Source organism: Pseudomonas paraversuta (assembly GCF_904067025.1).
Classification (GTDB): Bacteria; Pseudomonadota; Gammaproteobacteria; order Pseudomonadales; family Pseudomonadaceae; genus Aquipseudomonas; species Aquipseudomonas paraversuta.
In genome coordinates, this window is the sequence record NZ_CAJFDA010000001.1 from 1,134,924 (window position 1) to 1,190,826 (window position 55,903).

Sequence of the window (55,903 nt, forward strand, 5' to 3'; positions counted from 1 at the left end):
ATTACTGCTCAAGGAATACCGTGGCGCCTTGTCCACCCTCTCCAAAGCCATGCCGGGATTTCCCTTCGGGTCAGTGGTGCCTTACTGCCTGGACGAACAGGGCCGGCCGCTGATCCTGATCAGCCGGATTGCCCAGCACACCCACAACTTGCGCAAGGATCCCAAGTGCTCGCTGATGGTGGGCGAGCGGGGCGCTGAAGACGTTCAGGCGGTCGGTCGACTGACCTGTCTGGCCGAAGCCGAGCAATTGACCGGGGCCGAGGCCATTGAAGCCGCCGCCGAGCGTTACTACCGCTACTTCCCCGAGTCGCGCAGCTATGACACCGCTCACGCTTTCGACTTTTGGGTGTTGAACCCGGTACGCCACCGTTATATCGGCGGTTTTGGCGCCATTCACTGGCTCGACCAGGTGACTTTGCCCAACCCCTTTGCCGGAGCCGCCGAGCAACGGATGATTGAGCATATGAACAGTGACCATGCCAGTGCCATTGCGCATTACGTCGAACTGGCAGGGCTGCCCCGCACCGAACCAGCGCAGATGGTCGGTATCGACAGCGAAGGTATGCACTTGCGTATTGGTGACGGCCTTTACTGGCTGGGCTTTGCTGAAACCTGCAATACTTCGACACAAGTACGCGAAGCCTTGGTTTTTCTGGCCCGCGCGCAGGAGTGGCCGAAAAAACAGACGGCATAGCCTTGAATTCAGGAAGGCGCGCCGTCATCTAAGCTGGGTTGGAAGATATTCTTCCGGAGAGGAATCATTCGATGCGCGCTTTTCTATTGCTCTTTCTGTTGTTTCCAGTGCTAGAGCTGTATGTCTTTTTCAAGGTCAGCACCGCTATAGGGTTTTTCCCGGCGTTGTTGCTGATCATTGCCGGCTCCATGCTGGGTGTTCTGGTGGTACGCGTTGCAGGTTTGGCCACAGCCCTGAGGGCCCGTGAAAGCCTGAGTCGTGGCGAGTTGCCGGCCCAGCAAATGCTGGAAGGCCTGATGCTGGCTCTGGGTGGCGGCCTGATGGTGCTCCCGGGCTTCATCAGTGACATCGCGGGTCTGTTGCTGCTGTTCCCGCCGGTGCGTCGTTTTCTGGTTAACCGTCTGCGCAAGCGTGCAGAGGAACAAGCCATCCGTCAGCGTGCATTTGCCGATGAATTTGCAGCGCCGAGCCGACCCGGTACACACCAGCCCCTGGGCCGTGAGCCGAACGTGATTGAAGGCGAGTTCGAACATCGCGACAAGTAAGGTTTTGACGTTTTCCACACGGCACCCTGGGTGCCGTGTTTGTTTTCAGGGATTACACAGGGCTAAAAATTTCATTGGCGTGCCCTTGTAATCAGTTGATACGCCCTTATGTAACGGACACCGCAGGGTTTTGCTGGCAACAGCAGGCACCTTTGAGCGAATCGCACCCGGCATTTCCGGACTTGCAAACCCCGCCGGTTTTAACATCGGCCGATGAACACCACAATTAGGAGAGATCGACAATGAAGCTTCGTCCTCTGCATGACCGCGTCGTAATCCGTCGCAGCGAAGAAGAAAAGAAAACCGCTGGCGGTATCGTTCTGCCGGGTTCAGCTGCCGAAAAAGCCAACAGCGGTGAAATCATTGCCGTGGGTACTGGTCGCGTTCTGGACAACGGTGAAGTACGTGCGCTGGCTGTGAAAGTGGGTGACAAGGTTGTGTTCGGCCCTTACTCCGGCAGCAACACTGTAAAAGTCGACGGCGAAGACCTGCTGGTTATGGCTGAGAACGAGATTCTCGCTGTAATCGAAGGCTGATCTCCCGCTCCTTTTCCCGTTACTACAAAGTATTTAAGGAAGAACGAACATGGCTGCTAAAGAAGTTAAATTTGGTGATTCCGCCCGCAAAAAAATGCTCGCCGGTGTAAACGTCCTGGCTGACGCAGTAAAAGCGACCCTGGGTCCTAAAGGCCGTAACGTGATCATCGAGAAGAGCTTCGGCGCTCCGACCATCACCAAGGACGGCGTTTCTGTTGCCAAAGAAATCGAACTCAAAGACCGTTTCGAAAACATGGGCGCGCAGCTGGTTAAAGACGTTGCTTCCCGTGCTAACGATGACGCAGGCGACGGTACTACCACTGCAACCGTTCTGGCTCAGTCGATCGTCAACGAAGGCCTGAAAGCCGTTGCTGCCGGCATGAACCCGATGGACCTGAAACGCGGCATCGACAAGGCGACCATCGCCATTGTCAAAGAGCTGAAAACCCTGGCCAAGCCATGCGCTGACAGCAAGGCAATCGCTCAGGTAGGTACCATCTCTGCCAACTCCGACAGCTCCATCGGCGACATCATTGCCGAAGCCATGGAAAAAGTCGGTAAAGAAGGCGTGATCACTGTTGAAGAAGGCTCGGGCCTGGAAAACGAACTGTCTGTAGTTGAAGGCATGCAGTTTGACCGTGGCTACCTGTCCCCGTACTTCGTCAACAAACCAGAAACCATGACTGCCGAGCTCGACGGTCCGCTGATCCTTCTGGTCGACAAAAAAATCTCCAACATCCGTGAACTGCTGCCAGTTCTGGAAGCTGTTGCCAAAGCCGGCCGTCCGCTGCTGATCGTTTCCGAAGACGTTGAAGGCGAAGCCCTGGCGACTCTGGTTGTGAACAACATGCGCGGTATCGTTAAAGTCGTTGCTGTTAAAGCACCTGGCTTTGGTGATCGTCGCAAGGCAATGCTGCAGGACATCGCTGTTCTGACTGGCGGTACCGTTATCTCCGAAGAGATCGGTCTGAGCCTGGAAAGCGCTACCCTGGAACACCTGGGTAATGCCAAGCGCGTAACCGTAACCAAAGAAAACACCACCGTTATCGACGGTGCTGGCGTTGAAGCAGACATCCAGGCTCGCGTGACTCAGATCCGTGCCCAGGTAGCTGACACTTCGTCCGACTACGACCGTGAAAAACTGCAAGAGCGTCTGGCCAAGCTGTCCGGCGGCGTTGCAGTGATCAAGGTTGGCGCTGGTTCCGAAGTAGAAATGAAAGAGAAGAAAGCCCGCGTTGAAGACGCCCTGCACGCTACCCGTGCAGCCGTTGAAGAAGGCGTGGTACCTGGCGGTGGCGTGGCACTGGTTCGCGCTCTGCAAGCAATCGCTGACCTGAAAGGCGACAACGCTGATCAGAACGTAGGTATCGCTCTGCTGCGTCGTGCTGTTGAAGCACCTCTGCGCCAGATCGTTGCCAACTCCGGCGACGAGCCAAGCGTAGTTGTCGACAAAGTGAAGCAGGGTTCGGGTAACTACGGTTACAACGCAGCCACTGGCGAATACGGCGACATGATCGAAATGGGTATCCTTGACCCGGCCAAAGTGACTCGTTCGGCTCTGCAGGCAGCTTCTTCGATTGCCAGCCTGATGATCACCACCGAGGCGATGATCGCTGAGATCCAGGACGACAAGGCAGCTGGCGGCGGTATGCCAGACATGGGCGGCATGGGTGGTATGGGCGGCATGATGTAAGCCGGCTTTACCCCGAAACGCAAAAGCCCCGCCTGAGTAATCAGGCGGGGCTTTTTTGTGTCTGAAGAAACAGTTGAACCTTGCAGGAGCGAGCCTTAAAAGCTCGCTCCTGCAGGGAAATGGTTACTTCTGCGAGATCTGCAGCGGTGCTGCGAACACCGGTTTCCAGCTCAGCAACTGCTGCTTGTAGCCGTAGCTGGCGACCTGGTAGTAGGTGATCGCACGCTCAATCAACGGATCGGTGGCCGGTACCCGGGATTCAATACTGGCAGTCAGTGCTTCGTCGTGACGGCGCAGGCCCTGGCGCGGGCTGAGAATCGCCAGGTCCTTGCCGTCGAACAAGCCCAGATGCTGGTAATTACCCACTACCACGCGGGGTGGCAGAGGGTTTTCCTGCAGCAGGTTGCGGCCAAAGAAGGTCGACTGATAGTCCATGTTCAGCAAGCCGAGCAAGGTCGGAGCCAGGTCGATCTGGCTGGCCAGTTGTGCGCTCTCGCGGGCTTCTATGAATTTTGGCCCATAGATGAACAGCGGGATCTGGTAGTTGGTAATGGGCAAGTCTTCCTTGCCGGCGCTGCCTGCCGTGTGGTCAGCCACGAAAATGAAGATCGTGTTGTCGAACCACGGCTTTTGGCGGGCATCCTTGAGGAACTGGCCGATGGCGTAGTCGGTGTATTTCACCGCACCGTCGCGACCGTTACCCGACTTGATGTCGATACGGCCTTCTGGATAGGTATAAGGACGATGGTTGGAGGTGGTCATCAACTGCAGTAAAAACGGCTTTTGCCGGGCGTAATCGGCATCGGCCAGCTTCAGGGTTTCGCGGTACAGGTCTTCGTCAGCCATGCCCCACGCATTTTTGAAGTGGATATCGGCTTCATTGACGCTGCTTTGGTCAACCACGCGGTAACCGTTGCCGCTGAAAAATGCGTTCATGTTGTCGAAATACCCGCGGCCGCCATAGACGAACACGCTGTCATAGCCCACGGCATTGAGTTGCTGGCCAAGGCTGGCAAAGCCGCTTTCACGACCGATACGCTTGACGATGGAGCGGCCCGGGGTAGGAGGAATGGCCAGGGTAATGGCTTCCAGGCCCCGATCGGTACGGGTACCGGTGGCATAGAAGTTATTGAAGTACAGGCTCTCTTTGCGCAACTGATCCAGGTTCGGGGTCAGGTTGCGGCCGTCACCATTGCTGCCCAGGTACTTGGCGCTCAGGCTTTCGATGGTCACCAGCACAATGTTTGGCTGGCGCGCAGTCCCCGGGTTGTCGATGTTGCGCCGGATATCCAGCGGGTCCTTGCCGACAAATGTGGCATTGGGTTCCGTGAGCTCGGTGCGCAGCTGTCTGGCGACCACGTCGGCAGGCAGGCTGGCGTAGAACTGCTGGTAGTCCAGTTCGTTGTTACGGAATGCGGCGAAGAACTGGTACGGGCCGTTGCTCGCCAGTTCGTGCTGATAGGCGTTGCCGCCCTGGCCGCGCGGGCCGTCCTGATCAAGCAACTGCAGGCTCAAGCCTGCCACCAGCAGCAAACCGGCGAAGGTTGCCAGGCGAGCGCGAAAGGTGGGCAGCGGGGCATTCATGGCGGCATTGAACGGTTTGCGCAAGGCAACACTCAGAACAATGGCCGCGACGCCGATGGCACTGAGCAGCAGGCCGATTGGATACGACTCCAGCACGTTATTCAGCACTTCATCGGAGTAAACCAGGTAATCCACGGCGATAAAGTTAAAGCGCACACCGAACTCGTCCCAGAACAGGAATTCGGCCACTGCGGTGAACAGCATGGCGAACAGGCTCACGGTCAGCAGGCCTTGCAGGAACCAGCGATGACCACGACGGCGCCACAGGGCGGGCGGGCACAGCAGCAAATACAGACCCAGGGGCAAGGCGGCGTAGGTCAAAAATCCCAGATCGTAGAGCAGGCCAATGCCAAACACCGGCAACCAGCTATTACCAGCCTCGCCCAAATGGGTGAACAGCAAGACGCCTCGGGTGATTAAAAAGGTCGCCAGCCAACAGCCTGTCAACAGAAGCAGATAGCGCATTGGCGCGGTGGACAGCAGACGCATTAGTGTTTTTCCTTAAACCCGTGGGGGGCGTGAGTGTGCGGGCGCCACTGTATTGGCTTTGTGAACCGTGAGTAAAAAAAATGTCAGATTTGGGCGTTCTTCAACTAAATAGAGTGATGGTCTTGCAGCGCTGGCTCTCGGTCGTGCTAAGACTTAAGCTGCGCGGGCCAAGACGGTCGTAACTGCGTACGGAGAAAGTGCCCATGAGAATTCTACTGGTTGAAGACAACCGCGATATCCTTGCCAATCTGGCGGACTACCTGGGGCTTAAGGGCTATACCGTTGACTGCGCGCAGGACGGTTTGTCAGGTCTGCATCTGGCGGCCACCGAGCATTACGACCTTATCGTGCTCGACATCATGTTGCCCGGGATCGACGGTTACACCTTGTGCAAGCGCTTGCGTGAAGATGCGCGACGCGATACTCCGGTGATCATGCTCACCGCCCGCGACCAGCTCGACGACCGCCTGCAGGGCTTCAAGTCCGGCGCCGATGACTACCTGCTCAAACCCTTTGCCTTGTCGGAACTGGCGGCACGCATTGAAGCAGTATTGCGCCGGGCTCAGGGTGGCGGGCGACGCGAGCTGCAAGTGGGCGATCTGAAATACGACCTCGATACCCTTGAAGTAACCCGCGAAGGGCGCCTGCTCAAGCTCAACCCGGTGGGGCTCAAGTTGCTGGCCGTATTAATGCAGAAAAGCCCCCACGTGTTGCGCCGTGAAGTGCTGGAGGAGGCCTTGTGGGGCGATGACTGCCCTGACAGCGACAGCCTGCGCAGCCATGTGCACCAGTTGCGTCAGGTGATCGACAAGCCGTTCGACAAGCCGTTATTGCAAACCGTACATGGTGTCGGCTACCGCCTCGCCGAGAGTCGTGATGGAGTTTAAGCAAAGCCTTGCCCAGCGGATCATCATTGCCTTCGCACTCATGAGTGCGCTGGTGGCAGGTACATTCGCCCTGGGCATTGTTGCCACCGTTCACCTGGTCGAAGAAAAACTCATTTCAGCGGGCCTGGGCGGCGACCTGCAACGCCTGTTGTTGATGGACAACATTGCCGACTGGAACCATCGACCGGAGCCTGACCAGCTGTTTTATTACAGTGGCGGGCGCGGCGATTTCGCTTTGCCCAAAGACCTGCGCCATCTTGATCCGGGTTTTCATGAAGTGTTCCGCGACCAGCTGTCGTACCACGCCATGGTCGAAGTGGTTGACGGTCGGCGCTATGTATTGCTGCAGGACCAAAGTGATTTCGAAGAACGTGAGCGCGTGTTGTTTGCCGTGGTCGTGGTCGGTTTTGTACTGGCATTGGCCCTGGCGGTCTTTTTAGGCTGGATTCTGGCCCGCAGGGTCATGGCCCCCGTGGTGCGTCTGGCGCGCCAAGTGCGTCATCGTGATCAGTTGCTGGGCCTGGCTCCGCCTTTGGCGCCGGATTACGCGGCCGATGAAGTGGGCGAGTTGGCGGTGGCGTTCGACGCTACCCTGGGGCGCCTGCGCGACACCCTGACCCGTGAGCGGCTGTTCACCAGCGATGTCAGCCATGAGTTGCGTACCCCGCTGATGGTACTGGCCAGTTCGTGCGAGCTTTTGCTGGAAAATCCGGCGCTGGACCCGCGCAGCCGCTCGCAAGTCGAGCGAATCTCGCGCGCCTGTGAAGAAATGCGCGAGCTGGTACAGACCTTCCTGATGCTGGCCAGGGCACAGCACGAAGATGCCAGCATGTCGCCGAAAGTGACCCTCACTACCGTGGCCGAAGGCCTGATCAGCTTGTGGCGCGGCCCCATTGAAGCCAAGGGCCTGACCCTGATCTACGATCCGGGGCAGCCACTGGATACTCGTTATAACGCGACCTTCCTGCACGCCGTCATGGGCAACTTGCTACGAAATGCCCTGCATTACACCGACACCGGTTTCATCCGGTTGAGCCTCGAGCCCACCGGATTTGTGGTGGAAGACAGCGGTGTGGGGATTCCCGAAGAAAAACGCCAGGCCATGTTCCAGCCTTTTGTAAGGGGCAGCGAAAAACGCGGGGAAGGGCTGGGATTGGGGCTGTCGCTGGTGCAACGGATCTGTGACAGCCAGGGCTGGCGGGTAACGCTGACTACCATGGAGCCCAACGGGTGCCGCTTTCACGTTGAATTGAACCCGGTTGATGTCTGATATGTCCTGCCATGGCCAGCGTCCTGCTGGCCATTCCCCTTTCAGGGTTTAGTTTTTGAAGTGGCCCAGAGCCATTATTGGTGGTCTGTAAAACCCTGTAACGTCTGATCGGGCCAAGGCACGAAATTTTCACCCGGTGATGACCTGATGCATACGTTCTCCTGATTAAGGTAGCGCTTACACGCTTCAGGAGAGCCGTCATGAGCTCCACAATCAAACTCAAGTTTTCTGAAAAATACGATCAAAAGCACGCCGCCGAGTACCTGGAAAAACATCAGGACGGGCTCGCCCGACGCCTTTCGCACAAGCGTGATGAGCAGTTGGCGCGCAAGGCCCTGGCATTGGCCGGCGAGCCGGGCCTGGTACTGGATCTTCCTTGTGGCGCAGGGCGTTTCTGGCCGTTGCTGGCCGAAAAGACTAACCGCGAAATCATTGGTGCGGATTACTCTGCATCCATGCTGGAAGTGGCATCGAAGGCACAGCCTGCGCAAGTGGTCAAACGGGTACGGCGTTTGCAGACATCTGCATTTGATATCGATCTGCCAGATAACGCGGTCGACAGTATTTTCAGCATGCGCCTGCTGCACCACATTGGTGATGCAAGTCACCGGATGGCTCTGTTACGGGAGTTTCACCGTGTCAGCCGGGACAGTGTGATCATTTCGCTGTGGGTCGATGGCAATTTCAAAGCCTGGAAACGCAACCGCCTGCAACGTCAGCGTGAAGCCGATGGCGGGTCGGACGGGTATCAGAATCGTTTTGTGTTACCGGCGGTGACTGTTGAAGCCGAGTTTAAAAAAGCCGGGTTCGTTGTTCAGAATCATTTGGATTTTATCCCGCTGTATGCGATGTGGCGGGTTTACATATTACGCAAGAGGTAACCCATGGCCGTTGAATTTGTATCTCCACCCCAAGCTGCAACTGAAGACCGCTTCGAGTACTACTGGCAGCAGCAAGGCGAGTGGGTCGAGGAGCCGAATCAGCGTCGCGGCGGTGAGAGTGGTGTGCAGCGAATTCGCGATGCCGGTGGACGATTGCTTTATGCCAAACGCCAGGTCGGTCATACCTACCGTAGCTGGCGTTACCCGCTGGGCCGGCCGACGGTATTGCGTGAGCGTGATGCACTGCTGGCCATGCAGGGTTTGGCGGTGGGGGTACCCGAGTTGGTGTACTGCGGGGCAAAACAGGGTGCAGACCGTCAATGGCGCGCACTGCTGGTGACCGCAGCCCTTGACGGCTTTATCGAAATTGACAACTGGTACGCCGCCGGTGGGCGTGAACGCCATGGTGAAGCGATCCATGAGCGGGTGCTGGAAGCCATTGCCCATACCCTGGCGCGCATGCATCTGGGACGTTGGCAGCATGGTTGCCTGTACCCCAAGCACGTCTTCGTACGGGTCACCGCAGACGGTGAAAGTGCCGTGGTCGACATCGCCCTGCTGGACCTTGAAAAAAGCCGGCAACGCCTGACTCCGCACAAAGCTGCCTCCCACGATCTCAAGCAACTGCGTCGCCACTCGTCGTGGAATGCCGCCGACTGGAACAAATTGATCTACTTTTACGAGAAGGTGTTTGGCAGCGCCATCAAAGGTTTACGGTGATGAAGAGAGAAATAGCACGAGGTTTGTTTCTACTGGTCGCTCTGGCCATTGCTTCTGTGGCGCTGGCCGCCTGGGAGCAGCCCAAGCCCCAGGTATTCAGCGGTGCAGTCAGCGGGGCCAGTTGCCCGCTACCGCGAGTTGCGAAAGTGGCGAGCGTAGCGACGCCAGATCACGACCTGTTGCTGTTCATGTTTGGCATGGCCCAGGGCATGAAATCCCAGGGCTGAAGCCGCAGGCTGTGCCAGGGGCCCCGGGACCTTGAGTCATGGGGCTCTGGATTTACATCACATGCAAATGGTTGTCCCACAGCCCCGATGGCAAATCCAGCGGTTTGGCTGTCAGCTCGCTCTGGCGGCAGTCATAGAAACGGCAACGACCCTGACCGGATGTAACCACAAAGCCATCCTCTACCGCAGCCACCCCGGCGCAATCGGGTAACGGCGCATCGAGGCGCAAGTCACCGCTGTCCAGATCCCAGACAAAGAACCGGTTGCCCCGCGGAGCGGTCAATGCAACCAGCCGCAACCCGCTGTGTACCGCCACACTGGCCGTGTAATGACCCATGGCACGCAGTTGCTGCTCTGCCACCGGGAAGGGTTCGAAGGGCTGACCAGGACGCTTGATCGCCAGCAATTCGGACAATGTGTGGGCCTCGCCCATGAATTGCTGACACGCAACGATGGTGCCGTCAGTTGCAATTGCAAGATGGCGCACGCTGTTCATCTGCTGGCTCAAGGTCTCTTTGCTCAGCAACGTCCCGTCGCGCTGCATCAGGACCAGGCTGGGCTCCATCGCATTCAGATTCATCTCGATCCGGCTTTCGGCCTCGGTACGAATCCCGCCGTTGGCCACCACCAGCGTCTCGCCGTCGGGCATCCACGACACCTGATGCGGGCCAACGCCGTGGGTCGGGATTTCGCCACTGTGAACCAGGCGCCCGTCTGCAAAGCGATAAACCCCCAGCAAGCCACGTCCCGGGTCGGTGGTGTCATTTTCAGTGGTGTAGAGCCATTCGCCGTCTTTATGGATCACCGCATGGCCGTAGAAATGTCGATCGGGCAGCGATGTCAGGGTTTGTAGCAACTGCCCGTCTGCAAGGTTGATCAGGTAGCTCTCGGTGCCGGGGCGCCGCGCGACAAACAGCGCAATGGGCAGCGAAGGGTGATTGATGATGTCATGGCAGCGCTGGCCGACCCGGGTGCTGAACACCTGGGTGCCGTCCAGCCGATAGCCGACGGCAAAGTGATTGCCGTCCACATCGTCACGGGCACTCAACAGCAGCGGGCTCTGGCCTTTTTGTTTAAACAGTGACCAGCCGCCCAACGTGACGGCGCTCAGTAGTAAACCACCGAGCTTGAGAGCTTGCCTGCGCATCATCGACCCCTCTTTCATCAGTCGCCGTCGTTGGCGTTAAAGCCCAGCTGAATGCCCAGGGCCTTGGCCAGTTCGCCTTCGTGCAGGCGGTGAACCACGTTCAGGCTGTCGTAGATGGCGTCCAGCTGGGCGCGACCTGCGTCGTCAGCCAGCAATTCATTGAGCGAACGCTGGTTGTCATTGAACAGCTTGAGCGAAGCGGCATAGGCAGCGTCGATCTTGTCAGCCAACGGCTTTTGCTCAGCAGGCAACAAGCCACGCAAGCCTTGGTTGTCGACCCCGACCCAGACGGTCTGGGCGGCAGCGAGGCTGGCAGCCAGGCTTTGCAGCGATGACTGGCTGCGCCATGCGTCGGCCTGGAATGGCTGGGCGATGCCCTTGCTCTGGCGGCCCATCGGGGTGCCGAGCTTTTTCTTCAGGGTATCGAGTGCCGTGACCTGTACCCGCAACAGATCAGCAATGGCCTCGTGGGAGTCGGCATAGCGCTGGTTAGGGAACTTGGTCATTTGCGCGAGCATGCCGTCGGTGCTGTTCCAGCTGGCCAGAATCTCTTCGGCCAGTTGTTTCTGGCGTTCGCCAATGGCACTCAACAACGGGCAGTAACGGGCTTTTTGTGCAGCATCAGCCAGGTCGATATTGCTGTCGAACAGAATGTATTCGTAGGCTGACAGGCCTTGCACCACAACGCTGGACTTGGCCAGGGCATCGGCATCGATCTGGGGCTGGGCTACCACCAGTTGCTCAACCTGACGTCCGACCAGGTTTTTCTTGTCCGGCCAGAACTGGACCTGCCACGAGCGATTGCCTTCGGCCAGCGGACCGATCAGCAAGGGTTGCAGCTCGGCCCAGGCTTTTTGCGCGTGCAAGAAGTCAGCCCTGGCGGTTTCCAGTGTTTCTTTGCCCTGGCAGAAGGCCAGGGCACTGACGGCCAGTTGGCGGTCGGCATCGACCCAGCGGCTGTAGGTCGGCAAAATCACCTGTTTGGCAATCGCCGCCGAGGTGACGGCTTGCGGGTCTTGTGGCGAGCATGCGGCCAGAGCGATCGCGGCAAGGCTGGTGAACAAAAGCTTGGGTCGAAACATGTCGGGGTCCCCGATCTTGTAAGGCGTTAAAGAGAGTTCAGGAACGCCAGCAACGCTGCGCGCTGCCCGGCATCGAATTGCAGCACCTGCTGTCTGGCCGGTTCGGCCTCACCACCGTGCCAGAGCACGGCTTCGAGCAGGTTGCGTGCACGTCCATCGTGCAAAAACCGGGTGTGTCCACTGACTGTTCGGGTCAGACCTATACCCCACAGTGGCGCGGTGCGCCAGTCGCGCCCGGAGGCGGCGAACTCTGTGCGGTTGTCGGCCAGACCGTCGCCCATATCGTGGAGCAACAGGTCGCTGTAAGGGTGAATCACCTGGTTGGCCAGTTCGGGTTCAGCGGCGTTGGCCGAGGTGGTGAACGTCGGCGTATGGCACGACGCACAGCCTGCCTGGTAAAACAGGTTCTTGCCGGCCAGCACCTGGGGCGAGCCGACATCCCGTCGTGCAGGCACGGCGAGGTTGCGGGTATAGAACTCGACGAGCCGCAGAATGTTGTCACTGACCTCTGGCTCGCCATCCGGGCCATTGCCGTTGGGGGCTTGAAGACAGTCAGTTTGGGCCGGGGTGCAGTCATCAACGGGTCTCAGCGACGTGGTGAGCCCCATATCACCAGAAAAGGCGTGAACGTTTTGTTGATTGAGGTTCGGTTGACCGGCTTTCCAGCCAAAGCGCCCCAGAACAGTCTTTTGTTGCGCATCATCCCAGACCCGGTTCGGACGTCCGGCAACCCCGTCACCTGTGTTGGCATTGGCCAGAATCGCCTCTTCGGGGATGGCCTCAAGCAAACCCAGGCCAATCATCGGCGGTGCAACGCGTGCCGAGAAACGGGTGTCCGGGTGCATCGGGCCATAACCGAGCTGGGTGATTTGCAGTGTCGGTTTTTGCAGCTCGACTGCCGTGCCGTCCTTGAAATGTACCAGCACCGGCTGGTATTCGACCCGCACCTTGCCTTCGGGGGCAACGCCGGGCACGGCCATGTCCTGCAACTGAGCGCCATAAACTGGTTCCGGCACTACCCCGGTCTGCTCGATCAACCTGGCATAGGCGGGTTGATCGGGAATCGACAGGCGTACCAGCATGGACACCGAGTTGACGGCGTCCGGCGCAGGAGGGTGGCCGCGACCGTCCTTGATATGGCAGTTCTGACAGGCATTGGTATTGAACAGCGGGCCCAGGCCGTCACGGGCGGTGGTGGTGGAGGGGGCTATGACCCAGGGGCTGCGAAAGAAACTGTTGCCGACACTGAAATCCAGACGCCGGCTTGGCGAAAGGTTGGCGGAGGGCATGGAGAACGCATTTCGATCGGCTTTACCCACTGTCGTATCCCCGCCGGAGCGGGCTTCACCGGGCTCGGGTTGGGTAAAACGCGGGGCATCATCACAGCCGCCAAGGCCCAGGGCCAATAGCAGCAGAGACAGGCGAAGAGGCAGCGAAGGCATCAAGCGTCCAGATCAGCGAGCAAAATCGAGGGTGCAAAGTTTATCAGGGAAGGTGAATTGAAATAAGAGGGATTAGCATTTGGTTTGATCAGGGGCAGGTTTTCGTTCCTGTGCACGGAGGGAATTGCTCCACCTTGCAAGCTGGTCCGACCCGGCACTGCAGGAGCGAGCTTCCCGGGAATGTCGCGTTCACTCGCCCATCAACCTGGGCTCGACAAAAAGCTCGCTTGTGCAGAGCCAGGTGGCGTCGAATAAAAAAGGCGGCCCGAAGGCCGCCTCATCATTCACTCAAACCCTGCGGATCAAAACTCGTGGTCGGCAGTGTCCGGGTTCAGATCGTTGATGCCCAGCTTGCCGGCTGCCTGCTCGATGGCCGCGGTCTGTTTGACCAGGGCGGCGATGGCGTCACGCACAACCTGATTGCCCGCCTCATTACCCGCGGCGATCAGTTGGTCGTAGTGCTCGCCCTTGTTGGCAAGATCAACCATGACCTGGATCTTGGCTTCGGTGTCTGCCAGATCGGATTTCAGCGTGGCGTCTGTGGCCGGGTCAACCGCCACAACCAGCGACGACAGGCTCGGGCCGGTCATTTTAGTGCCGTCAGTACGCAGGTACTCACCCAGGTACACGTTACGAATGCCTTTGGCATCGTAGAAGTGCGAGTTGTGGGTGTTGTCGCTGAAGCAGTCTTGCTCGTCTTCCGGAGAGTTGGCTTCCAGCGACACTTTCATGCGTTCGCCTGCCAGTTCACCCAACGACAGGCTGCCCATGCCGAACAGCATTTTGCGCAGGCCGTTCTGCGGGGTATCAGCTTGCAGTGTGGCGCGGTAGTTGTCGGTTACATCCGGTGCCCAGTTGCCGACCATTTCGTCCAGGTCGTTGACCAGCAGTTGGGTAACCGCTTTGAGGTACGCGCGACGACGGTCATTGTGGCCACCGGTGGCGCCTTCGCCTTCAAGGTAGTCGGACGCCGGACGGTTGCCCGCGCCAGGGCCGGTACCGTTGAGGTCCTGGCCCCAGAGCAGGAATTCGATTGCATGGTAGCCGGTCGCCACGTTGGCTTCGGAGCCGCCCAGTTCGTTCAGGCTGGCGAGGGTCTCGGGGGTGATTTCGGTGACGTCGACCTTGTCTTCGCCGACCTGGATCTGGGTGTTGGCAATAATGTTGGCGTTGGCACCCGGGTTGCCCAGTGCACCGGCGTAGCTGGTGTCAACGTAGTCGATCAGGCCTTCGTCCAGTGGCCAGGCATTAACCTGACCTTCCCAGTCATCAATGATGGTGTTGCCGAAACGGAATACTTCGCTTTGCAGGTAAGGTACGCGCGCCTCAACCCAGGCCGCGCGGGCGGCTTTGAGGGTGTCATCGTTGGGCTTGGCGAGGAAGGCGTCGATAGCCGTTTGCAGTTTTTTCGCACCCGACTCGGCGTCGCTGAATACTGCGTGAACCATGTCGGCGTAATGCGCGACAACGGCTTTGGCGGCAGCTTCATCAATTTTCACCGCGCTGACATCGGTCGCTGGCGTTGCGGTGCTGGTGGCTGCTGCCGGCGTAGGGGCCGCCGCAGTTTTTTCCTTGTCCTTGTCGCCACAACCGGCGAGTGAGATAGCAATGGCCAGCAGACTGGCGGTAGCCAGGGGCATACGAATCATGGCGAAAATCCTGCTTCGAGAGGTGGGACAAGCGTGCGGCTGCACGCAAAACTGCGACATGATGCGAAAGATATGCATTTTGTGTAAAGGGTTAGCGTTGTAAATATTTCTTATTTACCTTCAGGCAACCCCGATTCAGGGGCAATCACGAATCACCGGGTTGCAGCTTCAGTAGCCGATTACGCCGGGCCTGCTCCAGGTAAGCGCTCAACGCCCGTGCTCCCAGGGGTTTGCTGTACAGATAGCCCTGGCCTTCGTGACACCCTTCCTTGATCACATAGGCTTCCTGTTCGGCGGTTTCGACGCCTTCGGCTATTACCTGCATGCCCAGGCTTTTACCGAGCTGAATAATGGCCCGCACGATGGTCGCATCGTCGTCATCGTCAATCAGGTCCTGCACAAAACTTTTATCGATCTTGATTTTGTCCAGCGGCAGTCGCTTGAGGTAGCTCAGGGATGAGTAGCCGGTGCCAAAGTCATCAATCGCGATCAAGGCGCCGGAGCGACGCAGGCTCAGCAGGTGCTGGGCGGCAGTGCCGATGTCTTCCATGAGGCTGGTTTCTGTGACCTCCAGCTCCAGGCTGCGGGGCGCCAGGTGGTAGTTGTGAAACAGCTCGTTGACCATCCGTGGCAGTTCGGCGTGATGCAGTTGCACGGTTGAAAGGTTGACTGCCATGCGCAGCTCGCTGAAGCCCTGATCATGCCATTCGCGCAGTTGGCGGCAGGACTGGTGCAGTACCCACTCACCGATGGCAATGATGCTGCCGTTTTTTTCGGCCAGCGGAATAAACAGATCCGCAGGGACCAGGCCGTGCTCGGGGTGCTGCCATCGCAGCAACGCTTCGACCCCGACCACCCGATGGTCGCTGTAACGGATCTGCGGCTGGTAGACCAGGTGCAACTGGTTATTGAGCAGTGCTTCGCGCAAGTCTTTTTCCAGCTGGCGCAGGCGCCGCATCTCGCGGTCGACGCTGGCGATATAAAACTGATAACGGCCGCGCGACCGGCTTTTGGCCAGGGTCATGGTCTGCTCGGCTTTTTGCAGCAGTTGCTCAGATGTGTTGCCATCTTCGGGAAACAAGGTGATGCCAATGGTGGCGCGTAATCGGATGTTGTGCTGGTCCAGACTGAAGGGGGTCTCGAGATCATCAATGATCTTCTGGGCCAGCTCGGCGGCCTCGTAGGGCTGCTCGATATGGGCCTGGACCAGCGCGAACTGGTCGCCGCCCAGGCGTGCCAGAGTGCCCTGGCATGCGCTGTGGGCACGAATCCGGTCAGTCAGAGCTTGTAACAGCCGGTCACCGGTCTGATAGCCAAACTGTTCGTTGATGCCTTTGAAATCGTCCAGCCCCACACACAGCACCGCGACACGACGTTGCGAGCGGCCAGCCTCCACCAGGGTTTTGCCCAGTTGGGCCTGCAGTTGCTGTCGATTTGGTAAACCGGTCAAAAAGTCATACCGGGCCATGCGCAACAAGGAGTTTTCCGCTTCGCGGCGCAAATCGGTATTGCGCTCAATTGAGCTCAGCAGCTGATTGGCGGTGTTGACCCACATCCCCAGTTCATTGTTTTCATGCCCCTTGAGTGGCGGCATCCAGTGCTCGCCGGGGCGATCGGGGTTGATACTGGTCAAGTGGCGGAGGATTTTTGACAAGGGTTTGGTCAGTAGCCAGTGATACACCAGGTACAGCACCAGCCCCAACAGCAGCGCGCGCAGCACGCCGGAGATCAGAATGATCACGGCGTTGGTTAAGAAATCTTTGCCAAAAGGGGCGGTATCGAGGGTTATGTTCAGGTCGCCGTAATACTCGCGGTCCGGTTCACGGCCCGTCAGCGCAATGCTGTCGGTGTGTTGCCGGCCCAAAATAAGGTCGGTCAGCCAACGGCTTGAGGACGTGTGCAAGGGCCGTGACTTTTGCGCAAGGCTGGCTTCATCGGGGTGACCAATGGACGCCTGACGCACGGCATCATCCTGAAACAGGCCTTCGATGACCTGCATCGCCATATCGCGGTCCAGGCTATACAGCGCCTGAGTCGAGGGGTCGCGAAACATGCCGAGGATACGCCCCGCATCATTGTTGACGGTCTGCCGTGTTTCGTAGGCGTAAAACACAATTTGCCCGCAACCAAGCACTGCTCCAACGCCCAGTGCCGACAGCAACACGATCTGCAGCAACTTGAACGACAAGCTGTTTTTGAGTTCCGGCTTCAAAGCGCTATTCCTTGTTTCTGCCACTAATGCTTTTGGCCAGGTGCCTGAGTACCGCTGCAGATATCCACGGCAGCTAATGTGTCGGTCTGCGGCTTCTTTAACTTGAGGGGCTGAATGAAAAATATCGGGTGTCTTGATACGGCTGGCCCGAAACCGGGCAGGGGCGGGGCAGACACTTTCAGGCAGACAAAAAAAACCCGGCATGCCGGGTTTTTTTTACCTGGAGTCAGGCTTAAGCAGTAAAGGTTTTGCCTTCGAACTGCTCAGCAACGAACTTCCAGTTAACGAGGTTCCAGAACGCTTCAACATACTTCGGACGCACGTTGCGGTAGTCGATGTAGTAAGCGTGTTCCCAAACGTCGCAGGTCAGCAGCGGGGTGTCGCCGCTGGTCAGCGGGTTGCCGGCGCCAATGGTGCTGGCCAGGGCCAGGGAACCGTCAGCTTTCTTCACCAGCCAGCCCCAGCCGGAGCCGAAGGTGCCGATGGAAGTCTTGCTGAACTCTTCCTTGAACTTGTCGAACGAACCGAAGGCTGCGTTGATGGCATCAGCCAGCGCGCCAGTAGGTGCGCCGCCGCCGTTTGGCGTCATGCAGTTCCAGTAAAAAGTGTGGTTCCAGACCTGAGCGGCGTTGTTGAAGATACCGCCCGAAGAGGTTTTAACGATCTCTTCCAGGGTTTTGCCTTCGAACTCGGTGCCTGGCACCAGGTTGTTCAGGTTCACGACGTAGGTGTTGTGGTGCTTGTCGTGGTGAAACTCCAGGGTTTCTTTGGAGATGTGCGGCTGCAGGGCATCGTGTGCGTAGGGCAGCGGCGGCAATTCGAAAGCCATGATGATTCTCCTAATCAGGTCAGTTGCGATGAGCGCAAGGCCGATCACGGGCGGCCAAACACGCGCCGATGAGTTTTTACTCTTCGCGGCGCAGGGGCTGGATCATAGCACCGGGGGTGCGGCAAAACCACGCAACAACTGTGTGGAATAGAGGTTCCAAAGATTTTGCAAACGCTCTGGCCCGCATCAGCCGGCACTTATTAATTGATACGCCACGCTGAACATCATCACCGCCACCAGCAGGTCCAGCCAGCGCCAGGTTGCCGGGCGTGCCAGCCACGGGGCCAACCAGGCGGCACCCAGGGCCAGGGCGGAAAACCACAGCAGCGAGGCACTGGCGGCACCTGCGACATAAGCGCCGGGTTCAGTTTGCTGGGCGCCCAGGGAGCCGATCAGCAACACGGTGTCCAGATAAACATGGGGGTTGAGCAGGGTTACCGCCAGGGCACTGAGCATCACCGCGCGTAATGAACGCACCTTATGGTTTTCACCTTGCCCAAGGCTTTGTTTCGAACAGGCCCGGCGCAGGGCCAGGGTGCCGTACCACAGCAGGAAGGCTGCGCCGCCCCAGCGGGCGATGGCCAGCAACAAAGGGTTTTGCGCCAGCACTGTGGCCAGGCCAAACACACCGGCAGCCACCAGCAGGGCGTCACATACCACGCACAGGGCCGCCACCGGCAGGTGATGTTCCCGGCGCAGGCTTTGCGCCAGCACAAAGGCATTCTGGGTACCAATGGCCATGATCAAACCCAGGGCCACCAGCAAGCCGTTCACATAACTTTGCCACATGGTTCTTACTCCGCGCTGGCTGCCAATTGACTCAGTACTGTCATGGCGCGATCTGCATCGCTGCGGCCGACAAACAGATGGTCGTGGTAATAACCGGCAATCACGTTGCAACTGATTCCGGCCTGGCCCAGGGCAGTGGCGAAGGCTGCTGTCAGGCCGACTGCCTGCAGCGCCGAGTGCACATTGAGGGTGATCCAGGCGGCGATGTAGTCATAGGCAAGCCCGGCCTGTTCGGCCTGTTGGCGCTCGACAATCAGTGTCAGGCCTTCTTGTTCACGAAAGCTGCCGATCACCTCGCAACTGTCCGGGATGCGGTGGTCGGGCAGGGTGCAAAATACGTAGTCACCCTGGTTGAGGTGCGGGCTCATGCTGCGCAACAGAGTTGCCAGGGCGGTTTCGCCGGCCATGGAGTAAGTCCTTGAAGAGTGAAAAGTGATGCTGGCTATTCTCGGGGCTGAAGCTGTATAAGAAAAACCAATATTGCTGATCGCTCATTAGGAAAACTGATGTTCGACTATAAATTACTCTCTGCCCTTGCCGCAGTCGTAGAGCAGGCCGGTTTTGAACGGGCGGCCCAGGTCCTGGGCCTTTCGCAATCGGCCATCTCCCAGCGGATCAAGCTGCTGGAGGCACGCATCGGCCAGCCGGTGCTGATTCGCGCCACACCGCCGAGCCCGACCGAGATTGGTCGGCGTTTGCTCAACCACGTCCAGCAAGTGCGTCTGCTTGAGCGTGACTTGCAGAGTGCGGTCCCGGCCCTGGACGATGAAGGTCTGCCCGAACGGCTGCGCATTGCCTTGAACGCCGACAGTCTGGCCACCTGGTGGGCCGTGGCGGTGGGGGACTTTTGTGCCGACCAGCACCTGTTGCTGGACCTGGTGGTTGAAGATCAAACCGTGGGCCTCAAACGGATGCGGGCGGGTGAAGTGGCCGCCTGCCTGTGCGCCAGTGAGCGTCCGGTGGCCGGGGCCCGTAGCGTATTGCTGGGCGCCATGCGCTACCGCGCACTGGCCAGCCCGGCGTTCATTGCCCGGCATTTTCCCGAGGGGGTGAGTGCCGGGTTGTTGCCAAAAACCCCCGCGCTGGTATTCGGCCCGGATGACTTTTTGCAACATCGCTACCTGGCATCCCTTGGGGTCGACGGCGGCTTCGAGCACCATTTGTGTCCGTCCTCCGAAGGTTTTATTCGCCTCACCGAAGCCGGCCTGGGCTGGGGGCTGGTACCTGAATTGCAGGTGCGCGAGCAGCTTGCAAGCGGGGCTTTGGTGGAGCTTTTGGCAGATAAACCGATCGACGTGCCACTGTACTGGCATCATTGGCGCAACGGTGGGCAACTGCTGGGGCAACTGACCGAGCATTTAACGCGCTCAGCACCCCGCTGGTTAGTGCCTTTGGCCTGACAACCAGCGTTTAAACAGCAGGCAACAAGAATTACAGCATTTGGAGTGATTGATGAAGATTCTGGTCACCGGCGCGAGCGGCTTTATTGGCGGACGCTTTGCGCGTTCTGCCCTGGAGCAGGGCTTTGACGTACGGGTCAGCGGGCGACGGGCCGAAGGTGTTGAACACCTGGTGCGGCGCGGGGCTGAATTTATCCCGGGTGATTTGACCGATGGCTTGCTGGTGCGCGATTTGTGTGTCGATGTCGATGCCGTGGTGCATTGCGCCGGTCACGTGGGCGCCTGGGGTCGTTATCAGGACTTCCACCGCGACAACGTGCTGGTCACCGAGAATGTGGTGGAAGCCTGTCTGAAGCAGAGAGTACGGCGCCTGGTGCATTTGTCTTCGGCATCGCTGTACTTCGATGGCCGCTCCCATACCGATTTGACTGAAGAACAGTTGCCCCGGCGTTTCCGGCATCCCTGTGCCGCGACCAAAAACCTGGCGGAACAAAAAGTCTTCGGTGCCCAGGAGTTCGGCCTTGAGGTGATTGCCCTGCGTCCGCGATTCGTCACCGGGGCGGGAGACATGAGCCTGTTCCCGCGCCTGCTCAAGCTGCAACGCAAAGGTCGGCTGGCCATCGTCGGCAATGGCCTGAACAAGGTCGATTTCACCAGCATCCAGAATCTCAACGAAGCCTTGATGAGCAGCCTGCTGACCACGGGTTCGGCCCTGGGCAAGGCCTACAACATCAGTAATGGCGCACCCATTCCGCTGTGGGATGTGATCAATTACGTGATGCGCCAGATGAACGTGCCGCAAGTTACCCGCTACCGAGGCTATGGTCTGGCCTACAGCCAGGGAGCGCTCAACGAGGCCGCCTGCAAACTGTGGCCGGGTCAGCCTGAGCCGACCCTGTCGCGCCTGGGCGTGCAGATCATGGACAAGGATTTTACTCTCGACATCAGCCGCGCCCGGCACTATCTGGACTACGACCCTAAAGTCAGTCTGTGGGCGGCGCTTGACGAGTTTTGCGGCTGGTGGAAAGCCCAGGAATCGCCTTACCGTTAACCCTCTGGTGTCCGAAGCTTGTACCTTGACCCCATTTTCAGGATTCAAAAAAGGTTTAGCCATGCGTAATGATGCCCGCGACGACTTTCACGATGTACCGCTCCTGCGCGCCACGGCGGCTGATCAGGACCCGCTGGAGCCGGCTGGCGGTGCCCGTGAACGCACCACGGTGTACTCGCGCAACACGCCGCTGATCAAGGTCAAGGGGCCGAGTACCGGACCTTTGTGGGTGCTTGTCGGTGCATTGATGCTGGCGGTTGCGGGGCTGGGGTGGTGGAGCTTTCAGCAGATTTCGCTGATGGAGCAGCAACTGGTGGCGACCCAGGAAAGCTTTGCCCGTATCAGCGAGGATGCGGCGGGACGCTTGCAGGCCATATCGGGCAAGGTGGTGGCCAGCGAGTCGAACATCAATAACGGCAGCGAAGCCCTGAAGTTGCAGATCAAGCAGATTGAAGAGCAGCTGCAGGAACAGAGCACGCGCCAGCAAGGCATGGTGGCGGGGCAGCAGGGCGAACTGGACAACCGTTTTGAGCAGATCAATGCTGCGATGTTGCTGCAGGTAACGGCCCAGAAAGAAAGCCAGACCAGACTCGAAGCCGATATCAAAAGCCTGGGCAGTGAACTGACCACACTCAAAGCCAGCGTCGCGCAACAAGCGGTGGACGTGGCGGCCCTGAAAAAACAGGGCAACCCGGGTGCAGCGGTAGAGCGTCTGGAGCAGGACTTGATGGTGCTCAAAAGTGAACTGGAGAACCGCCCGGCACCCGCCCAGGGCACCAATACCGCTGAGTTTGACGCCTTCCGTGGCCAGGTGACGCGCAACATCAACACCCTGCAAAGCCAGATTCAAAACTTGCAGAAGCAGATCAGCGCCCGGCCTTGATGGGGTGCAACCCCTCTAGCCGCGAGCTTGCTGGCGATGGCATCGGTGCAGTGTTCAAGACTGCACCGATGGCCCAATAATTTACTGCGCCTTGTCTTCGCGCCCGCGCAGTACCTGATTGGGCATGGCTATCGCCGCGCTCAACCCCAGCAGCGAGATTGCCGCACTGATCAGTAACAGGTGACGGAAGGTTTGCAGCAATTCTGCGCGAAGGCTCGCCAGTGCAGGGCCTTGCACTGTATTCAGGCTGTCGAGCAACAGGTTGCCCGAGCTGCCTTCAACCAGCATCCCTGTGCCGCCGGCAGGGGCCAGCAAGGAACCGTGCAGCAGCGCCAGCAACAAGGCCGACATCAACGCCACACCCACTGCGCCGCCCAGTGAGCGGAACAGATTGGTGGTGCTGGTGGCCACGCCAATGTCGTGCTGCTGTACCGAGTTTTGAGCACCCACCAGCGAGGTCGGAAACTGCAGCCCGGCGGCAATCCCGGCGAACAACATAAAGACGCCGCTCAATACCTCCGAACCTGGCGGGCTGAATGCCATGCCGGAAATGGCCAGGGGCATCAGCACCGCGCCCGCCAGAATCATCGGTTTGTAATAGCCGGTAACCGAGGTCATGCGTCCCGCAAAGTAAGCGCCCATCGGCAGGCCCATGGCCAGTGGCAACAGGTGCATGGCGGCGCTGTCAGCGCCCGCGCCGGTGATGCTCTGATAACGCAGCGGCATCAGCACGATCAGCGAAATTGCCTGAAAACTGGTGAAGAAAATCGTGCACCAGCACAGCACCGCGTTGCGGTTGGCAAACAGGTGCATTGGCAGCAACGGCTCCAGGGTGCGGCGCTCATGCCGTACGAACAGGCCAAGGGCGATCAGCGCAGCCAGCAGCAGCCCTAGCACCTGAGTATCCCGCCAGCTATGGCCCTGACCGATAAAGGTGATGCTCAGCAGCAATGACGTGAGCCCGACAATCATCAATACCGTACCCAGGTAATCAATGATCGGTTTGCGTTGCGGCACGGGCAGCCCGACCAGTGTGCGGTACGAGATCCACCACGCTGCCAGGCCCAGGGGCAAATTGATCAAAAATACCCAGCGCCATGACAGGTATTGGGTCATATAGCCGCCCAGAACCGGCCCGGCAACGCTGGCAATGGCGTACATGCCGCTGAAATAGCCCTGATAACGCCCGCGCTCGCGGGGTGGCACGATGTCGCCAATGATTGCCTGGCTTACCGAAATCATCCCGCCCGCGCCGATCCCCTGAATGATGCGCGCCAGCACCAGTTGCTCCATGTTCTGCGCCAGCCCGCAAAACAGCGAGGCCAGGGTGAACAGGCCCATGCCGAACAGCATCAGGCGTCGGCGCCCGTACAGGTCGCCGAGTTTGCCGTAGATGGGAACGGCCACGGTCATGGCCACCATGTAGCCCGAAATCACCCAGGCCAGCTGGCTGACGTCCTTGAACTGGGCAGAGATGGCGGGGATGGAGACGGCCACGATGGTCTGGTCCAGCGCGCCGAGGAAAATCGCCAGCATCAGGGCAACCAGAATGCTGCGAATGGCGGGTCTGGATTGGGGGGGCTGATTCAGATTGGTCACTACAACACCTGTGCGCGGCATGCCTGTGGTGGAATGCCGCCCAGTCTACTCGATAGCTTGCTATTCGATAGCCTCGTAAGGAAGGCCCACGTAATTTTCTGCAATGGTCGTGCGCCCTGCCACAGAGTCGACGAAATATGCCAGCTCACTGTCGGTAATCCGCTGGCTAAAGCTGTCGCTGTCAGGGAAACGGTGCAGCATCGAGGTCATCCACCACGAAAAGCGTTCGGCCTTCCATACTCGCCGCAGGCACACCTCGGAGTAGCGCTCCAGCAAATCGGTGCGACCTTGCGTGTATACCTTGAGCAGAATATTGAACAGGGTGCTGACATCACTGGCGGCCAGGTTCAAGCCTTTGGCCCCGGTGGGCGGCACGATGTGTGCGGCGTCCCCCACCAGAAACATCCGCCCGTACTGCATGGGCTCGACCACGAAGCTGCGTAGCGGCGCGATGCTTTTCTCGATTGACGGCCCGGTCACCAGACGTTCGGCCAGGGGCTGCGGCAGGCGGGCCTTGAGTTCGTCCCAGAAGCGCTGGTCGGACCAGTCCTCGACCTGCTCATCGGCCGGCACTTGCAGGTAATAACGGCTACGGGTTGCCGAGCGCTGACTGCACAGGGCAAAACCGCGCTCATGTTTGGCGTAAACCAGTTCGTCGTTGACGGGCGGGGTATCTGAAAGCACCCCGAGCCAGCCGAAGGGGTAAACGCGCTCGAAGATTTTCAGTACGTCGCCGGGAATCGACTGGCGCGCCACTCCGTGAAAGCCATCGCAGCCGGCAATGTAGTCGCAATCCAGGCGCCAGCTTTCGCCGTCTTTCTCAAAGGTCAGGTAGGGCGCATCGGTTTTCATGTCGTGGGGCTGGACGTTGCTGGCGCTGTACAGGGTTTGCGCGCCTGCTTGCGCACGTGCAGCCATCAGGTCCCGGGTCACTTCGGTCTGGCCGTAGACCATCACCGTTTTTCCGCCGGTCAGACCCTTGAGATCGATATGGACCTGGCGGCCATCCAGTGCCAGTTCAAAACCGTCGTGCACCAGGCCTTCAGCGTCCATGCGCTGGCTGACTCCGGCCTGCCGCAGCAGGTCGACCATACCTTGCTCAAGCACCCCGGCGCGGATTCGCCCCAGGACGTAATCGGCAGTCTGGCGTTCGATAATGATGTTATCGATGCCCGCTCCATGCAGCAGTTGACCGAGCAACAGGCCTGAAGGGCCGGCACCGATAATGGCGACTTGAGTTCTCATCGTGGTGGTCTCTCGCAAGCCCCGGCCGTTAAGGGCGAGGTGGTTCTTATTAGTTTGTGCTTGTATTTTTCGCTTGCGAAGCGGGCAATAGAAGGTGATAACCACGTCATTACCGGTACTTTTCGCTAATCGGTGCGGTTATCGGCCCTTGACCCATCTTTAGACACTGGCGCTATGAATCTTTCCTCTTATCCGTCGATCCCGGTCTTCAAGCTTTATGGTGAGCAGCAGGACTGGCTCAGTCCCGACCTGCTGCACTGCGAAACCATTTCGTTGCGCAGCCGCGTCCACGACTGGGAGATTCGCCCCCATCGGCATGCAGATCTGTGCCAGTTGCTGTACGTGCACAAGGGGCGGGCGCAGGTGGAAATCGAAGGCCAGCAGCATGTGCTGGAGCAATCTGCGATTCAGGTAATCCCGCCGTTATGCGTCCACGGTTTTCAGTTTTCCCCTGACGTTGACGGCTATGTCCTGACGTTGGCCGCGCCGTTGGTGGCGCAGTTGCAAGCCCAGCTGGGCGGTTCGCTGAGTGCTTTGCAAAGGGCGGCCAGTTACCCGGCGGGCAAGGATCGGCATTACCTGAATAATCTGTTCAGTGTGCTGCAAAGCGAATATGCGGGCGCCCGGCCGGCCCGGGACATGCTCCTGCAATCGCTCATCAGCGTGCTGTTGGTGTGGGTCACGCGCCAGGTCATCGCACGGCGTGAAGCGCGGCAATTGCCACAACGTGGCCGGGAGTATTTGAGCCTGTTCAATCAACGGGTCGAGATCCTGTTTCGCCAACAACCCGCCGTGGAGCAGTTAGCGCATCAGGTAGGCATTTCGGTGGCGCATCTAAACAGCATCTGCCGTGAACTGGCGGGGCAGTCAGCGTTGCAGATCATTCATCAGCGCCTGTTGCTGGAGGCCAAACGGCATTTGATTTACACACCGATGACCATCAGCGAAGTGGCCGATAGCCTGGGTTTTGCCGACCCGGCGTATTTTGCGCGTTTTTTCCGGCGCCTGACCGGGACTTCGCCCAGCGCGTTTCGTACAGACCGGACTGACAACAGCAGTCCGGTCTGTCTCCGGGGCATCCTTACCTCAGAGCGCTAAACGCAGAATTACAGTGCCCGCCATTGCAACTGACGGTATATCCGACTGCTTGCCGGGTTTGTTCGGCGCGGTAGCAAGCGCCAGCAAAGATGACAGCGGCAGCAAAAATGAGAAACAAGGTCATGCATCTGGTTTTTGTTTTAGTGGTCATGGCATTCATCTCCTAGACGTCACACCATTGAGGCTAGTTCAGACCTAAGGACTTGCCATGCTAGTTGTACGAGTGGAGTTGCAGCGCTTCATCCTCCAAATGGACTATTCGCAAGATTATGTGGCCGCGCTCTAGATGTTTTTTCAGGCATCCCACGCCGGTTTTTCGGTAAAGCGCCCGGCGAGAAAGTCGAGCATGCTGCGCAACGTGGCGGGCATGTGCTTGCGCGAGGCATACACCGCGTAAATGTTCATCACCCGGGGTTCGGCATCTGGCAGCAGACGGACCAGTGTGCCCTGGCGCACATGTATCCCGGCCTGATAGGTGGGCAGCAATGAAACTCCGGCCCCTGCCAGTGTGGCGCTCAACAGGGTGCTGGCTTCATTGGCGCTGATGTTGCCTTGCACCGGCACCGCTATTTCTTCGCCGCGCCGGGTGAAATGCCACAGGCTTTTGCCGTAGTAGGAGTGGGTCAGGCAGTTGTGCCGGCTGAGGTCATCGACCTGTTGCGGTGCCGGGTGCTCGCGCAGATAGGCCGGTGCTGCGCATAACACCGAACGACAGACCGTCAGCTTGCGGGCAATCAGGTTCGGGTCCAGGTCATTGCTGGTGCGAATTGCCAGATCAATCCGTTCATCCACCAGATTCACTGTGCGGTCGAGCATTTGCAGATCGACGCTGACCTGCGGGTTGAGCCGCACATAGTCAGCAACGGCAGCGGCCAGTTGGGCCTGGCCGAATGAGGTGCTGACGCTGATCCGCAGTAAACCCCGCGGCGCATCACCGGGAACACTGACTGTGGCCTGCAGGTCATCTGCCAGTTCCAGTAATTGCCGGCAGCGGGGCAGCGTTTCGAAACCGGCGGCGGTCAGGCTCAGTTTGCGGGTGGTGCGGTGCATCAAGCGGGCGCCCACCCACTCTTCGAGTTCAGCCAGGTACCGCGACACCACAGGCCGCGACAGGTCCAGATGATCGGCCGCCGCTGACTGGCTGCCAAGGTCGACGACGGTGGTGAACACCCGCATTGCAGTAAGACGATCCATGATTTGCCCGATATCCGAAACAGACTATGTTCAAGCATCGCATTTTTAGTTGGCTGGGGTGCTACTAAGCTCTGTCCATCACCTGCATCGTCCCACGACTCTGGATACCTCCCATGCCTGGATTTTCCACCCTGCGCCGTTTCATTCTCGGTGCTGCCGTACTGGGCTTTGCTGCCCACGCGGCAGCGGCCCCGGCCCCCTTGACCCTGGACGTCTACAATCCCGGTGCTGCGGCCATTTTTCCGGTGTCCTCAGTGCTGGTCAGCGGTGAAAAAGACGCGATTCTGATTGATGCCCAGTTTGCCGCCGCCCAGGCCCGGCAAGTGGTCGACAAGATCCGCGCCAGCGGCAAACACTTGACCACCATCTACATCAGCCATGGCGACCCGGATTACTACTTCGGCCTGGAAACCCTGACCCGGGCCTTCCCGGACGCCAAAGTGCTGGCCTCGGGGCCGACCGTCGAGCACATCAATAAAACCAAGGACGCCAAGCTGGCGTACTGGGGGCCGCAGATGGGCCAGGATGTACCTGGCCGGTTGATCGTGCCGCAGGTGTTGAAGGGCAACACCCTGGAGCTTGAAGGGCGTGAGCTGGACATCGTTGGTCTGGGCGGCAGACAGCCGGATCGCACCTTCGTCTGGATTCCCTCGCTCAAGGCGGTGGTCGGCGGCGTGGTAGTGGCCGATAACCTGCACGTGTGGATGGCCGATACCCAGACCCCGCAGTCCCACCGGCAGTGGCTGGCCACTCTCAAACGTATCGACAGCCTGCAACCGCAAGTGGTCGTGCCCGGTCATTACCTGGGGCAGAACGACCGCTCCCTGAACGCCGTACATTTCACCCGCGACTACATCAAGGCCTTTGACGAAGAAGCCCTCAAGGCCCGCAATTCGGGAGAATTGATCGCCGCGATGAAAAAACGCTACCCGGATCTGGGCGAAGAATCTTCGCTGGAACTGAGCGCCAAAGTAGCCAAAGACGAAGTGCAGTGGTGAGGCAGGATTTACCTGCCACCCATCAATCCAGCTGGAGAATGTCATGAGCAAGATTGCAATTATCGGCGCTACCGGTCGTGCGGGTAGTCAATTGTTGGAAGAAGCCCTGCGTCGCGGTCACAGCGTTACGGCCATTGCCCGCCATGCTTCGAAAATCGGCGCCCGTGACGCAGTTGTGACCAAGGATGTGGACATCAACGACGCAGCCGCGCTGCAAGAGGCGGTGGCAGGCAACGATGTGGTGTTGAGTGCTGCGCACTTCTCGACCCTGCCGGCTGCGGCCATCATCGACCCGGTAAAAAAAGCCGGGGTCAGGCGCCTGCTGTTTGTCGGTGGTGCGGGTTCGCTGTTGCTGCCCGACAATACCAAGGTCATCGAAAGCCCGGGCTTCCCTGCCGAGTACAAGCCGGAAGCCACAGCCGGAGGCGTTTATCTGGATACCCTGCGCGCCGAGAAGGACCTGGACTGGACCTTTATTTCCCCGTCTGCCGAGTTTGTAGAAGGCCCGCGCACCGGTAAATTCCGTTTGGGCAAAGATCATTTGCTGGTCAGTGCCGAAGGCAAAAGCTGGATCACCTTCGCCGACTTCGCCATCGCCATGCTCGATGAAGTGGATCACCCCAAGCATTCGCGTCAGCGGTTTACGGTCGGTTACTGATTACCGGCTGTGACAGGGGCGAGCAGGTCTGGTGACAGTATTGTCGCGAGGCGAGCTCGCCCCTACGGCGTTGTTGTTGCCTGCTTGACCAGCCATTCCATTAATTCGCGCAGCGGCGCCGAAGCTTCTGCGCGCGGCGAGCAGACAAGCTGATACACCGCTCCGGTGCGTACTTTCAAATCAAATGGCAGGGCCAGGCGGCCACTCTTCAGGTCGTCGCCGATCAGTGACCAGTCACCGATCGCGACACCGTTGCCCTGGGCTGCCACCGTCATGGCCAGGTCCAGGGTGTCGAAGTACTGACTTTTGCAGATGCTCGCGACATCGCCTCCGGCAGCATTCAGCCAATTGCTCCAGTCCCGTTGATCGCGGCTGGGGTGCAGTAGCGTGTGGTGCTTAAGGTCGTCCAGGCTATTGATGGCTTCGCTGCCCTCCAGTAACTGCGGGGCGCATACGGGGGTCAGTTGCTCATCCAGCAGGTGTTGCCCCAGGCGCTTTGGTCCCGGGGTGGCGCTGTAAATCACCGCGGCATCGAAGGTCTCACGGCGAAAATCCACCCCGTGCTCCATGCTGCTGGTCAGTTCTACCGGCACGTCCGGGCGCAGCTTTTGCCATTCCATCAATTTGGGCAACAGCCAGCGCAACATGCAGGTCGGAGCTTTTATCTGCAGCGGGGTACGGCGCACGCTGGCCTGCTCGACCGCTTCACCGATCAGATCGAAGGCCTGCTCGATCCTCGGGTACAGCGCCTGGCCTTGCTCGGTCAGGCTCAAGCCCCGTGCCTGGCGGTGGAACAGGGCATAGCCCAGGTGATCTTCAAGCCCGGCAATCTGCCGGCTCACGGCACCCTGGGAGATATGCAACTGCTCTCCGGCCCGGGTGAAGTTGCAGCATTGGGCAGTGATTAAAAAAGTATGCAGCGCAGGGAGTGGCGGAAGGCGTTTCATCAGGAGTCAGCCATGAGCACAGGACATGGCTAGTATGAGCAGGTTTGCGTTGTGCGCGCCACACTCGCCCGCTTCAATGGTTCATTTAGAACAACAAGAGGGGCAGGACAGATGGCGACGTGCGGCGAAGTATTGGTCAAGTTGCTGGAGGCCTACGGGGTTGAGCAGGTATTCGGCATTCCCGGCGTGCATACCGTTGAGTTGTATCGCGGGCTGGCGGGCTCGTCGATCAATCACGTGACCCCGCGTCACGAACAGGGTGCCGGCTTCATGGCTGATGGCTATGCCCGTACCAGTGGCAAACCCGGGGTGTGCTTCATCATTACCGGCCCGGGCATGACCAATATCACCACGGCATTGGGCCAGGCCTATGGCGATTCGATTCCGATGCTGGTGATCTCCAGTGTGCAGTCGCGCAGTCAGTTGGGCGGTGGCCGCGGCAAGCTGCACGAGTTGCCGAACCAGAGTGCGATGGTGGCTGGAGTGGCGGCGTTTTCCCACACCCTGATGTCGGCGGCTGAACTGCCGGCCGTACTGGCCCGCGCTTTTGCCGTGTTCCAGGCGGGACGTCCACGGCCGGTACACATCGAAATTCCGCTGGATGTGCTGGTGGAAAATGCTGATGCGCTGCTTGCCAGCCAACCGGTCAGCATTGCTCGTGCTGGCGCGGCGCCCGCTGCTATCGAACAGATGGGCCAGCGTCTGGCCCAGGCCAAACGGCCATTGATTCTGGCCGGTGGCGGTGCAATTGACGCGGCCCCGGCGCTGCAACAACTGGCCGAACGGCTGGGTGCGCCCGTGGCCTTGACCATCAACGCCAAGGGCATGCTGCCTGCCGCCCATCCGCTGCTGATCGGCTCCACGCAGTCCTTGGTGGCCACCCGCGCTTTGGTCGCCGAAGCGGACGTAGTCCTGGCCATTGGCACCGAGCTGGCCGAAACCGATTACGACATCACCTTTGCCGGTGGCTTTGAAATTCCCGGGGTCTTGCTGCGGATCGATATCGACCCGGATCAGACGGTTCGCAACTATGCACCCGCGCTGGCCCTGGTGGCCGACGCCAGAGTGGCGGCTGAAGCCTTGCTGGCTGAACTTGGCGTCTTGCCGGCACGCGGTGCCGAATGGGGCGCGGCGCGGGTCAGCCGCTTGCAGGCGCAACTGGCAAGTGACTGGGATGCGCCGACCCGGGCGCAAACGCACTTTTTGCAGACCCTGTTCGATGTATTGCCGGATGCAGTATGTGTCGGCGACTCGACCCAGCCGGTATACACCGGCAACCTGACCTTCAATCCCGATCAGCCGCGGCGCTGGTTCAACTCTTCCACCGGCTACGGCACCCTGGGGTATGCCTTGCCGGCGGCCGTTGGTGCCTGGCTGGGGCGTCGTAGTGGCGGCCAGGCGGGTGGTCCGGTGCTATGCCTGATCGGCGATGGCGGCTTGCAATTTACCCTGTCCGAACTGGCCAGCGCGGTTGAAGCTCGCACGCCGATTATCCTGTTGCTGTGGAACAACCAGGGTTACGGCGAAATCAAGAAGTACATGCTCAATCGTGCCATCGAGCCGGTGGGCGTCGATATCTACACTCCGGACTTTATCGGTGTGGCTAAAGCCATGGGCTGTGCCGCACTGGCGGTGGAGGGCGAAGGGCAACTGCGCGCAGCGCTGGCCAGTGCCGCCGACCGTCAGGGGCCGACCCTGATCGAAATCGACGAGCTGCACTGGCAACAATCCCTGGCGCTATAGGCTCATTCGCAGGCGCGCCAGATCCCGTACCGGTGGCGCACCAAACAGGCGGCTGTACTCGCGGCTGAATTGCGAAGGGCTTTCGTAGCCCACACGGTAGCCGGCGGCCGATGCATCCAGCCCCTCGCTGAGCATCAACCGCCGCGCTTCGTTGAGGCGCAGCTGTTTTTGGTACTGCAACGGGCTCATGGCTGTCATCGCCTTGAAGCGGAGGTGCAAGGTCGACACGCTGAGATTGGCCTCCCGGGCCAGGCTGTCGATGCGCAGCGGCTGTTCGAAGTTACCGTTGAGCCAGGAAATCGCCCGGCTAACACGATGCGTCTGACTGTTCTCGCTGGCTATTTCATACAGCCGGTAGCCCTGCGGGCTGCGCAACAGGCGGTACAAAATCTCGCGGCGGATCAAGGGCGCAAGCATGGCGATATCTTTCGGCGTGTCGAGCAGGCGGGTCAGGCGCAGCAAGGCGTCGAGCATCGGCTGGTCGATGGGTTCGACATACAGGCCCCGCCCCGCAGGCCGTGACGGTACGCCCATGGGCCCGGCGTCGCTGATCAAGGTAGTGATGTCTACCGGATCAATATCCAGGCGCAGGGCCAGTACCGGCTGTTCGGGATCACTCTCCAGAACCCGGCCGCTGATGGGCATCGACACCGAAACCACCAGGTAATTGAGCGGATCGTAGGCAAAGTACTCATCGGCTAACCGCACCTCCTTGCGGCCCTGGGCCATGATGCACAGGGCCGGTTTGGGGTGGCTGGGGGAAAAGTCACTGGGCCGGCTGTAGCGCGAAACGAACAGCGCCTCGACGGGAGTAGTGAACGTGCCATCTTCACGGGCGTGACGGTGGATCAGGTCAGCCAGTTCCACCCGCTGCTTTTCTAGCGCGGGGTCGAGCGCGGGGCGCGGCGGTTCCAGCAGTGACATGGGAGCATCCTCGTTAAAGCGGCAGAGTGGGCACAGCTTAAATTTGTGCAAGGCGCAGGGGTAGTCGATTCCTGTCGAAGGCTTGCCTGATTCTGTCGCTGTCCGGGGTTGGCTGTCCGGCGAGGCCGTGGCAGAGGTCGATGATTGCTTGAAAGCATAGCGCCCAGTCAGTCTGGTGAGTACCTGGGCAGAGGAGGGGGACGTGGGAGGTTTTGCAGAATTGTGCAAGCCAGGGGCAGGAATCGACTAACGGCCAGGAGCGCCGGGCTATAAGCTTTGAACCTCTCACCCATGCCACTTTCTTTTGTGGAGGCCACCATGCCCCAGTCCAGTGCCGTCAGTCATATGACCTTGGTCCGCGCTCGCGTAGGGTGCTCGGCCCAAGTGCAGACCTGCCTCAACCAACTGCTCGAGCCCACCCGTAAAGCCGCCGGTTGTATGCACTTTGCCTTGCAGCATTGCGACACCGACCCGCTGTTGTGGCACGTCGTGGGCCATTGGCAGGATGAACCCTCGATGCAAGCCTACTTCAACTCCCCGGTGATGGAGGTTTACAGCGTGCTGGTGCACCAACAGGTGGTTGAAAGCATCGATTTTAAAACCTTCAGCGATGCAGGCGGGTTGAACAGGTAGAATGCCGGTTTTTTGTGGCCGGAGTTTTCAGCATGGCGCGTAAAGAGTTTGCACATTTTGAAGCGGTATCAGCGGTTGTTCCGGTAGAACCCGGTACTTACCATGCGGCGATTGCAGTCAAAGCCTTGTACGAAGGCGGCGCGCCGCGCTTTCACAAAGTGTTGATCGATCAGACTTTTAAAACAGCGACCGAAGCCGATGCGGCCGCCGCTCAAAAGCTTGAAGACCTGCAGGGCGTTACTGAAGACGCCGAACTGGTCTGGTAACGACTAGCGGGGGCGGTGCATTTTGAACAGCGCCTCAGGCCCCAGCTGGAAGTAATCCGCCGGGCCGCCGCCGCGCAAAATAGGTTCAGCGGCGGCAGTGTCGTAAATCCCGTCTTTAAGCAGATGCCTGGCGATATGTACCGCCACCACTTCCCCCAGAATCAGCCAGCTTGGCACCAGTTCCTGGTCTGCCCTTTGCAGCTGAATGATCTGCGTCACCTTGCACTCGAACGACACCGGGGTTTCGGCCACCCGAGGCACGCTTACTACCCGTGAGGCCACGGTCGTCAGCCCGGCCAATTCGAATTCATTGATCTCTGGCGCGACCATCGCACAGCTCTGGTTCATCGCCTCGGCCAAAGGCCGGGTAGCCAGGTTCCAGACGAACTCGCCGGTTTGCTCGATGTTATTGAGGCTGTCTTTGCGGCCCACACTGCAAAACCCGATGATTGGCGGGATGTAGTTGAACGCATTGAAAAAGCTGTAGGGCGCAAGGTTCAGCCGGCCCTGGGCATCCTGCGACGAAATCCAGCCGATCGGCCGCGGCCCGACGATGGCGTTGAATGGATCATGGGGTAAACCGTGGCCCTTGGCGGGCTCATAGAAATGGATGTCGTCATGCATGGCAGGAGTCCGCAAACGGCTGGGATAGAGGGGCTATATAGTGCAAGCCATTTTGTTGAATGACAAAACAAGATTGGCTTTTTGAGATTTTGGGCGTGATTGAGCCCCCTTTCTACCTGCAGCAGCAAGCTCGCGCCTACAAGTAGAAGGCCATTGCCTTTTTACCTTGCTCCAGAAACGACTAAGCCCGGCCGAAGCCGGGCTGGAGTGGCAACTTCAGGTGTTAGCTGAAGCGGGCGCCGTGGGTACGATCATAGCCATCGGCGGCGAAGGTGGCCGACTGGGTGCGGCTGTAACCGTCTTCGGCAAAGGTGGCAGAACCGGTGCGGTCATAACCGTCGGCAGCGACTGCGGCAGAACCTGTGCGGCTGTAGCCATCTTCAGCAAAGGTTGCTGATTGGGTGCGATCAAATCCGTCGCCTGCAAAAGCGTTGAAGGCCAGGACTGAGAGGGCGGCGGCGAGGATAAATTTGGTTTTCATGGTCGTGCTCCTTGTTGCGGACTCTTGTGAAGAGCGGGATGTTTCGTTGCTATGGGTTTAAGACTACGCCGATTAAATTGATTAAAAAGCGCAAAAATTAGCACTAAGTGATCAGTTTATTCGATGTGTTGGCGCGCTCAATCATGTGATCTGCAGGCTGTTCAGCTTGTTGGCCGAGGGCGCTGCGAATCATCCATGAACTGATGTTTCGCTGAGATTGATAGTGGGCTATCAGCATTAACTGACTATTAATCTTGAAAAAAACTGCACCCGCGGACGGACTTTTCATTTTCGCGTTACCTATTTTTCACCGGGCGGGCAGCAGTCTTCAGCGGGCAAAAAAGCCGACAACTGCAGCGGCTTTGCACCCTGCCACCTGGAGCCTTTACCCGATGAATAAACTTCCCCAAATCACCCTTGCGTTCTGGGTGATGAAAATCTGCGCCACGACCCTGGGAGAAACCGCCGGCGATTTGCTGTCCATGACACTCAATGTGGGTTATGCCGTTAGCTCGATGATCCTTATCAGCGTGTTCGTTCTGACCTTGCTGACTCAGTTGTTCTCGAAAACCTACAACCCGGTGCTGTACTGGTTGGTGATTCTGTCCACCAGTACGGCCGGCACCACCATGTCGGACTTTATGGACCGCACACTGGGCCTGGGTTACGCCACGGGCTCATTTATTCTGGTATCGATATTGGTGGCGATTTTTGCGCTGTGGAAATGGAGCGGCGAGTCACTCAACGTCAGCAAGGTGCAGACCCCGCGCGGCGAGATGTTCTATTGGATGGCGATTCTGTTTTCCAACACCCTGGGTACCGCCCTGGGCGATTACCTGGCGGATGATTCGGGGCTGGGTTTTGCGGGAGGTGCCTTGTTCATCGGGGCAACCATTGCCGTTGTGGTGCTGGCACGTTACTTGAGCAACATCTCGTCGGTGGTGTTGTTCTGGGTGGCGTTCGTGCTGACGCGACCCTTTGGCGCGACCCTGGGCGACTTCCTGACCAAGCCCCATGACAAGGGTGGACTGGATTTCGGCACTGTCGGCTCGTCGCTGGTACTGGCAGGGATACTGGTGGCGATGATCGCCGGCGCCGCCTATGTCAAAAACAAACAAACCCGGCCTGCGGTGGCCGGGTTGTCTTAAACGATGAACTTGCAGGAGCGAGCTTGTCTGGCGATCTGTTAAAAGCTCGCTCCTGCAGAGCCCGGGACGTTTAGTCGGTCTCGATCCGCGAATGTTTGCGGGTGTCTTTCATCGTGATGTACACCAGCAGCGAACAGGCGATACACGCCGTCACGTACCAGTAATAGCCGGTTTCCATACCTGCACTTTTGAACCACAGGGCGATGTATTCAGCAGTGCCGCCGAAGATCGATACCGTCAGTGCGTAAGGCAGGCCTACACCCAGAGCGCGGATTTCGGTCGGGAACAGTTCGGCTTTCACCACGGCGTTGATCGAGGTGTAACCGCTGACAATGATCAGCGCCGCCATGATCAGGAAAAACGCACCCCACCAGGTGGTGATGGTATGCAGTGTGGTCAGGATCGGCACGGTGAACAGGGTACCCAGTACACCGAAGGCGATGAGGATCGGACGTCGTCCAACCTTGTCGGACAGCCCGCCCACCAGGGGCTGGATGCACATGAAGAGGAACAGCGTGGCGGCCGAAATGGTGGTGGAGTCGGAGATGCTCATCCCGACCGTGTTCACCAGGTATTTCTGCATATAGGTGGTGTAGGTATAGAACGCCAGTGTGCCGCCCATGGTCAGGCCGACTACGGTCATCAACTCTTTTGGATGACGCATCAGCGTGCGCATGGCGCTTTCTTTAGGCTCGGCTTTGACCTTCTTGAAGGACTCGGTCTCTTCCATTCCGCGACGCAGATACAGGGCAACCACTGCACACAGGGCACCGATCACGAACGGAATCCGCCAGCCCCAGCTATACAGCTGCTCTTCGGTCAGGGTCTGTTGCAGCACGATCAATACGCCCAACGCGATGAGCTGGCCCGAGATCAGGGTGACGTACTGGAAGCTGGAGAAGAAACCGCGACGTTCTTTAGTCGCCATTTCGCTGAGATAGGTCGCCGAGGTACCGTACTCGCCACCCACCGACAAGCCTTGCAGCAAGCGAGCGAAGACCAGCAGGACCGGCGCCCATACGCCGATGGTTTCGTAACCTGGGGACAGGGCAATCAGCAGCGAGCCGAAGCACATCAGCAGTACCGAAGCCATGAGCGCGGCTTTACGGCCTTTGCGGTCAGCGTACAGGCCCATCAGCCAGCCGCCGATCGGGCGCATCAAAAAGCCGACGGCGAAGATCGCGGCGGTATTGAGCAATTGGGCAGTGGTGTCGCCTTTCGGGAAAAAGGCTTTGGCGAAGTACAGCGAGAACGCGGCATAAACATACCAGTCGTACCATTCGACCATGTTGCCGACGGAACCGCTGAAAATGGATTTGATGCGGCTGGAGGTGGTTCTTTCTTTCGGGGTTGCAGCAGACCCGGCAGACAGGGAGCTTGAGTTATCCATTAAATGGATCCTTCTTTTATTTGTTTTTTTATAGCGCGTCAAAACGCGAGCTTGCAGGGCTATAGCAGGAGTTGTGCCAAGGCTCGAACCCCCGGTTTATAAGGGGGGACGATAGGAAATGAGCGGGTATCCGCCGGGCGGGATGTTTGGGTGAGCGGAAATCCGCCTATATGGCGCGCAAACTGTTCGCGGCCACTCTGAAGAGCTCGGGCCTACAGAGGTTGTGTGAATGCCTCACGTACCAGTCCATGACGCTGCATTTTTTCATTCAGGGTGCGGCGCGGCAGTTGCAGCTCGTTGAGCACGGCCTTGATATCGCCTTTATGCCGACTAAGGGCGGCCCGCAGGCATTGCGCTTCAAAGGCTTCCTGTTGCGCCACGAGGGACTGGCCAGGATTGAGGTCTTCAAACTGGGGTTCGCTCAGGCCCAGGACGTCACGTTCTGCAACGTTGGCCAGTTCGCGTACGTTGCCGGGCCAGTCGTGGCTCAGCAGACGCGATAGCTGCGGCCCGCTGAGTGGCCGCGCGCTACGGCCCAGACGCTCGGCCGCGGTGTGGGAAAAGTACTGATACAACAACGGAATGTCTTCACGGCGTTCGCGCAGAGGTGCCAGGCGCAGTTCGGCCACCGTCAGGCGATAGGCCAGGTCTTCGCGAAAGCGTCCGGCGCGGGCTTCTTCGAGCAAGTCGGGTTTGGTTGCGGCGATCACCCGCAAATCTACCGCGATGCTCTGGTTCGAGCCCAGGCGCTCGAGTTTTTGCTCCTGCAGCACCCTCAGTAATTTGGCTTGCTGGGCCAGTGGCATGCTTTCGATTTCATCCAGAAACAAGGTGCCGCCATCGGCATATTCCAGTTTGCCTATGCGCTTGCCCTGGGCGCCGGTGAACGCGCCGCTTTCGTGACCGAACAATTCGGCTTCAAACAATTGTTCGGGGATCGCCGCGCAATTGAGCGCGACAAAAGGTTTGTCGGCCCGTGGGCCAAAGTCATGCAGGCTGCGGGCGACCAGTTCTTTGCCGCTGCCGGTTTCGCCGCGAATCAGCACATTGACCGGCAGCGGCGCCAGTTCCATCACCTGGCGGCGCAAGGTCTGCAAGCTGCGGGACATGCCGAGCAGGCGCCCGTCGATCTGCTGGCGCAGGTCTGCCTGTTCGTGCAAACGACGGTTCTCCAGCACCAGCCGGCGCTTTTCCAGCGCGCGCCGAAGGCTGCTCAGTAGCGCTTCGGGGCTAAAAGGCTTCTCCAGAAAGTCGTAAGCGCCATCGCGCATGGCTTCGACCGCCATCGGGACATCGCCATGGCCCGTCAGAAGAATGACCGGCAGATCCGGGTCCAGCTGCTGTAAGCGGTTCAGCAGGGCCAGGCCCCCCATCCCCGGCATGCGCACATCACTGACAATCACTCCGGCGAAATGTGCGGGTAACTGGCTCAGGCAATCTTCAGCGCAACTGAACAACTGCACGTCAAAACCGCTGAGGCTCAGCCATTGCTCAACGGCATTGCGAATACTGGCCTCGTCATCGACCACGATAACCGAATTGAGCATGTTTCAAGATTCCTGTGCGATGGGCAACGTCAGCGTGAAGAGCGCGCCGTCAACCTGATTGCAGGCTGTCAGACGTCCACCGATTTCATGAACAATGGCGTAAGACACCGCCAGCCCCAAGCCTAAACCTTCACCCACGGGTTTGGTGGTGAAGAAAGGGTCGAACACTTTACCCAAGTGCTCCTCGGCGATTCCGCCACCGCTGTCGCTGACGCTCAATTTCCAGAGTTGCTGATCGGCTTCGATGCGGATTTGCAGTTGCTTGCGCGGTTTGTCCGCCATGGCATCCAGCGCGTTGTGCAGCAGGTTGATCAACACCTGTTCCAGGCGAATGGCATCGCCCCGTACCCATGCCGGGCGTACCAGTTCAACCTGCAGGTCTATCTCTTCTTCCTTCAGTCGCGGTTCGAGCAATTGCAGGGATTGATCCACAACGCTGGCCAGATCCAGTCGTTCGCGCAAGCCGCTCGGGCTTTGCCGGGCGTAGGTTTTGAGGTGGCCCGTGAGGGCCGCCATGCGCGTCAACATCTGCTCCAGTGGTACCAGGGCTTTATAGGCATCGTCGACCCGGCCGTGATCGAGCAACAGGCGCAAGGTTGCCAGTTGCATGCGCTGAGCCGTTAACGGTTGATTGATTTCATGGGCCAGCGCTGCCGACATTTGCCCCAGCGCCGCGAGCTTGGCCGATTGCACCAGGCCATCTTGAGCGGTACGCAGATCCCGGGTGCGGGCTTCTACCAGTTGCTCCAGTTCTTCACGATTACGCTGGCGTAAACGGCCCAGTCGCCAGCGCTGGAGGAGAAATAATCCTGAAAAGACCAGCGTCAGCCACAGGCCGATCGCCGCCAATGCGGCATTGCGGCTGTCTTCGGCTGCGACCACGGGGTGGCGTAACAGATGCAAGGTCCAGCCTTCAGCCGTTAGCGGTAAAGATTCCCACAAATAATCTGCCGCTCCAGTGGGGGCGTCGACCCGGGTCAGAAAGCTGTTTTCGGCAAAGCTGCGCAAAGTATGGGTTTTGAGCAAGGTCAGAGGTTGGTTGTGATACTGGCGAGTGAGGGTGATTTCGCTGCGGTCACTGTCACTCAACGGCCGTAAAAGGCGGTAACGCCAGCCTGGCTGGTTGGCGATAAATACGATGCCCCGCGCATCGCTGACCAGCAGTATGTCGTTGCCATGATTCCATTCCCGCTCCAGCTGCGGAAACTCCAGTTTAACCACCATTGCCCCCGAAAATTGCCCCTGGGCATCGAGTACCGCGCTGGACAAAAAATACCCCGGAATGCCGCTGGTCACGCCCACTGCATAAAAACGCCCGGAGCCCTGGCTGCGGGTCTGGCTGAAGTAAGGCCGAAAGCCATAGTTATGGCCTACATAGCTGTTGGAGGTGTTCCAGTTGCTGGCAGCCACCGCCAGCCCGGTTCTGTCCAGCAGTTCCAGGGTTGAGGACTGTGCCGCGCCATTGATGCGCTCAAGTTTTTGATTGAGTGACGCCTGGACCTCAGGGGTGATGGGAGCACTCAGGGCGGCGACCAGTTCAGAGTCCAGCGCCAGCACTGCGGGCAAAGCCCGATAACGCTCAATCAGGGTGTGCAGTGAGTTGGCATACAAACTCAGTTGCTCGGGACCACGGCGGGCACTTTCTTCCAGTGCATGCTGCTCGGCCTGGCGCACGGCCCAGCCGCCGGCAATCACTGCGCCGGCCAGAATCAACAGGCAATACAGTGCCAGTCGCAGGGCTCGGGAGGTTAGCGGCATGCGGGGAAGTCGCTTGCAGCGCTGATCGCTACCACGCTCAGCAATTGCCCGTGGTACAGCGCAAATTGCGCGTCCAGCTCCTGGCCCTGCTGCCATTCAGGCGACAGGTCGGTGAGCAGGCGCAGGCGGACATGGCCTTCGCGGGACCAGCTCAGCACCTGCGCATGCTCAAAGTAAAAGCGTTTTTTCACCAGCGGGAAGAGGGCCTTGAACAGGCTTTCCTTGACGGAAAAGGTCAGCGTCACCAGCAGCGCAATGTCTTGGGCTGCACCGGCGGCCATGGCCCGCAGTTCATCGGGGGTGAGGATTTCCTTGGCCAGGCGTTCGGCCCGCTCGGTACTGAGCATGTTTTCGAGGTCCATGCCCAGCCCTTGCCACTGGCTTTTAAGGCCGACGATGGCCGCAGCGGTGCCATTGCTGTGGGTGATTGCCCCGCTGATGTGGGCGGGCCACACGGGCGCGCGATCTTCACCAATGGCCGGGATGGCCCGGGTGCCGTCCAGTTGCAGCATGGCGGCGCGAGCGCAGACCCGGCCGGCGAGAAATTCGGTTTGGCGTTTGGCCACAGAGCGTTGAATACTTGCAGGCATCTCAATGGCACTGCTCGCAAAATCGTCAGCCGTGAGCCGGGCAGGGGTGAAACCGGTGCTGAACCATACGCTGCCCGGCAACGCTAGGGGCAAGGGCCATTCGTCACGCAGCGGGGTGCAACAGGCAGGCAGTGCGGGGAGTCGATTCATGTCGGGCATTTTGCAGGCTGGCGGCCATGCTGTGCAATTGTTCAGAGTATGTTCAGGGCACACGACATACTGTGTGTGGCTAAGCTATATAGGACGCACGTCCTTCAAGACGCGGTTTTTGCCTGGGAGAGCGCAATGAAATTGCTGGTGGTTGAAGATGAGGCGTTATTGCGCCATCACTTGCAAACCCGTCTGACCGAAAATGGCCATGTGGTCGAGTCGGTGGCCAATGCCGAAGAGGCGTTGTACCAGACCGGGCAGTTCAATCATGATTTGGCGATGATTGATCTGGGATTGCCGGGTTTGGGCGGTCTCGAGCTGATTCGCGAACTGCGCAAGCGCGGCAAGACGTTCCCGATCCTGATCCTCACGGCTCGTGGCAACTGGCAGGACAAGGTCGAAGGGCTGGCAGCAGGGGCCGACGATTATGTGGTCAAGCCGTTCCAGTTCGAAGAACTGGAAGCACGTCTGAATGCATTGCTGCGTCGTTCCAGTGGTTTCACCCATTCAACCATTGTCGCTGGCGAACTGGTGCTGGACATCAATCGCAAGCAGGCAGTACTTGAGGGCGAACCCCTGGCGCTGACCGCCTATGAATACCGGATACTTGAATACCTGATGCGCCATCACCAGCAGGTGGTGGCCAAGGACCGACTGATGGAACAGCTGTACCCGGATGACGAGGAACGTGATCCGAATGTGATCGAGGTGCTGGTCGGGCGCCTGCGACGCAAGCTTGAGGGGGCAAACGGCTTTAAGCCAATCGATACGGTACGCGGTTTGGGGTACCTGTTTACTGAGCGCTGTCGTTGATCCGTTCGCTTCGCGTTCGATTGATGCTGGCGGCCACACTGTTGGCCGTGCTCTTTATGCTTGCGCTGTTACCGGCGATGCAGGGGGCGTTCAGCCTGGCGCTCAAGGATGCGATCGAGCAACGCTTGGCATCCGATGTGAGTACGCTGATCTCGGCGGCCAGGGTTGAAAGAAATCATTTGAAAATGCCGGCATTGCTGCCGGACGAAGAGCTGAATCTGCCTGACAGCCGGATGCTCGGCTATATCTATGACCGCGAGGGGCGTCAGGTCTGGCGCTCGCGGGCGACTCAAGAAGAATCCATCAACTACAAACCACGCTACGACGGGCGCGGTAACGAGTTTGCGAGTATTCGTGAAGACAATGGCGAAGAGTTCTTTGTCTACGATGTCGAGGTCAAACTGCTGGGCGGCAAAAGTGCAGCGTTCAGCTTTGTCGCCCTGCAACCAATGCGAGAGTACAACCTGACCCTCGAGGGGCTGCGTGAAAACCTCTATCTGGGGTTCGGTGCGGCCCCTGGGTGTACTGCTGGCTTTGCTGTGGATCGGTTTGACTTGGGGGTTACGTGCTTTGCGACGTTTGAGCCAGGAGCTGGACCAGATTGAATCCGGTGAGCGCGAAAGCCTCAGCGAACAGCATCCTCGTGAGTTGCTGCGTTTGACCGGCTCATTGAACCGTCTGCTGCAAAGTGAGCGCGAGCAACGTACGCGTTATCGTGATTCCCTCGACGATCTGGCCCACAGCTTGAAAACCCCGTTGGCGGTGCTGCAAGGCGTCAGTGAAAGCATGGCCCAGCGTCCGCAAGATCGTGAACAGGCCTGGGTGCTGCAAAGTCAGATTGAACGCATGAATCAGCAAATCAGCTATCAGTTGCAGCGCGCCAGCTTGCGCAAGAGCGGTCTGGTACGCCACCAGGTGGAGCTGATTCCGGTGGTTGAAAGCCTGTGTAACACGCTGGACAAGGTCTACCGCGACAAACGGGTCAAGGTCAGTTGTGACATACCGCCATTGAGTCATGTGCCCATTGAACAAAATGCGTTGCTGGAGTTACTGGGCAACCTGCTGGAAAACGCCTATCGACTGTGTCTTGGACAAGTGCGCATCAGCTTGCATCGCAATGCTTATGGGGTTGAAGTCTGCGTGGAAGACGATGGTCCCGGCGTACCGGCTGATCAGCGCGCTCGGATCTTGCGCCGCGGCGAACGTCTGGATCGCCAGCACCCGGGGCAGGGTATCGGGCTGGCAGTGGTCAAGGACATCATTGAAAGTTATGACGCCAAACTCACCCTGGATGACTCATCCCTGGGCGGGGCGGCATTTCGAATTCATTTCCCGGCTTTGTAATCCCCAGCAGGGGGCGGTCTGTTTAAGGCGGATATCCGCCATCTGCGCCGCCTCTCCCCTTCGAAAAGGCGGAAACCCGCCAACTATTGTCTGACAAGATCCCTGCGCTATTTCCCTCCAGGCGAGTCGCCTGCGCTATTGCGAGGCTTTTGTTCAATGTGGCCCGCGCCTTGCAAAGTGTGTTGTGAGAGGTCTGCCGCTAGAGCAGCTCAACACAACAAATCCCTCCAAGTACAGGAGGGTTCGCGCTTTGGGTATCACCGGTCTCAGATGGAATGACGACTGAGTGATGCACTTGAGGAACTTTGCAATGACGACTCGTCAGCCACTGTACAAATCCCTGTATTTGCAAGTGATCGTAGCGATTGCTATCGGTATTTTGCTGGGCCATTACTACCCGGAAACCGGGGTTGCACTCAAACCCCTGGGTGATGGCTTTATCAAACTGATCAAGATGGTAATCGCGCCCATTATTTTCTGTACGGTGGTGAGCGGTATCGCCGGCATGCAAAGCATGAAGTCGGTCGGCAAGACCGGTGGTTATGCGTTGCTCTACTTTGAAGTAGTGTCGACCATCGCCCTGCTGATCGGGCTGGTTGTGGTGAACGTGGTTCAACCGGGCGCGGGCATGCACATTGATGTGGCCACCCTGGACGCCTCCAAAGTAGCGGCCTACGTGACTGCCGGTGCGGACCAGAGCATCGTTGGTTTCATCCTTAACGTGATCCCTTCGACCATCGTCGGCGCGTTTGCCAATGGCGACATCCTGCAAGTGCTGATGTTCTCGGTGATCTTCGGTTTCGCCCTGCATCGACTGGGTGCTTACGGCAAGCCGGTGCTGGACTTTATCGATCGCTTCGCCCACGTGATGTTCAACATCATCAACATGATCATGAAGCTGGCGCCACTGGGTGCGCTGGGTGCCATGGCGTTCACCATCGGTGCCTACGGTGTGGGTTCGCTGGTGCAACTGGGTCAGTTGATGATCTGCTTCTACATCACTTGCGTGTTGTTCGTACTGGTCGTACTGGGCGGCATCGCTCGCGCTCACGGCTTCAGCATCCTCAAGCTGATTCGCTACATCCGTGAAGAGCTGCTGATCGTTCTGGGCACCTCCTCGTCGGAATCGGCCCTGCCACGCATGCTGGTGAAGATGGAGCGTCTGGGGGCGAAGAAGTCGGTAGTGGGTCTGGTCATTCCGACCGGCTACTCGTTCAACCTCGATGGCACTTCGATCTACCTGACCATGGCTGCCGTGTTCATTGCGCAAGCGACTGACACCCACATGGACATCACTCACCAGATCACTCTGTTGCTGGTGCTGCTGCTGTCGTCCAAAGGCGCTGCAGGCGTGACCGGCAGTGGCTTTATCGTACTGGCCGCGACCTTGTCGGCTGTAGGCCACTTGCCGGTTGCCGGTCTGGCGCTGATTCTGGGTATCGACCGTTTCATGTCCGAAGCCCGTGCCCTGACCAACCTGATTGGTAACGCTGTCGCCACGCTGGTGGTTGCCAAGTGGGTCAAGGAACTGGACGAAGACAAGCTGCAGGTGGAGCTCAGCTCCGGTGGCAGCCCGTTGAATGACATGCGTCCTGTGGACGACCTGGGCGTAGCTGAAGGCGCGGCCCCGGTGCTGTCGAAGTAAGCTCAGGCGGATAAAAAACCCATCTTCGGATGGGTTTTTTTATGCCTGTTCATTCGACGCGGGTTTCACCACTGAACACCAGCGTGTTGCGGCAGCGCCGGCACAGGTAGCCACGACCTTGCTTGACCAGGCCGTGGCGCTGGGCGGAAAACGCAAAATCGCTGTCCGGGCAAGGACAGCGGTAGATATAGCGCGTGGCGCTGCGGCGTTTGATGGCGTAGGTGTGGCAGCGGTTGGGCGGCAGTTCATAGACCCCGCGCATGATCAACTGCCACTCTTCGCCATGGGGCGTGATGCGGTCGCCAAACAATTGGTGGGCAATCAGGTGAGCGACCTCGTGAGCGACTGTTTGCTTGATGAAGTCTTCACTGTTTTCGCGGTACAGCTGTGGATTGAAACGCAGCAGGTTTTCGTGCAAATGCGCGACACCGGCCTTTTGCCCACGTAGCTTGAGACTGACCACGGGGCGTTTGAAAGGGCGTTTGAAAAATTTCTCGGCCTGTTGAAAACAGTCTTCGACGCGGGTATTGAGCAACTCGGGCATGCGGTTCGGTTCTCCAGAGCTGGCGATTATGCCGCAAGCGGCAGGAGTTCCGAAGCTGATCACGCCCAATGGTCATACAACCATTCTGTACCTGCAGGAGCGAGCTTGCTCGCGAGGTTTTTCAACCCCAACCCTCGCGCTTGCAGGGTTTGCGCTCAGTTGGTATAGACCGGACCTACCCCCAGGCCCCAGATGATCACGGTAAACGCCATGATCGCGACCAGCACCACCAAGCCGACTGCCAGCACCGAACTGGAAAACAAAAACCCTTCGTCCGGGTCTATGTTCATAAAGGTCGGCAGGCCGACATAAAGCAGGTACACGGTGTAACAAATGGCCGCGGTGCCGACCATCATGCCCAGCCACATATGCGGATACAGAGCGGCCAGTCCCCCGATAAACAGGGGCGTAGCGGTGTAAGTGGCGAAGGCGATGCAACGGGCCATGCTTGGTTGCGCATCATAAGTACGCGCCATCCAGTGAATAAAGGCCCCCATCACGCCTACGCCCGCCAGCATCGCGATATAGGACATCAGGGTCATCCACAAGGCGCTGTCGGTGGTCAGCATCACTGCTGCCCGGCTGCCGATGGACCAGCCGACCTGTGTGGTGCCGATAAACGCCGAAATGGCCGGTATGGCAGCCAAAATCAGGGTGTGGGTGAAGTACATATGGCCGATGCTTTCCTCTGCATCGCCACGGATTTCGCGCCACTCTTGATCGGGATGGGTGAAAAGCCCCACTACGTGATGGATCATGGCTATCGCTCCTGTAAAAAACGCATCGCCCCCAGAGGGACACGTGCCGGTCGCGCAGCCAGATGGTGGGTTCAGATACATGGGCATGCGGCCTTAGTCGCAGTATAGGAAAACTGATGCCCAATGAACCCGGGCCCTTAGAGCATATTGCGCTGTCAGGCGCCGGCTTATCGCGTTGCTGTCTTTAACCTTTGCAGGGGCTTCGTACAGCGGGTTTTTTTAAGTAAAATCCCCGGTTTTTGGTCTTAACTCGCGGATTTGAAGCGCTATGGGCACTCTTTCGGTCTCTCAAAATAAACTCCAGAAACGCTTGCGCCGACTGACCGGTGAGGCTGTGGCCGACTTCAACATGATTGAGCACGGCGACAAGGTGATGGTCTGCCTGTCGGGTGGAAAAGACAGCTACACGCTGCTGGATGTGCTGCTGCACCTGCAAAAGGTCGCGCCCATCCAGTTCGAAATCGTCGCCGTGAACATGGACCAGAAACAGCCGGGCTTTCCCGAGGACGTGTTGCCGGCCTATCTGAAGTCATTGGGTGTGGAATATCACATCGTTGAAAAAGACACCTACTCGCTGGTCAAAGAACTGATTCCTGAAGGCAAAACCACCTGCTCGCTGTGCTCGCGCTTGCGGCGCGGCACGCTGTACACCTTTGCCGATGAGATAGGTGCGACCAAGATGGCCCTTGGGCATCATCGCGATGACATCGTTGAAACCTTCTTCCTCAACATGTTCTTCAATGGCAACCTCAAGGCGATGCCGCCCAAGCTGCGCTCCGATGACGGTCGCAACGTGGTCATCCGGCCGTTGGCCTACTGCAACGAGAAAGACATCCAGGCCTACTCCGATTGGCAGCAGTTCCCGATTATTCCGTGCAATTTGTGCGGCTCCCAGGAGAACCTGCAGCGTCAGGTGGTTAAAGACATGCTGGTGGAATGGGAGCGCAAGACGCCGGGCCGCACCGAGAGTATCTTTCGCAGCCTGCAAAACGTGATGCCGTCGCAACTGGCGGACCGTAACCTGTACGACTTCAAGAGCCTGAAGATTGACCAAAACGCCGCACCGCGGTTCGTCAATCTGCTCAATCTGTAAGTCTGATAGCCAAGAGGAGAGGGCATGCGCGACTACAAATGGCTGCATGAATATTGTTTGAATCGCTTTGGTTCGTCAGCCGCCCTGGAAGCCGAGTTGCCCGTCCCCAAAACTGCTGAGCAGTTGTGCCGGATCAGTGACGATCGCTACCTGTCGACCCTGGCCTTGCGGGTGTTTCGCGCGGGGCTCAAGCACAGTGTGGTGGATGCCAAGTGGCCGGTATTTGAGCAGGTTTTTTTCGGTTTCGACCCTGAAAAAGTGGTGCTGATGGGTGCCGAGCATCTGGAGCGTCTGATGCAGGATGCGCGGATCATCCGTCACCTGGGCAAGCTCAAAAGCGTGCCGCGCAACGCGCAGATGGTGCTCGACATTGCCCGGGAACACGGCAGTTTCGGCGCCTTTATTGCCGACTGGCCGGTGACCGATATTGTTGGGCTGTGGAAATACCTGGCCAAGCACGGGCACCAGTTGGGCGGGCTGTCGGCGCCGCGCTTTTTACGTATGGTCGGCAAGGACACTTTTGTGCCGAGCTATGACGTGGTGGCGGCGCTGAATGCGCAGCAACTGGTGGACAAGGCACCGACCAGTTTGCGCGACCTGGCGATAGTGCAGAACGCTTTCAATCAATGGCATGCCGAAAGCGGCCGGCCCATGTGTCAGTTGTCACAGATGCTGGCGTTCACGGTTAATCACTGACATTAGGTCGTTTTTATCGCTGGCAAGCCAGCTCCCACAGAGTATGCATTTAACTTATGGGAGCTGGCTTGCCAGCGATGGAATCAAGCGCCTTCACCCGCCAGCCGGCGGTCCAGTTGATAGCGCTAGCGCACATGCTGCATGGCGCTGCCAAACACTGCCACGCTGGTAAGCCAGCTCCCACAGAGTATGCATTTAACTAGTGGGAGCTGGCTTGCCAGCGATGGAATCAAGCGCCTTCACCCGCTAGCCGGCGGTCCAGTTGATAGCGCCAGCGCACATGCCGCTGCCAAACACTGCCACGCTGGCAAGTCAGCTCCCACAGAGAGTGCATTTAGCTTGTGGGAGCTGGCTTGCCAGCGATGGAGTCAAGCGCCTTCACCCGCCAGCCGGCGGTCCAGTTGATAGCGCCAGCGCACATACAGCATGGCACTGCAAAACACTGCCACGCTGGCAAATCAGCTCCCACAGAGAGTGCATTTGTCTTGTGGGAGCTGGCTTGCCAGCGATGGATTCAAGCGCCTTCACCCGCCAGCCGGCGGTCCAGTTGATAGCGCCAGCGCACATACAGCATGGCGCTGCCAAACACTGCCACGCTGGCAACTCAGCTCCCACAGAGAGTGTATTTAACTTGTGGGAGCTGGCTTGCCAGCGATGGACTCAAGCGCCTTCACCCGCCAGCCGGCGGTCCAGTTGATAGCGCCAGCGCACATGCTGCATGGCGCTGCCAAACACTGCCACGCTGGCAAGTCAGCTCCCACAGAGAGTGCATTTAACTTGTGGGAGCTGGCTTGCCAGCGATGGAGTCAAGCGCCTTCACCCGCCAGTCGGCGGTCCAGTTGATAGTGCCAGCGCACATGCAGCATGGCGCTGCCAAACACTGACATGCTGGCAAGCCAGTTCCCACAGAGCGTGCATTTAACTTGTGGGAGCTGGCTTGCCAGCGATGGATTCAAGCACCTTCACCCGCCAGCCGGCGGTCCAGTTGATAGCGCCAGCGCACATACAGCATGGCACTGCAAAACACTGCCACGCTGGCTGCGATTTCCAGCAAACCGAACACCTGCCGGTTCGGGTCGAATGCGGCCAGTGCACCTTTGATCAAGTACAGGTTGACCACATAGCAGGTGAACGAGTGCCCGCGTGCGCTGCCCATCAGCATGCCCGGCACCAGAAACATCAGCGGCACCAGTTCGATCAGCAAGATCACCCAGGGGCGCGCGCCATGCAGGTTGGCGAACCCCAGGTAATAGACGCAGAGCAGGCCGACCAGCCCGAAGAAGCTCACCAGGCTCAGTACCCGCATCAGCTTTACCCGGGGTGCCAGCCACTCGATGGAGGGCAACACTTTTGGCTTTTTAGCCACGGGTGTTCTCCAGTCTCAGGGCGGTGGTCGCCAGGCGCTGCCCCAGTGCCCGGCACAGGGCTACTTCGTGCTCGTCCAGCTTGCGCTTGCCATCCGCTCCGGCATGGTGGCTGGGACCGTAGGGAGTGCCGCCGCCCGTGGTATTGAGCAGCGATGTCTCACTGTAAGGCAGGCCGGTGATCAGCATGCCGTGATGCAGCAAGGGCATCATCATCGACAGCAGGGTGGTTTCCTGGCCGCCGTGCAGGCTGGCGGTGGAGGTGAACACGCCGGCAGGCTTGCCGACCAGGGCACCGGTCAGCCACAGGTTGCTGGTGCCATCCAGAAAGTACTTGAGCGGGGCGGCCATGTTGCCGAAACGGGTCGGGCTGCCGAGCGCCAGACCGGCGCAGTTTTTCAGGTCGTCAAGGCTGGCATAGAGCGCGCCCTCGGCCGGAATGTCCGCAGCCACGGCTTCGCATTCGCTGGAGACGGCCGGCACGGTGCGCAAGCGCGCTTCAAGGCCGCCCTGCTCGATGCCCCTGGCGATTTGCCGGGCCATTTCATTGGTCGAGCCATTGCGGCTGTAATACAGGACCAGAATGTAGGGTGTGCTCACGGCAGGATCTCCAGGACTTTTTCAGGCGGACGGCCAATGACCGCTTTATCACCTGCCACCAGAATCGGACGTTCGATCAATTTGGGGTGTGCGGCCATAGCGGCGATCAAATCCTCGTCACTGAGGCCGGTATCGCCCAGGTTGAGGGTTTTGTATTCCTCTTCGCCGGTGCGCAGCAACTGGCGCGGGCTGATGTCGAGTTTGCCCAGCAGGCTGTGCAATTGCGCAGCGTCCAGAGGGGTATCGAGGTAGCGCACCACGGTAGGGGTGAGGCCGCGGGCTTCAAGGATTTCCAGCGCACCGCGGGATTTCGAGCAGCGCGGATTGTGATAAAGCGTCAGATCGGTCATGTGCGGGTCGCATCTTGCGTAAGGTGGCGGCTATTCTACCCGTCTGGCGAGCGTGTCTGAACCGCATGCGGTGATTGGCCGCCGTACAAAGATTTTTTGACTGTATTTACCCACAAGGATCAACACATGTTTAAGCGGCTTTTGGCGGTAGTTACCGTCGCCACCACGTTACTGCTGAGCGGTTGCGGTATTGATTACGGGGTCGATCAACATGGACAGAAGGTCGCATCCGAGCGTCTGGACAAGCAATGGAAGGTCATTAATTACTGGGCCGAGTGGTGTGGCCCGTGCCGCATTGAAATCCCGGAACTCAATGAGCTGGAGAAGCAGTTGCAGGGGCAGTCGGTGGGCGTGTTCGGGGTGAACTACGATGGCTTGCAGGGCAAGGAGCTGAGCGATGCCAGTTCTGCGATGGGCATCACCTTCACCGTGCTGGCGCAAGATCCGGCCGAGCATTTTGATCTGCCGCGCAGCGAAGCATTGCCGGTGACCTACATCATTGATGAGAAGGGCAAGGTCATGGCGCAGATGATGGGCGAGCAGACCGCCGCCGGGGTATTGGCCAAGATCAAGGAACTACGCGGTAATTAAGCCCGCTGCCCTGTAGAAGCGAGCGTGCTCGTGATCTTTTAATCTTCAAAGATCACGAACCGGCCCGCTGCTGCAGTGGCGCGGCAATCAGCCTTCTTCAGGCCACAGCCGCAACGGCTTGCCTTCGGCAGGCCAGAAACGCACCTGTTCGATCGGGGAGATGTCCCAGCGCTGTACGGTTTGCAGGGCTTCGAAGAATCGTTGCTCCTGCTCCATCAACGCCGGAGCACAGGCTTTGCGGGTGCTGCCGACGCCACCAAAGGTCAGTTTGTCGCCGTCCAGGGTGTAGGGCGCAAACCAATGATTACAACCACCGTTGCCATAGGCCCGGCCGCCTTCATCGAAGGTCACGGTCAGATGGCTGTAATCCATCAGTGGCCGCTCGCCAATCCATTCCACGACGTAGGCACGGTTGTGCTGCAATTGCACCGGATCGCCTGCGCAGCCTGCCAGGCTTGCGCCCAGCAATGCCAACAGGGTCAGGTGTTTCATAGCGCGGCCTTTTGGCATTGCGGGCACTGGTGCTTGCTGCCTTCAGTGCTCCAGCCCAGCTCGGCAATGCGCAGGCTGGCGGCAGGTTTCTGCGCTTTGGTACCGAGCTTGGCGTCTACCGCGAACTCGAACTTCAGTTCTTTGCCACAGGCATCGCAATTGACTTGCCATTGATGAATCGCCAACTCACCGAAAACCGGTCCTTTGGTGACGGCAACCCACTGGCCGCGCGGGTTGATCAGGTGGCGCACTTTGTCGACGGTCAGGCGCATGGACAAGTCCTTGCTGCCTTTGAGCGTCACGATCAGTACGTCACCGGTCTGGATCGAGCCACCGTTGCCGGTGACTTGATACAGGCCTGGCGCCAGGGCGCGGCATTCAATCAGGGTGTGCTGCGGGTTAAGCAGGCTGTAGCGAAAATCGTGTTCGACCATGGGTCCTCCAAATAGGCCGCTATGCTAGCACGCAGCCGAGGTCTGGCCTTTCAACCTTCGATCAGGTTTTGTGGCGTGCCGTTGCTCCAGGCCGCAATGTTGTCCAGTGTGGTGCCGGCAATCGCGCTGAGTGCCTCGCGGGTGAGAAAGGCCTGGTGCGCAGTAATGATCACGTTGGGGAAGGTCAGCAGCCGCGCCAGTACGTCATCCTGCAACGGTAAATCGGAGCGGTCCTCAAAGAACAGCTGGGCTTCCTCCTCGTACACATCCAGTCCCAGGTAGCCCAACTGACCACTTTTCAGCGCCTCGATCAGTGCCGGTGTGTTGACCAGTGCACCGCGCCCGGTATTGATCAGCATGGCGCCATGTTTGAGGGTCGCCAGCGACTGGCTGTTGATCAGGTGCTTGTTATCCGCAGTCAGCGGGCAGTGCAGGCTGATGATATGCGAGCCTGCCAGCAGCTCGGGCAAGCTTACATACTGCGCACCCAGTGCCAGCAGTTGTGCATTTGGATACGGGTCAAAGCACAGCAGCTTGCAGCCGAAGCCGGCCATGATTTTGCCGAAGGTCGCGCCGATCTGGCCGGTTCCGACCACGCCGACGGTCTTGCCGACCAGGTCAAAGCCGGTCAGCCCGTGCAGAGTAAAGTCGCCTTCGCGGGTTCGGTTGTAGGCGCGGTGCAGGCGGCGGTTAAGCGCCAGGATCAGGGCCACGGCATGTTCTGCCACAGCATGGGGCGAGTAGGCGGGAACCCGCACAACGCTCAAACCCAGGCGCTTGGCGGCGGCAAGATCGACATGGTTGTAGCCGGCCGAGCGCAGGGCGATCAGGCGGGTTCCGCCAGCGGCCAGTTGCTCCAGTACCGGGGCACTCAAATCGTCGTTGATAAACGGGCAGACCACCTCGTAATCATGGGCAATGGCCGCAGTATCGAGGCTCAGGCGCGCCGGTTGAAAGTGCAGTTCAAGACCCTCGGGTTGCGCGGCGGCAGTAAAACTGTCGCGGTCGTAGGTCTGGCTGCTGAACAGGATCGTGCGCATGAGATCTTCCTTGGGGTGTGTGGGGTGGTGACGGTCTTGCCTGGTTACGCGGTACTGCGTGCCTCTTTGGCCAGGCGGATAATGGCCTCGTCCAGTTCGTTGAGGGCGGCGTAGGCGTGCGGGCTTTCTTGCTTGAGCAGGGTTTCGCTGCGCTGGCAGGCGGCACGCAATTGCGGTACCCCGCAGTAACGTGTTGCACCGTGCAGACGGTGTACGCGTTCGATCAGTGCATTGTTGTCCTGGTCCTTGCGCGCCAACAGGATCGCTTCACGATCTGCCTCCAGCGAGGCCAGGAGCATGGCCAGCATGTCGATAGCCAGATCGGCTTTGCCAGCGGCCAGTCGCAGGCCTTCTTCGTGATCAAGAATCGGTAGTTTGGCGTTGGGGCGGGCAGGCTCGTAGCCGCTGTCCTGGACTTGATTGCGCAACGCCAGCCCGGTCCACTTCAGCACCACTTGCGCCAACTGCCGTTCGCTGATGGGTTTGGTCAGGTAGTCGTCCATGCCGCTCTGCAGCAGGGCGCGTTTTTCGTTGGCCATGGCGTGGGCCGTCAGCGCGACAATGGGCAGCGGCGCATTGTGCTGCCCGGTTTCCCACTGGCGCACCACTTCGGTGGTTTCCCGCCCGTCCATGCCGGGCATCTGGACGTCCATCAGCACCAGGTCGAAGGCTTCATTCTTGACCGCTTCAATGGCGGCATAGCCGCTGTCCACGGCTGTTACCTTGGACCCCATGTCTTCCAGAAGGGTTTGCACCAGCAACAGGTTGGCCGGGTTGTCATCGACGCACAAAATCCGCGGTGCACGGCTGGCCAGCAGTTCGCCGGGCTCGGTGCGGGTCTGTCGCGGGTTGATCAGGTCGGCCAGGGTGCGCCGCAGTTTTCGGGTGCAGGCAGGTTTGGATTGCAACTGGCTGTGGGGATTGGGCACCGCCGTATTGAACAGTACCTGCTCGGTGGTCGGGCACAGCACCAGGACTTTGCAGCCCATATGTTCGAGGTCCCAAATATGCTGGTTGAGGCGCTCGGGCGGCATGTCTTTGGCCGTGACCCCAAGGACCGCCAGATCAATGGCCTGAGGCGTCTGATGGGCACCGGTCACGCAATTGGTGAGCTTCTCCAGGGTGGTAAACGGCGTGACTTCAAGTCCGCAGTCTTCCAGTTGATGCTGCAATGCCTGGCGTGCCAGATCGTGTTTCTCCAGCAAGGCTACGCGCCGGCCCGGCAGCGGGGCGGCGGGCAAATCTTCAGCATCGTCGCGGGCTTTGGGCAGCTTGACGCTGATCCAGAACACCGAGCCTTCGCCGGGGGTGCTCTCAACGCCAATTTCGCCGCCCATCTGTTCCACCAGACGCTTGGAAATGACCAGTCCCAGGCCAGTACCGCCGGGTTGGCGTGACAGGGAATTGTCGGCCTGGCTAAAGGCCTGGAACAGTGCCCGTACATCCTGGCTGGTCAGGCCGATACCTGTGTCTTGCACGCTGATGCGCAACTGCACGCAGCCGTCGGCATTATTGTCATCTTCATCTTCGAGCATGGCCCGCACCGCAATCGTGCCCTCGCGGGTGAACTTGATGGCGTTGTTGACCAGGTTGGTGAGGATTTGCTTGAGCCGTAACGGATCGCCAATCAGCGACAGGGGGGTGTCGCGGTAGACCAGACTGACCAGCTCCAGGCTTTTTTCGTGGGCTGACGGGGCAAGGATGGTCAAGGTGTCCTGCAACAGGTCGCGCAGGTTGAACGGGGTACTGTCCAGTACCAGCTTGCCGGCTTCGATTTTCGAGAAGTCCAGAATCTCGTTGATGATGCCCAGCAGGCTGTCGGCAGATTTCTCTATGGTGCTCAGGTAATCGTACTGGCGGGGTGTCAGCTCGCTTTTTTGCAGCAAGTGGGTGAAGCCCAGGATGCCATTGAGCGGGGTGCGGATTTCGTGGCTCATGTTGGCCAGAAATTCGGACTTGATGCGGCTGGCCTCAAGCGCTTCCTTGCGGGCCAGATCGAGCTCCAGGTTCTGGATCTCGATGGTTTCGAGGTTTTGACGCACGTCCTCGGTGGCTTGGTCGACGCTGTGTTGCAGTTCTTCCTGGGCATTTTGCAGGGTTTCGGCCATGCGGTTGATGCCGGAGGCCAGTTCGTCCAGCTCGTGGCTGCCCAGGGGTGGCAAGCGGGTTTGCAACTTGCCGTCCTTGAGCTGGGACACGGCATGTTTGATCCGGTCCAGGGGAGCATTGATCGTGCGACTCAAACGCAATGCCAGCAGCGTGGTAAACACCAGTCCGCTGACAATCAGCATCAAGCTGGCAAACAGGCTGCGGTAGCCGCGCAGCAGCATGTTGTTATGGGACAGTTCAAGCTCGACCCAGCCCAGCAGGCGATGGGCTTCGTTAGGTATTACATCGCCCGCCAGGTTGCGATGACGACCAAATACGGGCAACAGATAGCGTGTGGCATCGTTGTCGGAGCGCTGCTGTAGTTGGGTGCCGTAACCCAGTGGCGGCTGGTTGATCATGGTGGGGCCGGCATGCACCAGGGGTTCGTGGTTGGCATCAAGGAATGCCACGGACCGTACATCTTGTTGTTCCAGGGCTTCGTTGGCGATACGGGTCAGCAGGGCAATGTCATTGCGGCCCATTGCGGGGGCAGCCAGGGGGGCGAGCTGTTCGGCGATCATTTCGCCGCGTTGCAACAGTTGCGCTTGCAGCTCTGACTGCTGCAACCACGTGAAGTAGCCACCCAGTACCATCGCCATCAGCGTGACGGGCAATAACGTGAGCAACAACACACGACCTTTGATACCCAGGTTCTTAAGCACGCAACTCTCCAGCCCTACATTCTTATAAGTGTTTCCTGAGCGTCCGGCGCAGGCCAGGTGCCAGTGTAGCCATTTGAAGCATGGCAAATCCGTGAAAATTTGTCGTCAAGGCCTGGATCAGGCTTTGTAGACCCTGTGCCGGTTGCTCGTGGTGGCCCAATATTGAATAATCGATGATTGAGAATTACTTGCAGACGCTAATGAATCCCGTAGCTGTTAGCCCGTCCCGCCTGTTGGCGATTGAAGACGACCCTGTTCTGGGCGCCTACCTGCATGAGCAGTTGCTGCGCTGCGGGTTTGAGGTCGTTTGGTGTCAAAACGGTCAG

54 protein-coding genes and 3 pseudogenes (2 of these 57 only partly in view) are annotated in these 55,903 nt (G+C 59.0%); 26 read left to right on the top strand and 31 right to left on the bottom strand.

All coding sequences use genetic code 11. From position 1 onward, the window contains the following. From JQ848_RS05390 to groL, 4 genes are all read left to right on the top strand, one after another. Positions 1-694, top strand: partial view of a HugZ family pyridoxamine 5'-phosphate oxidase gene (locus JQ848_RS05390; RefSeq protein ID WP_003442987.1) — the 3' portion only. It extends 32 nt beyond the left edge of the window; only the last 694 of its 726 coding nucleotides appear in the window; its start codon lies beyond the left edge, outside the window; the stop codon is at positions 692-694. Positions 695-765: 71 nt separating this feature from the next. Continuing rightward, complete coding sequence (locus tag JQ848_RS05395) at positions 766-1,239, top strand: FxsA family protein (protein ID WP_160626889.1); 474 nt, start codon at positions 766-768, stop codon at positions 1,237-1,239. A 242-nt stretch (positions 1,240-1,481) separates the two neighbouring features. Next, entirely contained in the window at positions 1,482-1,775 is a 294-nt protein-coding gene (locus JQ848_RS05400) for a co-chaperone GroES (protein ID WP_003442977.1), read from the top strand. A gap of 49 nt (positions 1,776-1,824) precedes the next feature. Continuing rightward, a complete protein-coding gene (groL, locus tag JQ848_RS05405) occupies positions 1,825-3,468 on the top strand; it encodes a chaperonin GroEL (RefSeq protein WP_003442974.1) in 1,644 nt (547 codons plus the stop codon). 123 nt (positions 3,469-3,591) lie between these two features. Here the strand turns inward: groL and JQ848_RS05410 are convergent, their stop codons facing one another. Beyond that, on the bottom strand, positions 3,592-5,541 hold the full coding sequence (locus tag JQ848_RS05410; RefSeq protein ID WP_003442971.1) for an LTA synthase family protein: 1,950 nt from the start codon (positions 5,539-5,541) through the stop codon (positions 3,592-3,594). A gap of 203 nt (positions 5,542-5,744) precedes the next feature. Between JQ848_RS05410 and colR the strand changes: the two genes are divergently transcribed. From colR to JQ848_RS05435, 5 genes are all read left to right on the top strand, one after another. Further along, complete coding sequence (colR, locus tag JQ848_RS05415) at positions 5,745-6,428, top strand: two-component system response regulator ColR (RefSeq protein ID WP_060690978.1); 684 nt, start codon at positions 5,745-5,747, stop codon at positions 6,426-6,428. Then, a complete protein-coding gene (locus tag JQ848_RS05420; RefSeq protein WP_003442958.1) occupies positions 6,418-7,698 on the top strand; it encodes a sensor histidine kinase in 1,281 nt (426 codons plus the stop codon). The genes colR and JQ848_RS05420 overlap by 11 nt, the downstream gene beginning before the upstream one ends. A gap of 200 nt (positions 7,699-7,898) precedes the next feature. Continuing rightward, the gene (locus JQ848_RS05425; RefSeq protein ID WP_003442955.1) at positions 7,899-8,579 is read left to right on the top strand and encodes a class I SAM-dependent methyltransferase; all 681 of its coding nucleotides are present in this window, start codon (positions 7,899-7,901) and stop codon (positions 8,577-8,579) included. 3 nt (positions 8,580-8,582) lie between these two features. After that, positions 8,583-9,299, top strand: a complete 717-nt coding sequence (locus JQ848_RS05430) for a lipopolysaccharide kinase InaA family protein (RefSeq protein ID WP_003442953.1) — start codon at positions 8,583-8,585, stop codon at positions 9,297-9,299. Next, the gene (locus JQ848_RS05435; protein ID WP_003442952.1) at positions 9,299-9,526 is read left to right on the top strand and encodes a hypothetical protein; all 228 of its coding nucleotides are present in this window, start codon (positions 9,299-9,301) and stop codon (positions 9,524-9,526) included. The genes JQ848_RS05430 and JQ848_RS05435 overlap by 1 nt, the downstream gene beginning before the upstream one ends. A 52-nt stretch (positions 9,527-9,578) precedes the next feature. Here the strand turns inward: JQ848_RS05435 and JQ848_RS05440 are convergent, their stop codons facing one another. The 8 genes from JQ848_RS05440 to JQ848_RS05475 form a co-directional block, all read right to left on the bottom strand. After that, the gene (locus tag JQ848_RS05440) at positions 9,579-10,676 is read right to left on the bottom strand and encodes a DUF1513 domain-containing protein (RefSeq protein ID WP_161718197.1); all 1,098 of its coding nucleotides are present in this window, start codon (positions 10,674-10,676) and stop codon (positions 9,579-9,581) included. Between the two features lie 14 nt (positions 10,677-10,690). Continuing rightward, positions 10,691-11,755 carry an imelysin family protein gene (locus tag JQ848_RS05445; protein WP_161718195.1) on the bottom strand — a complete coding sequence of 355 codons (1,065 nt, stop codon included), beginning with the start codon at positions 11,753-11,755 and terminating at the stop codon, positions 10,691-10,693. Positions 11,756-11,781: 26 nt separating this feature from the next. Next, complete coding sequence (locus JQ848_RS05450; protein ID WP_003442938.1) at positions 11,782-13,197, bottom strand: di-heme oxidoreductase family protein; 1,416 nt, start codon at positions 13,195-13,197, stop codon at positions 11,782-11,784. 302 nt (positions 13,198-13,499) lie between these two features. Further along, positions 13,500-14,846 (bottom strand): imelysin family protein, encoded by a 1,347-nt coding sequence (locus JQ848_RS05455; RefSeq protein WP_003442937.1) that lies wholly within the window; start codon positions 14,844-14,846, stop codon positions 13,500-13,502. 145 nt (positions 14,847-14,991) lie between these two features. After that, positions 14,992-17,058: a putative bifunctional diguanylate cyclase/phosphodiesterase gene (locus tag JQ848_RS05460; RefSeq protein WP_202210333.1), complete on the bottom strand. Its 2,067-nt coding sequence runs from the start codon at positions 17,056-17,058 to the stop codon at positions 14,992-14,994. 232 nt (positions 17,059-17,290) lie between these two features. Beyond that, positions 17,291-17,887 carry a superoxide dismutase gene (locus tag JQ848_RS05465; RefSeq protein WP_003442934.1) on the bottom strand — a complete coding sequence of 199 codons (597 nt, stop codon included), beginning with the start codon at positions 17,885-17,887 and terminating at the stop codon, positions 17,291-17,293. A gap of 186 nt (positions 17,888-18,073) precedes the next feature. Beyond that, positions 18,074-18,676 carry a LysE/ArgO family amino acid transporter gene (locus tag JQ848_RS05470; RefSeq protein WP_003442932.1) on the bottom strand — a complete coding sequence of 201 codons (603 nt, stop codon included), beginning with the start codon at positions 18,674-18,676 and terminating at the stop codon, positions 18,074-18,076. 5 nt (positions 18,677-18,681) lie between these two features. Further along, positions 18,682-19,083, bottom strand: coding sequence for an ACT domain-containing protein (locus tag JQ848_RS05475; RefSeq protein WP_003442927.1), 402 nt, complete (start codon positions 19,081-19,083; stop codon positions 18,682-18,684). Between the two features lie 99 nt (positions 19,084-19,182). Here JQ848_RS05475 and JQ848_RS05480 point away from each other — a divergent pair, with 99 nt between their 5' ends. From JQ848_RS05480 to JQ848_RS05490, 3 genes are all read left to right on the top strand, one after another. Further along, positions 19,183-20,076 (top strand): LysR family transcriptional regulator ArgP, encoded by an 894-nt coding sequence (locus JQ848_RS05480; protein WP_003442925.1) that lies wholly within the window; start codon positions 19,183-19,185, stop codon positions 20,074-20,076. A gap of 52 nt (positions 20,077-20,128) precedes the next feature. After that, positions 20,129-21,127, top strand: coding sequence for an NAD-dependent epimerase/dehydratase family protein (locus JQ848_RS05485; protein ID WP_003442923.1), 999 nt, complete (start codon positions 20,129-20,131; stop codon positions 21,125-21,127). A gap of 61 nt (positions 21,128-21,188) precedes the next feature. Then, entirely contained in the window at positions 21,189-22,010 is an 822-nt protein-coding gene (locus JQ848_RS05490) for an ATPase (protein WP_202210334.1), read from the top strand. An 81-nt stretch (positions 22,011-22,091) separates the two neighbouring features. Here JQ848_RS05490 and JQ848_RS05495 read toward each other — a convergent pair whose 3' ends face one another. Continuing rightward, positions 22,092-23,609 carry an MDR family MFS transporter gene (locus JQ848_RS05495; RefSeq protein ID WP_003442909.1) on the bottom strand — a complete coding sequence of 506 codons (1,518 nt, stop codon included), beginning with the start codon at positions 23,607-23,609 and terminating at the stop codon, positions 22,092-22,094. 60 nt (positions 23,610-23,669) lie between these two features. Then, positions 23,670-24,854, bottom strand: coding sequence for a 4-hydroxybenzoate 3-monooxygenase (pobA, locus tag JQ848_RS05500; RefSeq protein WP_127196154.1), 1,185 nt, complete (start codon positions 24,852-24,854; stop codon positions 23,670-23,672). 174 nt (positions 24,855-25,028) lie between these two features. Between pobA and JQ848_RS05505 the strand changes: the two genes are divergently transcribed. Then, the gene (locus JQ848_RS05505) at positions 25,029-25,952 is read left to right on the top strand and encodes a helix-turn-helix domain-containing protein (protein WP_202210335.1); all 924 of its coding nucleotides are present in this window, start codon (positions 25,029-25,031) and stop codon (positions 25,950-25,952) included. A gap of 294 nt (positions 25,953-26,246) precedes the next feature. Here JQ848_RS05505 and JQ848_RS05510 read toward each other — a convergent pair whose 3' ends face one another. Next, positions 26,247-27,146 carry a LysR family transcriptional regulator gene (locus JQ848_RS05510; protein WP_003442894.1) on the bottom strand — a complete coding sequence of 300 codons (900 nt, stop codon included), beginning with the start codon at positions 27,144-27,146 and terminating at the stop codon, positions 26,247-26,249. 113 nt (positions 27,147-27,259) lie between these two features. Between JQ848_RS05510 and JQ848_RS05515 the strand changes: the two genes are divergently transcribed. Beyond that, positions 27,260-28,144, top strand: a complete 885-nt coding sequence (locus JQ848_RS05515) for an MBL fold metallo-hydrolase (protein WP_010655741.1) — start codon at positions 27,260-27,262, stop codon at positions 28,142-28,144. Between the two features lie 43 nt (positions 28,145-28,187). Beyond that, complete coding sequence (locus tag JQ848_RS05520) at positions 28,188-28,802, top strand: NAD(P)-dependent oxidoreductase (protein ID WP_202210336.1); 615 nt, start codon at positions 28,188-28,190, stop codon at positions 28,800-28,802. A gap of 62 nt (positions 28,803-28,864) precedes the next feature. On the opposite strand, the gene JQ848_RS05525 is transcribed toward JQ848_RS05520, so the two are convergent. Continuing rightward, on the bottom strand, positions 28,865-29,749 hold the full coding sequence (locus tag JQ848_RS05525) for a LysR substrate-binding domain-containing protein (RefSeq protein WP_127196156.1): 885 nt from the start codon (positions 29,747-29,749) through the stop codon (positions 28,865-28,867). Between the two features lie 111 nt (positions 29,750-29,860). Between JQ848_RS05525 and JQ848_RS05530 the strand changes: the two genes are divergently transcribed. Then, a complete protein-coding gene (locus JQ848_RS05530; RefSeq protein WP_202210337.1) occupies positions 29,861-31,492 on the top strand; it encodes a 5-guanidino-2-oxopentanoate decarboxylase in 1,632 nt (543 codons plus the stop codon). On the opposite strand, the gene JQ848_RS05535 is transcribed toward JQ848_RS05530, so the two are convergent. Beyond that, the gene (locus JQ848_RS05535) at positions 31,487-32,416 is read right to left on the bottom strand and encodes an AraC family transcriptional regulator (RefSeq protein WP_202210338.1); all 930 of its coding nucleotides are present in this window, start codon (positions 32,414-32,416) and stop codon (positions 31,487-31,489) included. The genes JQ848_RS05530 and JQ848_RS05535 overlap by 6 nt on opposite strands. 318 nt (positions 32,417-32,734) lie before the next feature. Here JQ848_RS05535 and JQ848_RS05540 point away from each other — a divergent pair, with 318 nt between their 5' ends. Further along, complete coding sequence (locus JQ848_RS05540; RefSeq protein ID WP_003442878.1) at positions 32,735-33,049, top strand: putative quinol monooxygenase; 315 nt, start codon at positions 32,735-32,737, stop codon at positions 33,047-33,049. A gap of 32 nt (positions 33,050-33,081) precedes the next feature. Next, positions 33,082-33,315, top strand: a complete 234-nt coding sequence (locus JQ848_RS05545; protein WP_003442877.1) for a hypothetical protein — start codon at positions 33,082-33,084, stop codon at positions 33,313-33,315. A gap of 3 nt (positions 33,316-33,318) precedes the next feature. On the opposite strand, the gene JQ848_RS05550 is transcribed toward JQ848_RS05545, so the two are convergent. After that, positions 33,319-33,939, bottom strand: a complete 621-nt coding sequence (locus JQ848_RS05550; RefSeq protein ID WP_003442875.1) for a flavin reductase family protein — start codon at positions 33,937-33,939, stop codon at positions 33,319-33,321. A gap of 223 nt (positions 33,940-34,162) precedes the next feature. Beyond that, the gene (locus JQ848_RS05555) at positions 34,163-34,420 is read right to left on the bottom strand and encodes a hypothetical protein (RefSeq protein WP_003442858.1); all 258 of its coding nucleotides are present in this window, start codon (positions 34,418-34,420) and stop codon (positions 34,163-34,165) included. 392 nt (positions 34,421-34,812) lie between these two features. Between JQ848_RS05555 and JQ848_RS05560 the strand changes: the two genes are divergently transcribed. Beyond that, positions 34,813-35,568: a COG4705 family protein gene (locus JQ848_RS05560; protein WP_127196159.1), complete on the top strand. Its 756-nt coding sequence runs from the start codon at positions 34,813-34,815 to the stop codon at positions 35,566-35,568. Between the two features lie 70 nt (positions 35,569-35,638). Here the strand turns inward: JQ848_RS05560 and JQ848_RS05565 are convergent, their stop codons facing one another. The 4 genes from JQ848_RS05565 to JQ848_RS05580 all read right to left on the bottom strand — a co-directional run bounded on the left by JQ848_RS05565 (position 35,639) and on the right by JQ848_RS05580 (position 41,003). Next, entirely contained in the window at positions 35,639-36,958 is a 1,320-nt protein-coding gene (locus tag JQ848_RS05565; RefSeq protein WP_003442854.1) for an MFS transporter, read from the bottom strand. A gap of 212 nt (positions 36,959-37,170) precedes the next feature. After that, positions 37,171-38,505 carry a sigma-54-dependent transcriptional regulator gene (locus JQ848_RS05570; RefSeq protein ID WP_010655744.1) on the bottom strand — a complete coding sequence of 445 codons (1,335 nt, stop codon included), beginning with the start codon at positions 38,503-38,505 and terminating at the stop codon, positions 37,171-37,173. A 3-nt stretch (positions 38,506-38,508) separates the two neighbouring features. Further along, on the bottom strand, positions 38,509-40,263 hold the full coding sequence (locus JQ848_RS05575; RefSeq protein ID WP_010655745.1) for a sensor histidine kinase: 1,755 nt from the start codon (positions 40,261-40,263) through the stop codon (positions 38,509-38,511). After that, positions 40,254-41,003, bottom strand: a complete 750-nt coding sequence (locus tag JQ848_RS05580) for a 4'-phosphopantetheinyl transferase family protein (RefSeq protein ID WP_202210339.1) — start codon at positions 41,001-41,003, stop codon at positions 40,254-40,256. The genes JQ848_RS05575 and JQ848_RS05580 overlap by 10 nt, the downstream gene beginning before the upstream one ends. A 135-nt stretch (positions 41,004-41,138) precedes the next feature. Here JQ848_RS05580 and JQ848_RS05585 point away from each other — a divergent pair, with 135 nt between their 5' ends. The 3 genes and pseudogenes from JQ848_RS05585 (at position 41,139) to JQ848_RS05595 (ending at position 44,805) form a co-directional block, all read left to right on the top strand. After that, positions 41,139-41,816: a response regulator gene (locus tag JQ848_RS05585; protein ID WP_003442848.1), complete on the top strand. Its 678-nt coding sequence runs from the start codon at positions 41,139-41,141 to the stop codon at positions 41,814-41,816. Beyond that, positions 41,813-43,160, top strand: a pseudogene (locus tag JQ848_RS05590) (ATP-binding protein). Before JQ848_RS05585 ends, JQ848_RS05590 begins: the two are co-directional and overlap by 4 nt. Before the next feature lie 310 nt (positions 43,161-43,470). Then, positions 43,471-44,805, top strand: coding sequence for a dicarboxylate/amino acid:cation symporter (locus tag JQ848_RS05595; RefSeq protein ID WP_003442846.1), 1,335 nt, complete (start codon positions 43,471-43,473; stop codon positions 44,803-44,805). Positions 44,806-44,854: 49 nt separating this feature from the next. Here the strand turns inward: JQ848_RS05595 and JQ848_RS05600 are convergent, their stop codons facing one another. Beyond that, on the bottom strand, positions 44,855-45,349 hold the full coding sequence (locus JQ848_RS05600; RefSeq protein ID WP_010655746.1) for a SprT family zinc-dependent metalloprotease: 495 nt from the start codon (positions 45,347-45,349) through the stop codon (positions 44,855-44,857). A gap of 155 nt (positions 45,350-45,504) precedes the next feature. Next, positions 45,505-46,107, bottom strand: a complete 603-nt coding sequence (locus JQ848_RS05605) for a Yip1 family protein (RefSeq protein WP_003442844.1) — start codon at positions 46,105-46,107, stop codon at positions 45,505-45,507. Between the two features lie 268 nt (positions 46,108-46,375). Here JQ848_RS05605 and ttcA point away from each other — a divergent pair, with 268 nt between their 5' ends. Continuing rightward, positions 46,376-47,200, top strand: a complete 825-nt coding sequence (gene ttcA / locus JQ848_RS05610) for a tRNA 2-thiocytidine(32) synthetase TtcA (RefSeq protein WP_003442843.1) — start codon at positions 46,376-46,378, stop codon at positions 47,198-47,200. Positions 47,201-47,224: 24 nt separating this feature from the next. Further along, on the top strand, positions 47,225-47,896 hold the full coding sequence (locus tag JQ848_RS05615; protein ID WP_202210340.1) for a DNA-3-methyladenine glycosylase I: 672 nt from the start codon (positions 47,225-47,227) through the stop codon (positions 47,894-47,896). Positions 47,897-48,264: 368 nt separating this feature from the next. Here the strand turns inward: JQ848_RS05615 and JQ848_RS22690 are convergent. The 5 genes and pseudogenes from JQ848_RS22690 to arsC all read right to left on the bottom strand — a co-directional run. Then, positions 48,265-48,351: pseudogene (locus JQ848_RS22690) on the bottom strand (DUF2069 domain-containing protein); the annotation flags it as partial. Between the two features lie 59 nt (positions 48,352-48,410). After that, positions 48,411-48,497 (bottom strand): annotated as a pseudogene (locus JQ848_RS05620) (DUF2069 domain-containing protein); the annotation flags it as partial. A 351-nt stretch (positions 48,498-48,848) separates the two neighbouring features. Beyond that, the gene (locus JQ848_RS05630; protein WP_003442841.1) at positions 48,849-49,262 is read right to left on the bottom strand and encodes a DUF2069 domain-containing protein; all 414 of its coding nucleotides are present in this window, start codon (positions 49,260-49,262) and stop codon (positions 48,849-48,851) included. Continuing rightward, the gene (wrbA, locus tag JQ848_RS05635; RefSeq protein ID WP_010655748.1) at positions 49,255-49,860 is read right to left on the bottom strand and encodes an NAD(P)H:quinone oxidoreductase; all 606 of its coding nucleotides are present in this window, start codon (positions 49,858-49,860) and stop codon (positions 49,255-49,257) included. Before wrbA ends, JQ848_RS05630 begins: the two co-directional genes overlap by 8 nt. Continuing rightward, entirely contained in the window at positions 49,857-50,210 is a 354-nt protein-coding gene (gene arsC / locus JQ848_RS05640; protein ID WP_202210341.1) for an arsenate reductase (glutaredoxin), read from the bottom strand. Before arsC ends, wrbA begins: the two co-directional genes overlap by 4 nt. 126 nt (positions 50,211-50,336) lie before the next feature. On the opposite strand from arsC, the gene JQ848_RS05645 reads away from it, so the two are divergent. Continuing rightward, complete coding sequence (locus JQ848_RS05645) at positions 50,337-50,801, top strand: TlpA family protein disulfide reductase (RefSeq protein ID WP_003442832.1); 465 nt, start codon at positions 50,337-50,339, stop codon at positions 50,799-50,801. 87 nt (positions 50,802-50,888) lie between these two features. On the opposite strand, the gene JQ848_RS05650 is transcribed toward JQ848_RS05645, so the two are convergent. Genes JQ848_RS05650 through JQ848_RS05665 form a run of 4 tightly spaced genes read right to left on the bottom strand, consistent with a single transcriptional unit; the run spans position 50,889 to position 55,577 of the window. Beyond that, positions 50,889-51,293, bottom strand: coding sequence for an META domain-containing protein (locus JQ848_RS05650; protein ID WP_003442829.1), 405 nt, complete (start codon positions 51,291-51,293; stop codon positions 50,889-50,891). Continuing rightward, the gene (locus tag JQ848_RS05655; RefSeq protein WP_003442826.1) at positions 51,290-51,727 is read right to left on the bottom strand and encodes a hypothetical protein; all 438 of its coding nucleotides are present in this window, start codon (positions 51,725-51,727) and stop codon (positions 51,290-51,292) included. The genes JQ848_RS05650 and JQ848_RS05655 overlap by 4 nt, the downstream gene beginning before the upstream one ends. A gap of 50 nt (positions 51,728-51,777) precedes the next feature. Then, complete coding sequence (locus tag JQ848_RS05660) at positions 51,778-52,767, bottom strand: 2-hydroxyacid dehydrogenase (protein WP_003442823.1); 990 nt, start codon at positions 52,765-52,767, stop codon at positions 51,778-51,780. A gap of 44 nt (positions 52,768-52,811) precedes the next feature. Further along, the gene (locus JQ848_RS05665; RefSeq protein ID WP_202210342.1) at positions 52,812-55,577 is read right to left on the bottom strand and encodes a response regulator; all 2,766 of its coding nucleotides are present in this window, start codon (positions 55,575-55,577) and stop codon (positions 52,812-52,814) included. A 200-nt stretch (positions 55,578-55,777) separates the two neighbouring features. Between JQ848_RS05665 and JQ848_RS05670 the strand changes: the two genes are divergently transcribed. Beyond that, positions 55,778-55,903, top strand: partial view of a response regulator transcription factor gene (locus JQ848_RS05670; RefSeq protein WP_010655749.1) — the 5' portion only. It continues 603 nt past the right edge of the window; 126 of the gene's 729 nt are visible here — the first part of the coding sequence; the start codon lies at positions 55,778-55,780; its stop codon lies beyond the right edge, outside the window.

Bases quoted from the DNA above. Each gene is read 5' to 3' on its own strand.
- JQ848_RS05395 (WP_160626889.1), top strand. From the start codon at position 766: ATGCGCGCTTTTCTATTGCTCTTTCTGTTGTTTCCAGTGCTAGAGCTG.
- JQ848_RS05400 (WP_003442977.1), top strand. From the start codon at position 1,482: ATGAAGCTTCGTCCTCTGCATGACCGCGTCGTAATCCGTCGCAGCGAA.
- groL (WP_003442974.1), top strand. From the start codon at position 1,825: ATGGCTGCTAAAGAAGTTAAATTTGGTGATTCCGCCCGCAAAAAAATG.
- JQ848_RS05410 (WP_003442971.1), bottom strand. From the start codon at position 5,541: ATGCGTCTGCTGTCCACCGCGCCAATGCGCTATCTGCTTCTGTTGACA.
- colR (WP_060690978.1), top strand. From the start codon at position 5,745: ATGAGAATTCTACTGGTTGAAGACAACCGCGATATCCTTGCCAATCTG.
- JQ848_RS05420 (WP_003442958.1), top strand. From the start codon at position 6,418: ATGGAGTTTAAGCAAAGCCTTGCCCAGCGGATCATCATTGCCTTCGCA.
- JQ848_RS05425 (WP_003442955.1), top strand. From the start codon at position 7,899: ATGAGCTCCACAATCAAACTCAAGTTTTCTGAAAAATACGATCAAAAG.
- JQ848_RS05430 (WP_003442953.1), top strand. From the start codon at position 8,583: ATGGCCGTTGAATTTGTATCTCCACCCCAAGCTGCAACTGAAGACCGC.
- JQ848_RS05435 (WP_003442952.1), top strand. From the start codon at position 9,299: ATGAAGAGAGAAATAGCACGAGGTTTGTTTCTACTGGTCGCTCTGGCC.
- JQ848_RS05440 (WP_161718197.1), bottom strand. From the start codon at position 10,676: ATGATGCGCAGGCAAGCTCTCAAGCTCGGTGGTTTACTACTGAGCGCC.
- JQ848_RS05445 (WP_161718195.1), bottom strand. From the start codon at position 11,755: ATGTTTCGACCCAAGCTTTTGTTCACCAGCCTTGCCGCGATCGCTCTG.
- JQ848_RS05450 (WP_003442938.1), bottom strand. From the start codon at position 13,197: ATGCCTTCGCTGCCTCTTCGCCTGTCTCTGCTGCTATTGGCCCTGGGC.
- JQ848_RS05455 (WP_003442937.1), bottom strand. From the start codon at position 14,846: ATGATTCGTATGCCCCTGGCTACCGCCAGTCTGCTGGCCATTGCTATC.
- JQ848_RS05465 (WP_003442934.1), bottom strand. From the start codon at position 17,887: ATGGCTTTCGAATTGCCGCCGCTGCCCTACGCACACGATGCCCTGCAG.
- JQ848_RS05470 (WP_003442932.1), bottom strand. From the start codon at position 18,676: ATGTGGCAAAGTTATGTGAACGGCTTGCTGGTGGCCCTGGGTTTGATC.
- JQ848_RS05475 (WP_003442927.1), bottom strand. From the start codon at position 19,083: ATGGCCGGCGAAACCGCCCTGGCAACTCTGTTGCGCAGCATGAGCCCG.
- JQ848_RS05480 (WP_003442925.1), top strand. From the start codon at position 19,183: ATGTTCGACTATAAATTACTCTCTGCCCTTGCCGCAGTCGTAGAGCAG.
- JQ848_RS05485 (WP_003442923.1), top strand. From the start codon at position 20,129: ATGAAGATTCTGGTCACCGGCGCGAGCGGCTTTATTGGCGGACGCTTT.
- JQ848_RS05490 (WP_202210334.1), top strand. From the start codon at position 21,189: ATGCGTAATGATGCCCGCGACGACTTTCACGATGTACCGCTCCTGCGC.
- pobA (WP_127196154.1), bottom strand. From the start codon at position 24,854: ATGAGAACTCAAGTCGCCATTATCGGTGCCGGCCCTTCAGGCCTGTTG.
- JQ848_RS05505 (WP_202210335.1), top strand. From the start codon at position 25,029: ATGAATCTTTCCTCTTATCCGTCGATCCCGGTCTTCAAGCTTTATGGT.
- JQ848_RS05510 (WP_003442894.1), bottom strand. From the start codon at position 27,146: ATGGATCGTCTTACTGCAATGCGGGTGTTCACCACCGTCGTCGACCTT.
- JQ848_RS05515 (WP_010655741.1), top strand. From the start codon at position 27,260: ATGCCTGGATTTTCCACCCTGCGCCGTTTCATTCTCGGTGCTGCCGTA.
- JQ848_RS05520 (WP_202210336.1), top strand. From the start codon at position 28,188: ATGAGCAAGATTGCAATTATCGGCGCTACCGGTCGTGCGGGTAGTCAA.
- JQ848_RS05525 (WP_127196156.1), bottom strand. From the start codon at position 29,749: ATGAAACGCCTTCCGCCACTCCCTGCGCTGCATACTTTTTTAATCACT.
- JQ848_RS05530 (WP_202210337.1), top strand. From the start codon at position 29,861: ATGGCGACGTGCGGCGAAGTATTGGTCAAGTTGCTGGAGGCCTACGGG.
- JQ848_RS05535 (WP_202210338.1), bottom strand. From the start codon at position 32,416: ATGTCACTGCTGGAACCGCCGCGCCCCGCGCTCGACCCCGCGCTAGAA.
- JQ848_RS05540 (WP_003442878.1), top strand. From the start codon at position 32,735: ATGCCCCAGTCCAGTGCCGTCAGTCATATGACCTTGGTCCGCGCTCGC.
- JQ848_RS05545 (WP_003442877.1), top strand. From the start codon at position 33,082: ATGGCGCGTAAAGAGTTTGCACATTTTGAAGCGGTATCAGCGGTTGTT.
- JQ848_RS05550 (WP_003442875.1), bottom strand. From the start codon at position 33,939: ATGCATGACGACATCCATTTCTATGAGCCCGCCAAGGGCCACGGTTTA.
- JQ848_RS05555 (WP_003442858.1), bottom strand. From the start codon at position 34,420: ATGAAAACCAAATTTATCCTCGCCGCCGCCCTCTCAGTCCTGGCCTTC.
- JQ848_RS05560 (WP_127196159.1), top strand. From the start codon at position 34,813: ATGAATAAACTTCCCCAAATCACCCTTGCGTTCTGGGTGATGAAAATC.
- JQ848_RS05565 (WP_003442854.1), bottom strand. From the start codon at position 36,958: ATGGATAACTCAAGCTCCCTGTCTGCCGGGTCTGCTGCAACCCCGAAA.
- JQ848_RS05570 (WP_010655744.1), bottom strand. From the start codon at position 38,505: ATGCTCAATTCGGTTATCGTGGTCGATGACGAGGCCAGTATTCGCAAT.
- JQ848_RS05575 (WP_010655745.1), bottom strand. From the start codon at position 40,263: ATGCCGCTAACCTCCCGAGCCCTGCGACTGGCACTGTATTGCCTGTTG.
- JQ848_RS05580 (WP_202210339.1), bottom strand. From the start codon at position 41,003: ATGAATCGACTCCCCGCACTGCCTGCCTGTTGCACCCCGCTGCGTGAC.
- JQ848_RS05585 (WP_003442848.1), top strand. From the start codon at position 41,139: ATGAAATTGCTGGTGGTTGAAGATGAGGCGTTATTGCGCCATCACTTG.
- JQ848_RS05595 (WP_003442846.1), top strand. From the start codon at position 43,471: ATGACGACTCGTCAGCCACTGTACAAATCCCTGTATTTGCAAGTGATC.
- JQ848_RS05600 (WP_010655746.1), bottom strand. From the start codon at position 45,349: ATGCCCGAGTTGCTCAATACCCGCGTCGAAGACTGTTTTCAACAGGCC.
- JQ848_RS05605 (WP_003442844.1), bottom strand. From the start codon at position 46,107: ATGATCCATCACGTAGTGGGGCTTTTCACCCATCCCGATCAAGAGTGG.
- ttcA (WP_003442843.1), top strand. From the start codon at position 46,376: ATGGGCACTCTTTCGGTCTCTCAAAATAAACTCCAGAAACGCTTGCGC.
- JQ848_RS05615 (WP_202210340.1), top strand. From the start codon at position 47,225: ATGCGCGACTACAAATGGCTGCATGAATATTGTTTGAATCGCTTTGGT.
- arsC (WP_202210341.1), bottom strand. From the start codon at position 50,210: ATGACCGATCTGACGCTTTATCACAATCCGCGCTGCTCGAAATCCCGC.
- JQ848_RS05645 (WP_003442832.1), top strand. From the start codon at position 50,337: ATGTTTAAGCGGCTTTTGGCGGTAGTTACCGTCGCCACCACGTTACTG.
- JQ848_RS05650 (WP_003442829.1), bottom strand. From the start codon at position 51,293: ATGAAACACCTGACCCTGTTGGCATTGCTGGGCGCAAGCCTGGCAGGC.
- JQ848_RS05655 (WP_003442826.1), bottom strand. From the start codon at position 51,727: ATGGTCGAACACGATTTTCGCTACAGCCTGCTTAACCCGCAGCACACC.
- JQ848_RS05660 (WP_003442823.1), bottom strand. From the start codon at position 52,767: ATGCGCACGATCCTGTTCAGCAGCCAGACCTACGACCGCGACAGTTTT.